Source organism: Pseudomonas sp. RA_5y_Pfl1_P24, assembly GCF_963970945.1.
GTDB lineage: Bacteria > Pseudomonadota > Gammaproteobacteria > Pseudomonadales > Pseudomonadaceae > Aquipseudomonas > Aquipseudomonas tritici.
On sequence record NZ_CAXAOJ010000015.1, the window covers coordinates 1 to 56762 of the forward strand.

The window sequence follows — 56762 nt, forward strand, 5'->3', positions numbered from 1 at the left end:
GTAGAGGTAGACTTTTTCAACTTTGGCGTCGGGGCGCATCATAACTGCGGGCTCCTGATGGGAATCGGGAGCACAGCATCAGGCTTCAACGGGCAGTTTTGAATGTGTACATGGTGGATCGCTTACGGCCGAAGTTGCAGCATTGGCTGAGTACGATCCAGCGCCTGGATCTGGGTTTTCTCGTCAACTGAGAGCACCATGGCGTTGTCCGGAGGGCTCAGATAGAGCCCGACCACATCAATGACCTTTTCGGCGAAGTGCGGGTCATTGCTGATCTTGAATGTCTTCAGTCGGTGCGGTTTGAGATCGGACGCCGCCCAGATTTGTCGAACTTGCCAGGTGGTAACGCGCGCGTATTTGGCCATCAACCGAACGCTCCAATGCGTTGCCTCCTTGGGAACCCGCTGAGATGTCAGGGTCAGGATTTCTTTGACTTTCTCAGCGCCCAGTTTCAGGGGCTGACCGCTACGCGGCAGGTCGCTCAGCCCCTCGACTCCCGACTCAAGGTAGCGTTTTCGCCACTTGAACACCGTCGGTGAAGTGATCTGTAGCTGCCCACAGATGGCCATGGGCGTCACCCCTTCAGCGAGCAAAAGGAGTATCCGCGCCCGCTGGCCGAGGCTTTGCTCCAGCGTACTCATGCGCAACCAACCTTGAAGCGTAATGACGTCGGCGGGTTGCAGTGCAAAAGGAGCAATTGGTCGAGGCATGCGTGGAACCATCTCGAGGCGAGGGGCACACAGTATATCTTTACACGTTAGAAAATGAACTAACCGCTCACGACACTAATGATACCGTGTACCGCAAGTGGGTACTCGTCAGGCATTAAAAAGCCGGCTTGTGGCCGGCTTCTCTGTGACTGCCTCAGCTTGTTTTTGACAAACCTCAGCAGCCTTCAAATCGCTCAGCCCACATTGCGTCAGGCTGAATAGTAGGGGCATCCGCGGGAACTCCTCCGCATCGCCGAGCAGGGTGGATAGCGCAAAGCCACCCCCTGCCAAATGTGCGGCGCATGATACCCACATTCATTTCAAATGCCCACCTCCGGCTCCGATTTAGAGCCTTCCCAGCCCAACAGGTGTTCATCCAGCGGCACTGGGGGCCGGCGGTTGTTCAGGGTGGACCACCAGAACACCCACCCCAGAATCTGGAAGTTCTGTTCAAAGCGTTGCTCGTGCGTGAGGTATTCGTCCGGGTGTTCACTGGCATTGTGGCTACGCATGCGCAAACCACCGCCAGGTCGGTTGTAGAGGTATTTGATGCGCAGCATGCCGTCGTGTTCAACGGCGTAGATTTCGCCGTCGATGAGTTGCGTGCGGCCTCGGTCGATGGCGAGGGTGGCGCCTTGTTGGATGATGTCGATCATGCTGTTGTCGACCATGTAGGCACCCAGGGCGCGGTCGGGGTTTACGGTGAGGGTTTGGAGGGTGTGCAGGGAGACGCGGATGCGTTCGGTGGAGGTGAATGAGGGGTGGAGGTCGATCTCCACGTCGATTTTTTCTGGAGGGCAGGCGGGGCCTGTGAGGTATTTGCCGCTTCCTTCGCGGGTCGAGGGCAGTCCTTTTCGGGTGTCCGGGCCTTCCAGCAGGAAGTTGGCCGGTGGGTGTTTGGGGCCCTCGCCGGTGCGCAACCAACGGCTGGAGATGCACAGTAGTTCTGCGATCTCGTTGAGCCGGCCCATGGGTACACCGCGCTTGAACCAGTTGTTCACGTGTTGAGGCGTGACACCACGGTTCTTGGCGAAGTCGGAGGCGGAAAGATGAACTTCCCGCAGTAGCGCTTTTAAACGATCACCTGATGTATTCATAAACGCAGAGTTTACTGGCGGGATTTACAGATCAAATAAACCATGCGTTGAGTTGCGCCTGTAGGTTTTTGCTTAGTTGTAGCTCAATACTTCGGATTCGCTCGCTAGTTAAACATTACTTATAAAGAGTTGAACTTGTCGTTTAATTTTTCCCACAAAAAAAGCCCCGAATGATCGGGGCTTTTTCAATTGCCGAGGCAATGAGGAGCAGGTATCAGCCTTTGTAGGCCGCGACCGACTTCATGATTTCGGCACGAGCGGCTTCTGCGTCGCCCCAACCGTCGATCTTCACCCATTTGCCTTTTTCGAGGTCTTTGTAGTTCTCGAAGAAGTGTTTGATCTGCTCCAGCAACAGGGGCGGCAGGTCGGTGTATTCCTTCACGTCCACGTACAGCTGGGACAGCTTGTCGTGTGGCACTGCGATTACTTTGGCGTCGCCGCCGCCGTCGTCGGTCATGTTCAGGATGCCGACTGGGCGTGCGCGGATAACCGAGCCTGGGGTAACCGGGTAAGGGGTTACAACCAGCACGTCGAGGGGGTCACCGTCGTCAGCCAGGGTGTTCGGGATGAAACCGTAGTTGGCCGGGTAGAACATCGGGGTGGCCATGAAACGGTCAACGAACAGGCAGTCGCTGTCTTTGTCGATTTCGTATTTGATCGGCGCGTGGTTGGCCGGAATCTCGATGGCGACGTAGATGTCGTTCGGCAGGTCTTTGCCAGCCGGAATCTTGCTGTAGCTCATTGGGCGTTGCCCCCGTTAATTGGCCAAGAAACTTGGCCGGATTGGCCTAAAAGTGGCGGCGATTATAGGCACATTCTGACGCTGATGCCATGCACCAGACGTCGTACGGTCATTCGCCTTGTGGCTGATAACGTGGGTCGCTGGCCTGCAGTTCGGTGAGGCGGGCCAAGGGATCCTGGCGATAAAAGCGGCTGAGTTGCGCGTACACCTGTGGATAACTGTTCACCAGCAAATCCGGGGCGCTGAAAAAATATTCGCTGGTGACGGCAAAGAATTCCGCCGGGTTTTCGGCGGCGTAGGGGTCGATCTCGGTGTCGGCGTCCGGGTTGGCGTCTAGCTGGCGATTGAGGTCGTCGTAGGCGCTTTGCATCACGCTGGCCCAATCCTGCACGCGCATGTCGTGGTGCAGCGGTGGCAGGCCGTTTGCGTCGCCGTTGAGCATGTCGAGCTTGTGCGCCAGTTCGTGGATCACCAGGTTGTAGCCTTCCCAGTGGCCGCTGGCGAGTACGCCGGGCCAGGCGAGGATGATCGGGCCTTGTTGCCAGGCTTCGCCGCTGTGTTCGCCGTCCCATTCGTGTTCGATGCCGCTGCTGTCGCGATGGCGCTGGGGGCTGATGAAGTCGTCGGGGTACAGCACGATTTCGTGGAAGCCTTGGTACCAATCGAGGTCGCCGAGGTTCATCAGCGGCAGTTGCGCCTGAGCGGCGAGCAGCAGGCGTTGTTCCTGGTGCAGTTCGACGCCGGGCAGGGCGGTGAGGTGTTTTTCGGCGAGGAACACCACGCAGGCTTCGCGCAGCCACTGGTCCTGCTCCGCAGCGATGCCGTCGAGGAAGGTCAGGTGCTGGCGCACCCGCTGCCAGGTCTCCTCGGCAATCGGGTGCCTGGCCAGCAAGCGCTGGCGACGCCAGGCGCTGAGGGACCACATCGTCGCTTACTGCGACTTGGCTTCGGAGGAGGAGCGGCCAAAACGGCTGCGCAATACACCAATGATCATCGGCACCAGCGACAGCAGGATGATAAACACCACCAGCAGCGACAGGTTTTTCTTGATGAACGGCACGTTGCCAAAGAAGTAGCCCAAGGTGACCAAGCCGCCCACCCAGAGGATGGTGCCCAGCAGGCTGAAACCAAAGAACCGTGCGTAGGGCATTTTCGCGATGCCGGCGACGAACGGCGCGAAGGTGCGCAGGATTGGCAGGAAGCGCGCCAGGGTCACGGTTTTGCCGCCGTGCTTGTCATAGAAATCATGGGTTTTTTGCAGGTAATCGCGACGGAAGATTTTCGAGTTGGGGTTGTTGAACAAGCGTTCGCCCACCGTTCGCCCGATGACGTAATTGGTACTGTCGCCAAGAATCGCCGCCAGCATCAACAGGCCGCCCAGCAAGACCGGGTCCATGCCACCACCAGCGGCCACGGCACCGGCGATAAACAGCAACGAATCACCGGGCAGGAACGGCATGACCACCAGGCCGGTTTCGCAAAAAATGACCAGAAACAGAATGGCGTAGATCCACGGACCGTAATTGGTTACCAGCAGGTCGAGGTAAACATCGAGATGCAAGATAAGGTCGAGCGGGTTGAAATCCATGGATGGCACCTGTGTGAATGGCCCGGCTCTGCAGGCCTGTGCGGAAGCTCGGGTAATAAGGCTACAAGTGTATGCCGCATTTCTTACAACCCTGAAAGGTGCGCATTATACGGATAGAGTGGTGAAAAGCGTGTTGGTTTTGTAGCGGGGGATGTCGCGCAAATGCTGGGCTACGGTCTGAATGTTATCGAATGTCCAATTGTGGGAGCAGAGCTTGTGTGGGAGCTGGCTTGCCTGCGATAGCGGAGTGTCAGCCAATGCATGGCCAACTGGCCCGCCGCTATCGCAGGCAAGCCAGCTCCCACATTAGGTCTGTGGTGTTTGGTTAATCTTCACTGATCGGCAGCGTGTAGTTCTTGAATTCAGTGTCCTCACGGAACCCGATCGACTCATAGGTCTTCTGAGCCACTTCATTGTCACTGCTGGTCGACACCCGCATCCGCACCGCATATGTCTCCTTGGCCATCTTCTTCGCCGTGCGCATCAGGTTATCCGCCACCAACTGGCGACGCGCGTCTTCCGCCACGTAGATGTCATTAAGAATCCACACCCGCTTCAGCGACAGCGACGAATAGCTGGGGTACAGCTGGCAAAATCCAAGCAGCTTTTTATCGTCATCGTCCGCCAGGGCCAGGTAAATCACCGACTCCTTGCGGCGCAGGCGTTTTTCCAGAAAGGCCCGTGAGGAGTCCGGGAAGGGCAAGGCGCCATAAAACTCGCGGTACTTGACGAACAACGGGGTCAACAGGTCCAGGTGTTCCAGGGTCGCTTGAGTAATCCGCATGCCAGGCCTCAACTTCCAGATTGGGTATGACCACGCAAGCGGCCGTGACTCGATGCTGCCTAATGGCGTGAAAAAGCGCAATCGCCCATCAATCAGTCATCCGGTGAACTGAGCAGGAAATTGCCTTTCATCAGGTCCGGATCGTCGGATTCGATTGTCTGAACCTGCGCTTCGTCCTTGAGATTGACCCCCGACAACTGCCGACGACACGCCTCTCGCATCAGATACAGCAGGCGATGGGCCGCCATGCCGTAACTCAGTCCTTCCAGGCGTACGTTGGAGATGCAATTGCGATAGGCGTCAGTAAGGCCCACTTTGGGGTTGTAGGTGAAATACAGCCCCAGGCTGTCCGGCGAGCTGAGCCCTGGCCGTTCGCCAATCAGGATCACCACCATCCTGGCACCGAGCAATTGCCCGATTTCATCCGCCACCGCCACGCGGCCTTGCTCCACCAAAATGACGGGCGACAAAGACCAGCCTTCAGCGTGGGTTTGTTCCTCCATGCGTGCAAGAAACGCCAGGGTGTGTTTATGCACCGCCAGCGCCGATAAACCATCGGCTACCACCACCGCCAGGTCCACACCGCCGGGATTGGCCGAGGCATGGTCGCGCAGTGCCTGGGCCGACTCATCACTGAGGCGCCGCCCTAAATCCGGGCGTTGCAGGTAGCTGTGCCGGTCGGCAGCAGCGCTGTGCAGTAACAAACTATCGCGTCCGCGTTCTGCCAGTTGACTGCTCAGGCCCGCGTGGTCGAAGGGCAGGTGCACCGCGTCCCGCGCCTGGGCGTGAGCATATTGGAAGTCCAATTGCGCGCTGGTGGGGATGCTGGTGCCGGTTCGGCCCAGGGCAATACGCGCCGGCGTCAGGCGGCGCAGTTCCAGCCATGGGTTGTCAGGCAGGTCTAGTTGCACGGGCGGCTCCTTCATCCCAGTTGCGCCAAGGCTTGGCGAAACGCCGGTGGCAAGCTGTTGCCGAAGCGCACCTTGCCGTCGGCTTGCGTGAAGATGCCCATCTTCGCCAGCCACTGTTCAAACTCCGGCGCCGGTTTTAACCCCAGGGTCTGGCGGGCGTACAAGGCGTCGTGGAACGAGGTGGTCTGGTAGTTGAGCATGATGTCGTCGGAACCGGGGATGCCCATGATGAAGTTGATCCCGGCCACGCCCAGCAGGGTCAGCAGGGTGTCCATGTCATCCTGGTCGGCTTCGGCGTGGTTGGTGTAGCAGATATCACAACCCATCGGCACGCCCAGCAGCTTGCCGCAGAAGTGGTCTTCCAGGCCCGCGCGAATGATTTGCTTGCCGTTGTACAGGTACTCGGGGCCGATAAAACCGACCACGGTGTTCACCAGGAACGGCTTGAAGTGCCGCGCCACTGCATAGGCGCGGGTTTCGCAGGTTTGCTGGTCGACGCCAAAGTGCGCGTTGGCCGACAAGGCACTGCCCTGGCCAGTTTCGAAATACATCAGGTTCTGGCCCAGCGTGCCGCGATTGAGGCTCAAACCCGCGTCGTAACCTTCCTGCAGCACACTCAAGCTGATGCCGAAACTGGCGTTGGCGGCCTCGGTGCCGGCAATCGACTGAAACACCAGGTCGAGCGGCACGCCACGGTTGATCGCTTCGATGGAGGTGGTGACGTGGGTCAGCACGCAGGCCTGGGTCGGGATCTCATAGCGCTGGATAATCGCGTCGAGCATTTCCAGCATGGCGCAGATCGAGGCGATACTGTCGGTGGCCGGGTTGATCCCGATCATGGCGTCGCCGTTGCCGTAGAGCAGGCCATCAAGGATGCTCGCCGCGATACCTGCTGGTTCGTCCGTCGGATGGTTGGGTTGCAGCCGTGTGGATAGCCGCCCGCGCAGGCCCATGGTGCCGCGAAACTGCGTGACCACGCGGATCTTCTGCGCCACCAGCACCAGGTCCTGCACGCGCATGATCTTGGACACGGCGGCCGCCATTTCCGGTGTCAGCCCTGGCGCCAATGCGCGTAGGGATTGTTCATCGGCGGCGTCGCTGAGCAGCCAGTCGCGCAGGCCGCCGACGGTCAGGTGGCTGACCGCCGTAAACGCCTGTTTATCGTGGGTGTCAATAATCAGTCGGGTGACTTCGTCGCTTTCATACGGAATCAGCACTTCTTCCAGGAAGTGTTTCAGCGGGATATTCGCCAACGCCATCTGCGCGGCCACCCGTTCGCCGTCGTTCTGTGCAGCGACGCCGGCGAGAAAGTCCCCGGAACGTGCGGGACTGGCCTTGGCCATCACGTCCTTGAGGCTGTCGAAGCGGTAGGTTTGTGCACCTACCGCGTGGGAAAAGCTTGCCATACAGTGTCTCCTTGACGACGCGGGCTGCTGCCCGCGTCGAGGTTTACGGCATTTAGTGCAAGGCGGCCTCTGCGGCCTGGATCGCCGCGAATTCCTCTTCGGGCGTGCCTGCTACCAAGTGATGCCGGCTGTAGAAAGCAAAGTAAGCAATTAATACTCCATAGATGATCGCGGCGCCAATCACCACCCGTGGATCCACCAGAAAGCCCGCCACCACGGCCACGCAGGCCAGTACCAGTGCAACGCCTGACGTGAAGATGCCACCCGGCGTGCGGTACGGACGGTCCATTTTGGGGCGACGGATGCGCAGGGTGATGTGCGCGGCCATCATCAGCACGTAGGAAATCGTCGCGCCAAACACCGCCACCAGGATGAGCAAATCCCCCTGGCCGGTCAGCGACAAGCCAAAACCGATGATGCCAGGGATCACCAGTGCCAGCACCGGCGCCTTGCTTTTGTTGGTCTGGGACAGTTTGCGTGGCAGGTAACCAGCGCGGGACAAGGCGAAGATCTGCCGCGAATAGGCATAGATGATCGAGAAAAAGCTCGCGATCAGACCAGCCAGGCCAACCAGGTTGACGAAGCCGCCCATCCACGTGGAGCCGCCGTAGGCCAAGGCCAGCGCTTCAACCAGCGGGTTGCCGGACTTGATCAGCGCGTAAGTGCCGGCGCCGCCCGGTGCGATCACCAGGATCAGCAGGGCAAAACTGGTCAGCACCACAATGGCGCCGATCAGGCCGCGCGGCAGGTCGCGTTTCGGGTTTTTGGTTTCTTCGGCGGCCAGCGGCACGCCCTCGACCGCGAGGAAAAACCAGATGGCATAGGGAATTGCCGCCCACACACCCACATAGCCGAATGGCAGGAAGGTGCTGGCGCCTTTGGCTTCGGTTACCGGGACATCCAGCAGGTTGGCGACGTTGAAGTGCGGCACCATGGCCACCAGAAACACGCCCAGGGCAATCGCGGCGACGGCAGTAATCACAAACATCAGCTTCAGGGCTTCACCGACACCAAAGATGTGGATGCCGATAAAGATGATGTAGAACGCCAGGTAAATCATCCAGCCGCCGATGCCGAATAGCGACTCGCAATACGCGCCGATAAATACCGCAATGGCGGCGGGGGCGATGGCGTATTCGATCAGGATCGCGGTGCCCGTGAGGAACCCGCCCCAAGGGCCAAAGGCGCTGCGGGCAAAGCCGTAGCCACCGCCGGCGGTAGGGATCATCGAAGACAGTTCGGCCAGGGAAAAGCACATGCACAGGTACATGGTGGCCATCAGCAAGGTGGCCAGGAACATCCCGCCCCAGCCACCCTGGGCCAGGCCGAAGTTCCAGCCGGCGTAGTCGCCGGAGATGACATAGGCAACGCCGAGGCCGACCAGCAGCACCCAGCCGGCGGCGCCTTTTTTAAGTTCGCGTTGTTGGAAGTAGTCGGTGCCGACTTTTTCGAAGTCGACGGAGGATCCAGTGGGTTCGCTAGGCATAAGAAGTACCTTTCGTTGTTATTGTTTTTAACCCGGCCTCTTTGTGCCGAATGAGGTAGCCGCTACTTGCGAAGTTCAAGTTGAGAGCTGGCAAGCCAGCTCCCACACTTGATCGCATTTCAAGTTGAGAGCGGGTTGCCTGCTAGAAGGCTAAGTTAGAAGAAGCCAAGTGGATTAATGTCGTAACTCACCAGCAGGTTTTTAGTCTGCTGATAATGATCCAACATCATCTTGTGCGTCTCACGCCCCACGCCGGACTTCTTGTAACCGCCGAACGCCGCATGCGCCGGGTACAAGTGGTAGCAGTTGGTCCACACGCGGCCCGCCTTGATCGCGCGGCCCATGCGGTAGGCGCGGTTGATGTCGCGGGTCCACACGCCGGCACCCAGGCCGAACTCGGTGTCGTTGGCAATCGCCAGGGCTTCGGCTTCGTCCTTGAAGGTGGTGATGCTCACCACCGGCCCGAAGATTTCTTCCTGGAACACACGCATTTCGTTGGTGCCCTTGAGCAGGGTCGGCTGGATGTAATAACCGCCAGCCATATCACCTTCGAGCTTCTCGACTTTGCCGCCCGTCAGCAGTTGCGCGCCTTCGCCCTTGGCGATTTCCAGGTAGGACAGGATCTTGTCGAACTGCTGCTCGGACGCCTGGGCGCCGACCATGGTGTCAGTGTCGAGCGGGTCGCCGCGTTTGATCTGCTCGACTTTCTTCATGACCACTTTCATGAAGTCGTCGTAGATCGACTCTTCCACCAGCGCGCGGGCTGGGCAGGTGCACACTTCGCCCTGGTTGAAGAACGCCAGCACCAGGCCTTCAGCGGCCTTTTCAATAAAGGAAGGCTCGGCTTTCATGATGTCGGCAAAGAAGATGTTCGGCGACTTGCCGCCCAGCTCAACAGTCGACGGAATGATATTCTCCGCAGCGCATTTCATGATGTGCGAGCCCACAGGCGTAGAGCCAGTGAAGGCAATCTTGGCAATGCGTTTGCTGGTGGCCAGGGCTTCACCGGCTTCTTTACCGAAACCGTGCACCACGTTCAGCACGCCCGGTGGCAGCAGGTCGCCGATCAATTCCATCAGCACGCTGATGCCCAGCGGGGTTTGCTCGGCAGGCTTGAGCACCACGCAGTTGCCGGCGGCCAGGGCCGGGGCGAGTTTCCACGCGGCCATCAGCAGCGGGAAGTTCCACGGGATGATCTGGCCGACCACGCCCAGCGGCTCATGGAAGTGGTAGGACGCCGTGTGTTCGTTGATCTCGGCGCTGGAGCCTTCCTGGGCGCGGATGCAGCCGGCGAAGTAACGGAAGTGGTCGGCGGCCAGCGGGATGTCGGCGTTCAGGGTTTCACGCACGGCCTTGCCGTTGTCCCAGGTTTCGGTGATGGCCAGCAGTTCGAGGTTCTGTTCGATGCGGTCGGCGATTTTCAGCAGGACCAGCGAGCGGTCTTGGGCCGAGGTCTTGCCCCAGGCGTCGGCGGCAGCGTGGGCGGCGTCCAGTGCTTTATCGATGTCTTTGGCAGTGGAGCGCGGGAATTCGGCGATAGGCTTGCCGTTGACCGGCGAGATGTTGGTGAAATAGTTGCCGTCGACCGGCGCAACAAATTCGCCACCGATGTAGTTGCCGTACTTGGCCTTGAACGAAACGACGGCGCCTTCAGTACCGGGGTGTGCATAACGCATGGTGGGTATCTCCTGGCTTTTATGTTTATTCGGAGTGCAGCGCAGCAAGCGCGTAATAAAGCGTAGAGCAAAGGTTGGGCCACCGCTTTGTACGCCAGGTAAATCAAGGGGTTGTGCATTATTGCAAGGCGTTGCTGTGGCAGGGCTGATACAGGTCATGTGACAGTTTGTGCCACAAGCGGTACAGACTGTGACCGGTGGGTCGGCCCGGGATTGCAATGCCTGGGTGGCTGGGGGATGCTGGGCGTTCTCACGCAGGGAGAATAATAAGAAATGCAAAACGATCAATTCAGTCGCCATGCCCAACAGGTTCTGACCGTGGCGCATGGCCGCGACCCGTCCAGCGATCCTTCCATCGCTCGCTCCTGGCTGCGTTGCCTGGAGGACTACCACCTTGACCCTGCGCAAACCATTGCACCTACTGTGCTTGAACATGGTCGCTTGCTGGAAAGTCGCGAGCGCCTGCAGCAGGTGCTGCACATCGCCGGCAGCGAGATGAACAGCCTGCATCAGCAACTCTCCGGTGCCGGGCATGCGGTGTTATTGACTGACGCGCGCGGGGTGATCCTCAACTGCGTCACTGCGCCGTCCGAGCGCAAGATCTTCGAGCGCGCCGGGCTCTGGCTGGGCGCTGATTGGAGCGAAGCCTGCGAAGGCACCAACGGCATCGGCACCTGCCTGGTTGAGCGCCAGTCCCTGACCATTCATCGCGATGAGCATTTTCGTGGCCGTCACACGGGCCTGACCTGTTCGGCGAGCCCGGTGTTCGACCCCCACGGCGACCTGCTGGCCGTGCTGGATGTGTCGTCGGCGCGGGAAGCAGTGTCGCGCCAGAGCCAGTTCCACACCATGGCACTGGTGAACCTGTCGGCGAAGATGATCGAGAGTTGCTACTTCCTGCGTCACTTTGAACACCACTGGCTGCTGCGCTTCCACTTGCAGGCGGAGTCGGTAGGGTTGTTCAGCGAAGGCCTGCTGGCGTTCGATGGCGAGGGGCGGATTTGTGCGGTCAACCAGAGTGCACTGAACCTGTTGGGGCAACTGCGTGGCCATTTGCTTGGGCAGCCGGTGGAGGCGTTTTTCGAGTGCTCCCTGGATCAGTTGCTCGGTCGCGCCAGCGCGAATGCCACCGCCAGTTGGCCGTTGCGTACCCGTGATGGTCGGCATTTGTTCGCGGCGTTGCGTGGCCAGGCGCGCAGCGCGCCGGCGCCCGTTGCCAAACCTGTTGTGCTGGCGCGCCCGCACCTGCCCGGTATCTGCCTGGGCGACCCGGTGCTGCAACTGGGTTTCAGCAAGGCGCTGCGTGTGTTCGAGCGCGATGTGCCGTTACTGATCAATGGCGAAACCGGCTCCGGCAAAGAGGCCTTCGCCAAGGCTGTGCACCTGGCCAGCCAGCGTGCCGACAAGGCGTTTGTTGCGCTCAACTGCGCGGCGATTCCGGAGAGCCTGATTGAAAGCGAGCTGTTCGGCTATCGCGGCGGCAGCTTTACCGGCGCGCGCAAAGAGGGCATGCAAGGCAAGCTGCAGCAAGCCGACGGGGGCACGTTGTTCCTGGATGAAATCGGCGATATGCCTCTGGCGCTGCAAACCCGTCTATTAAGGGTGCTGGAGGATCGGCTGGTGGTGCCGCTCGGCGGTGAGCCCCAGGCGGTGAACGTCAGAATTATCAGCGCAACCCACCGCAATCTCCTGGAACGTGTGCAAGAAGGCAGTTTTCGCGAGGACTTGTACTACCGGCTCAATGGCCTGGAAGTTGGGTTGCCGCCTTTGCGCGAGCGCAGTGACAAATCCCAGTTGCTCGAATTTCTGCTGGCACAGGAAGCCAACGGTGAGTCCGTATCGCTCGACCCGGCGGCGCGTGGGGCGCTGCTGGCATTCGCCTGGCCGGGAAACGTGCGCCAACTGCGCACGGTATTGCGCACGCTGGTGGCGTTGTGCGACGAGGGGCGTGTCGGCCTTGAGGACTTGCCCGCGCAGATTCGCCAGGCCCGTCCCGTGGCAGCTGCGCAGGCCAAGCTTGTGGAATCGCCACTGGAAGACGCCGAACGCCTCGCACTGCTCACGGCGTTGCAGCAACAGCGCTGGCACATGACGCACACGGCAGAGCAGTTGGGCGTGAGCCGCAACACGCTGTATAGAAAGCTGCGCCGGCACGGCATCGCGCGTCACACCCTCAGCTAAAAGGTGCGATTTTCGCCCCCCTGCGCTAACCTGCCTCGATGTTTTACGAGGTCGACTATGCACATTCATATTCTCGGTATTTGCGGCACGTTCATGGGCTCGATGGCAGTACTGGCCAAAGAGCTGGGCCATCACGTGACAGGCTCCGATGCCAACGTTTACCCACCCATGAGCACGCAACTCGAGGCCCAGGGCATCGAGCTGACTCAAGGCTACGACCCGTCGCAATTCGACCCGGTCCCGGACCTGGTGGTGATCGGCAACGCGATGTCCCGTGGCAACCCGGCGGTCGAATACGTACTCAATAAAGGTTTGCCCTATGTGTCTGGTCCGCAATGGCTGGCGGACCATGTGCTGCAAGGCCGTTGGGTGCTCGCGGTTGCCGGCACCCACGGCAAAACCACCACCAGTAGCATGCTGGCCTGGGTGCTGGAGCATGCGGGCATGAGCCCGGGGTTCCTGATCGGCGGCGTGCCGCAGAACTTCTCGGTGTCGGCGCGCCTGGGCGATACGCCGTTCTTCGTGATCGAGGCCGATGAATACGACAGTGCGTTCTTCGACAAACGCTCCAAGTTCGTTCACTACCGCCCGCGCACGGCGATCCTGAATAACCTGGAGTTCGATCACGCTGACATCTTTCCTGATCTGCCGGCCATCGAGCGTCAGTTCCACCATTTGGTGCGCACCATTCCGAGCGAAGGCCTAGTGATCCACCCAACCACCGAGCCGGCGCTGCAGCGTGTGATCGAGATGGGCTGCTGGACCCCGGTGCAAACCACCGGCGCGGGCGGGCAGTGGCAGGTCAAGCTGCTCAGCGAAGACGGTTCCCGATTTGAAGTGCTGTTCGAAGGCGAACCCCAGGGCATTGTCGATTGGGACATGACCGGCCAGCACAACGTCGCCAACGCCTTGGTTACCCTCGCTGCCGCGCGGCATGTGGGCGTGGTGCCTTCCATGGGCATTGCCGCGTTGGGTGCTTTCAAAAGCGTGAAGCGCCGTATGGAAAAAGTCGCCGACGTGAATGGGATTACCATCTACGACGACTTTGCCCACCACCCAACGGCCATTGCTACTACCTTGGACGGTCTGCGCAAGCGTGTCGGTGATGCGCCGATCATTGCGATTATCGAGCCGCGTTCCAACTCCATGAAGCTTGGCGCGCACCGCGATGGCCTGCCGGAAAGCGTCAACGACGCCGACGAGGCCGTCTGGTACGCGCCGGCCAACCTTGGCTGGGACCTGCCGGCGATTGCCGCGCTGTGCACGGTGCCCTCAACCGTGTGTGACTCCATCGAAGGCATCATTGAGCACGTCAAGCAACAGGCCAAGCCGGGCACGCATGTGGTGGTCATGAGCAACGGCGGCTTCGGTGGCCTGCACGGCAAGCTGGCCGAGGCGCTGAAATGAGCGGCCCAGAGCGCGTCACCCTGGCGATGACCGGTGCGTCCGGCGCGCCCTATGGTTTGCGCCTGCTGGACTGTCTGGTGCGCGAAGACCGTGAGGTGCACTTCCTGATCTCCAAGGCCGCACAGTTGGTGCTGGCCACCGAGACCGACGTGGCGCTGCCGCCCAAGGTGCAGATGATGCAGGCCTTCCTCACTGAATACACCGGTGCGGCGGCGGGGCAGATCAAGGTTTACGGTAAAGAGGACTGGATGTCGCCCGTGGCCTCCGGCTCCGGTGCGCCGGCGGCCATGGTGGTGGTGCCGTGTTCCACGGGCACCTTGTCGGCAATTGCCACGGGTGCCTGCAACAACTTGATCGAACGCGCAGCAGACGTGACGTTGAAGGAGCGCCGGCAGTTGATCCTGGTGCCCCGTGAAGCGCCGTATTCGAGCATTCACCTGGAGCACATGCTCAAGTTGTCGAACATGGGCGTGACGATTTTGCCGGCCTCGCCCGGTTTTTATCACCAGCCGCAGACCATCGATGACTTGGTGGATTTTGTGGTGGCGCGGATTCTCAACCTGCTGAATATCCCTCAGGACATGCTGCCGCGTTGGGGCGAGCATCATTTGAGCAGTGATGAATAAGGCGCTGCTGATCGTACTGGCGTTGCATCTGACGGGCTGCGCCACTGCGCGCACGCTGGATGCGGCAAAGCCAGGCGCGCCGGTGGTGTATGCCGGTACGCGCCTGGATCTGTATGCGATGAATGGGGGGTGTTGCGCCAAGGACAGGTTTGGTGCCGAGGCGCCGAGCTATCCCGGTGTGGATCTGCCGGCGAGTGCGTTGCTCGATACGCTGTTGTTGCCGCTGTCGGTGTTGACGGTACTTGGGGTTGGCTTCAACGCTACCGGTGGTCTCTAACCCTATCTGGAGGGCAGCACAAAACTAATGTGGGAGCATCGAACCGCCGCTCCCACATTTGAATCTCTGCCAGATAGTTAAATCGGATTACTTGCCCAGCTTGCGCAACTCATCCGACTCCACCACCCGTACCCCATCCTGCTCTTCCAGGGCCAGGCGCCACATGGCGCGGGCCAGTTCGCACACTTCAATGCCGCGGTATTTCCCAGGAATCAATCGCGACAACGGCCCTGCCAACTGTTCGGCCAAGCGCGGCTCCAGCCTTTCCCCGAGTAACAGCGACGGTCGCACGATGGTCAGTTGTGGCCAATCCTGAGCCTTCAACGCTTCCTCCATTTCGCCTTTGACGCGGTTGTAGAAGATCGAGGACTTCGGGTCGGCGCCAATCGCGCTGACCACGATCAGGTGTCGCGCGCCCAGTTCCCGCGCACGTTTGGCGAAGGCCACGACCATGTCCAGGTCGACCGCGCGGAAGGCGTCTTCGGAGCCCGCCTGTTTGATGGTAGTGCCCAGGCAGCAAAAGGCGATATCCACCTGGCCGCTCAGTTGCGGCAGGAACACCGCCGGGTCGCCCACCGGGTTTTCCAGGTGCGGGTGTTCGGCCAGTGGCTTGCGGCTGGGTGCCAGCACGCGGGTCACGGTGGGTTCGTTGAGCAGGCGGTCGAGCAGGTGTTCGCCTGCGAGGCCGGAGGCGCCAGCGAGCAAGATATGCTGCGGAGTCAGGTACATGGTGTTTCCCCCTCGTTACACGTTACAGCTTAGTTGCCTTTGGCTTCCTTACTATTCATTGAGACGCTTTCGAGCGCCTTTCGTGCCTGCTGTTTGCGTAATAATTGCCAATGGGCGATGACGCCCTTGGGGGCCCAGATCTGCGGTTCGGAGGCTTCGAAGCTGTCCGCCTGCTCGCGCTCGGCCACATGCAGTTGCGCCAGCTTGAAGGCTTGCTGCAGGTCGTCGGTCTGGTTGAAGGCTTGGGCGAAGAGGGCGTCGCCGAAGTAGGTGAAGTCGGCTTCCTCGGAACAACCGAAGGACACACGGTCGGCCCGCGAGGCGGTCATGATCAGCGTGTGCTCATCTTTCAGTGCCGGGATGAAACCGCCGGAATAGCAGGCGGAAATCACCACGATCTTGTCGCGGTTCTTCAACGGCGCCATCACGGCGGCCAGTTCATCGGCAGGCAGGTCCGCCAGTTCCATGCGCGGTTGGTCCAGCACCAGTTCGTGTTCGTGGGTGCCGTGGCTGGTCATGTAAATAAACACCAAGTCTTCCGGCCCGGTGCGTTCGGCCAGGGTTTGCACGGCGCGACGCAGGCTTTCGCGGGTGGCCAGGGGGCGGTCGGCGATGTGGTCGCGGTGATTGACCAGGCGAATCTGCCCGCGCGCGCCGAAACGCGTTGCGAGCAGGTTGCTGACGTAATCGGCCTCGCGCAGGAACACGCTCTGTTTGCCGTCACCGGCCACGGCGAGGGTGTACAGCTCCACGGCGGGGGTGGAGGCGGGCACTTCGGCGAGGGCGGTATCCAGCAGGCGGCCCTGGGCCAGCACGCCGATTTCCAGTGGGTCGGGCAATAATTTGCCGTCGGCATCACGCACACGCAGGCCATTGACCCACGTGCCGGCCTGTACGGTGCCATCGGTGAGGACGAGGGTGCCTTTGCCTTGGTAGCTGTCGCTGTCGAAGCCGCCAATATAGAAGCTGCCGTCGGTGAGGTTCAGGCGGCCTTCACCGGTAAAGCGCCAATCGCTGAACTGACCCACGTAGTGGCTACCATCGACGCCAATCAACTCGCCTTTGCCGCTGAGCGCGCCTTCCTTGAACTGGCCGATCCACACGTCGCCGTCGGCGTTCTCATAGCGGCCTTTGCCGTTGAGCTGGTTCTGTTTGAACTGGCCGACATAGATGTCGCCGTCGGCGCTGTTGAACGTGCCGTTGCCTTCCAGTTGGCCATCGACGAAATGGCCGCTGAACTGGTTGCCACTGTCATCGTTGCGCTGGCCTTCGCCATTCGGCTTGCCGTGGGCGAACTGGCCCTGGTACTGGCTGCCGTCGGCCAGTTCCAGGCGGCCGAGGCCGGAATACTGGTCGTTCTTGAATTCACCGCGATAGGTCATCTGCCCCTCTTTGAGGGTGCCTTCGCCGTTGCGTCGCCCGTTCTTGAAACCGCCCACATAGTGACTGCCCGCCGTGGTCAGGCTGCCCTGGCCGTCGAACAGGCCCTGTTTGAACTGACCTTTATAGACTTCGCCATTGCTGCCATGCCATTCGCCCTGGCCGTGCCATTGACCTTTGTCGAACTGGCCGGCGTACCAGCTGCCATTGGGGTAGTCCACACGGCCCTGGCCTTGCAGCAAGCCATTGACCACATCGCCCCGGTAACGGCCGCCGTCGGGCAGGCGCGCATCGGGCGGCAACAGCGATTCGCCGTCTCCGCAAGCGGTGAGCAACAGGGCAAGGGCAAGGGGAGCGAGTGGGCGCATAGCGGGATCCGGGTAATTGAGCGCCGAGTATGCCGCAGCCGCGAGTTTCATACATAAATTTACATACACAGTGGTGAGGTTTTACCCCTCACCACAGGCAAGGCTTACACGAAGCAGAGTGACAGCGACTCGGCAATGTAGGCGGGTTTTTCCTGACCTTCGATTTCCAGGGTGGCGGTGGCCTTGAACAGCCATTGGCCAGGTTTTTTCTCGGTGACGTCGGTCAGGGTCACGTTCAGCCGCACCTTGGAATCAACCTTTACCGGCTGGATAAAGCGCACGCTGTCCAGGCCATAGTTGACGGCCATCTTCAGGCCTTCAGGCATGATCAGGATGTCTTCCATCAGCTTGGGCATCAGCGACAACGACAGGAAACCGTGTGCGATGGTGCTGCCGAACGGTGTTTGCGCGGCCTTGACCGGGTCGACGTGGATGAACTGATGATCGCCTGTGGCCTCTGCGAACAGGTTGATGCGCGCCTGGTCGATGGTGAGCCATTCGGAACGTCCCAGTTCCTTGCCGACATAATCGTTGAGCTGCGCTACGGGTATATAAGGCATTGCGTCTCTCCTTGGTTCATCGGTTTTTATCAGTAGACGAACTTCAATGTAGATCATCATGGGCAACAGGTCGGGTCAACCCACCATGCTTTTGGCGAATGCCTGAGCATACGGCGGGCATGCTTATAATGCCGACACGTTTTGAGGGGGAGAAAACGGATGCTGTTACGCGGTCTGACATGGCTGGTGCTGTTTCAATTGATCGGCACGGCACTCAATCATTTGCTGCTGCCGGTGCTGCCGGGGCCGATCATCGGCCTGTTGCTGATGCTGGGTTACCTGGTGTGGCGCGGCGAAGTCGGCGAACCCCTGAGCCTGGCGGCCAGCAGCCTGTTGCGTTACCTGCCGTTACTGTTGGTGCCGCCGGCGGTGGGGGTAATGGTGTACGCCAAGGACATTGCCGCTGATTTCTGGGCGATTGTCGGCGCGCTGGTGCTGTCGCTGGTGATCGCCATGGCGTTTGTCGGTGTGCTGATGCAACACATGGTCAAGCGCAAGGAGAAGGATCAATGAGCTTCGACTGGCAGGGCGCGTGGACGGCGGTGATTCATCACCCCTTGTTCGGCATTGGTATCACCCTCGGTGCCTATCAACTGGTGTTGGCAGGGTTCGAGAAGACCCGTTGGGTGTTCCTGCAACCGGTGCTGGTCTCCATGCTGTTGGTGATCGGCGTGTTGCTCTCCTGTGGCCTGAGCTACGCCGAATACCGCAAGAGCACCGAGATCATGGGCATCCTGCTCGGCCCGGCGACGGTGGCGCTGGCCGTGCCGCTGTATTTGAACCTGCGACGGATTCGCCAATTGTTCTGGCCGATTTTTACTACGCTGGTGGTAGGCGGGGTGTTGGCCACCGGCCTGTGTGTGCTGCTGGGCTGGTGGTTTGGCGCCGAGCACATGATGTTGATGACCATGGCGCCCAAGTCGGTGACCTCGCCGATTGCCATGCTGGTGGCCGAGCAGATCGGCGGCGTGGCAGCGTTGGCGGCGGTGTTTGTGCTGATCACCGGGGTGGTGGGGGCGATGGTCGGCCCGTCACTGCTTTCACGCTTGGGCGTGTACAGCCCCGAAGCGCGAGGCATGGCCCTGGGCATGACCGCCCACGCTGTCGGCACCTCGGTGGCCCTGCAGGAAAGCGAAGAGTGCGGTGCCTTTGCGGCGCTGGCCATGAGTCTGATGGGCGTAGCCACGGCGGTGCTCCTGCCGCTGGCTGTGTCAGTGATCGTTTAAATCGGGGTTAAGGAAACCTTTTATGAGTCTGGCGCTGTTCCCGCTAAATACCGTGCTGTTCCCTGGCTGCACCCTCGACCTGCAACTGTTCGAGGCGCGCTACCTGGACATGATCAGCCGCTGCATGAAAAAGGGCGAAAGCTTCGGCGTGGTGTGCATCCTCGACGGCAGGGAAGTGGGCATGGCCCCGGACGGCTACGCGCTGATCGGCTGTGAAGCGCTGATTCGCGACTTCAAACAACAGGACAACGGCCTGCTGGGGATTCGAGTCGAAGGCGGTCGCAGGTTCCGCGTGCGGGATGCGGGCGTGCAGAGTGACCAATTGCTGGTGGCCGACGTGCAATGGCTCGAAGAACTGCCTGACCAACCGCTGGAAGAAGAGGACGCCGACCTGCTGGCGCTGCTGCAGGCGTTGGCCGAGCACCCCTTGGTTGCTTCGCTGGACATGGATGCGCACGCCGACGGGCAGCAAGCCTTGGGCAATCAGTTGGCGTATCTGCTGCCCTTCACCGAGGCCGACAAGGTCGACCTGCTGCAACTCGACGACCCGCAGCAGCGCCTGGATGCGATCCAGATGCTGCTCGATGAATTGCAGGGGGAGCTGTTCACTTAATAGGCGTAGCGCAGCAGAGCATGCGGCGTGCCGGTGAATGCGATGAAGCTCAGCACCGTAATCAGCGCCGGCAACAACAGCCACCAGGTTTTTTGTGACATGGCGGGCAGCGGGCTTCGGTACTGGCTGATGCCCAGGCTGAACGCACACACCGTCATCGCCAGCAGTGTGCCGGCCAGGATGTCCGTGGGCCAATGGGCGCCGAGGTAGACCCGCGACATCGCGATAAATGCAGCCGGAATGCAGCCCAGCAGCATCCACGTCAGGCGCAGCCGTGTGGGTTGCCCGCGACCGGCCAGGATCGCCAGGGCCAGGAAAAACGCGAAAGCGCCGGACGCGTGGCCGCTGGGCATGCTGAAGCTGGTCAAAGGGTCTGTAAGGATTTCCGGCCGTCCGCGAGCGAAAAACAGCTTGGTCCCGGTGTTGATCACCGCAGCGCCCGCCAGCGTTATGCCGACAAACACCGCATGGCGCCATTGGCGTGCCAATAGCAGCAGGCCGGTGAAGACGGCGCTGGCGAAAAACATCTTCTTGAATTCACCCAGTTGGGTGATGCGCACCATCACTTCATCCAACCAAGGGCTGCGATGTTCCTGCACCAGGGCGGTCAGGCCATGGTCGAAGTTGTCCAGAGCGTGGTAGCCGATAAACAGCGCGATCAACAGCACCAGGCTCGCGCAACCCATCCACAAGGTAGCGCGACGATGGCCGCGCAAGCTGCTGTTCACGCTCAGCCCGATCAGTACGGCCAGGCATCCTGCGACCACTGCGGCCTCGGGCCAGAACCCCTCGGGCAGAGGCAAGCGGAAGGCGGCGCCGGTCGCCCAGCCCGGCAGCAGATAGGCCACCGACCAGCCCGCTGCCGCCACGACGCTCACCACCGCAAAGCGCGGAAATGGCATGTCGCACATGCCCGCCACCATCGGCAGCATAGGGCGCAGCGGGCCGATGAAGCGTCCGACCAGGAGGCTGGCAATGCCGTACTTGTGGAAGTAGGTTTCAGCGCCGTTCATCCATTCAGGATGGTGACGCAAGCCGGGCAAGCGCCGGATGTTCTGGTGGAAATGTCGACCCAGAAAGTAGGAAGCCCCGTCACCGAGCAGACCGCCCAGAAAGCCCAGCAGCAAGGTTTCACTCAGGGGCAGTGCGCCGCTGCCGGCGAGTGCGGCAATAGCAAACAACAATACCGTGCCAGGCACGATCAACCCGGCGATGGCCAAGCACTCCACGCAGGCGACGATAAACACCGCCACCGCCAGCCATTCGGGGTTGAGGGTCAACCAGCCGGTAATGCTATCGAGCCATTGGCCCATACAATCCACTCCATTTATTCGGCCACTGCCTTGCAAATTCATATCCGGACTCGCCGCCCACATTGAATCTGCCGCGCTGCAGATATCAATTTTCAGCAGGAACAGCGGCCTCTACTAATCAAATCAAAAAATAATCGCGACCTTCGACCTGGCCCCGGCGCAGCGGGTTCCGTGTGCAATAAGGCGCATAGCCAGCATCCACAAAGCGGTACATCAAGTGTTCATCACGGCCGCTGGGAATGCCCAGGCGGGTGGTTTGGATGATCTGAGTCGGCGCCTGGCCCACATCCTCAACGTAGAGCAATTCCTGATCGAAGCGCTTGGCATCCCACATCGGCACCTTCAACCTCAAGGCTTTGCACAGCAACGTCTGGCCTGCGCACAGCTTTTGAGCGGCGCGAGGGCTGCCATCGGCATTTGGATTGTTCAACAGCATCTGCGCCAGGCTTTCGGGGCCGGACAACGCGTCGACCCACGGATACGCCGATTTGATCAACACGGCATTACCCGGCCCCTGAGCGCTGAAGTTCAGGGAATCGCCACCACGGGCGTAGTACATGTAGATATGACCGCCATCCAGAAACAAAGCCTTACGCTTTTCTGTGTAGCCCAATGAAGCGTGACTGCCTTTTTCGGCCACGTAATAGGCTTCGGTTTCAATAATTCGTGCAGAAAGCCAGGTTTCGCCGACGCGATGGCGGATGACTTTTCCGAGTAATGCTTGCGCAAGAGTTTGCGCATCGCGCTCGAAGAAGCTGTCGGGCAGGGCGCTGGCGGGGGGTAGGGGCGATGAGCTGGGCATGGCAGTCAGGGTAAATACGGCTAAATGTGACGGAATCATAACAACTCCCACCTTAATTACCGCTGAACCCCAGATTTTTACAGTTCATTTCGACCATCCGCCCCTCACCGCTGTCAGTCGGGCGGCGTCACAGCTATAATCTGCCGCTTTCCTCCATGCCAAGACTCCCTGACCATGACTGAGTCCGTTCTTGACTACATGACCCGCCTGGGTCGCGCTGCCCGTCAGGCCTCGCGGTTGATCGCCCGTGCGAGCACTGCGCAGAAGAACCGTGCCCTGTTGGCTGCCGCCGACGCTCTGGATGCTTCGCGCTCCGAGCTCGCCACTGCCAACGAACTGGACCTGGCCAACGGCCGCGCCAATGGCCTGGAGCCGGCCCTGCTGGACCGCCTGGCGCTGACCCCGGCACGTATCGACGACATGATCGAAGGTTTGCGTCAGGTGGCCAAGCTGCCTGACCCCATCGGCGAAATCCGCGACATGCGTTACCTGCCGTCCGGCATCCAGGTCGGCAAGATGCGCGTGCCGCTGGGCGTGATCGGCATCATTTATGAGTCGCGTCCGAACGTTACCATTGACGCCGCGAGCCTGTGCCTCAAGTCCGGCAACGCCACCATCCTGCGTGGCGGTTCCGAGGCGATCAATTCGAACCGCGCCATTGCAGCGTGTATTCAGCAGGGCCTGGCCGTGGCCGAGTTGCCCGCCGAAGTGGTGCAGGTGGTGGAAACCACCGACCGCGCCGCCGTAGGTGCGCTGATCACCATGCCGGAATTTGTCGACGTGATCGTGCCACGTGGCGGCAAGAGCCTGATCGAGCGCGTCAGCCGCGATGCCAAGGTGCCAGTCATCAAGCACTTGGACGGCGTGTGTCACGTATACATCGACATCGCTGCCGACATCGACAAGGCGATCCGCATCGCCGACAACGCCAAGACTCACCGCTACGCCCCCTGCAACACCATGGAAACCCTGCTGGTGCACGTCGGCATTGCCGATCGCGTGCTGCCGCCGCTGGCTGCCATCTACCGTGACAAGGGCGTGGAACTGCGCGGTTGTGAGCGTACCCGTGCGCTGCTTGGCGCGGACGTGATCGAGGCCACCGAACAAGACTGGTACACCGAGTACACGGCGCCGATCCTGTCGATCCGCATCGTCGACGACCTGGATGAGGCCATCGAGCACATCAACACCTATGGCTCCAAGCACACCGACGCCATTGTTTCCGAGCATTTCAGCGATGCCCGGCGTTTCCTCAACGAAGTGGATTCCGCTTCGGTGATCGTCAACGCCTCGACGCGTTTTGCCGATGGTTTCGAGTATGGCCTGGGGGCGGAGATCGGCATTTCCACCGACAAGCTCCACGCACGCGGCCCGGTTGGCCTGGAAGGCCTGACCAGCGAGAAGTACGTGGTGTTCGGCGACGGTCATGTGCGCACTTGATGGCTAAACGCATCGGGCTGCTCGGCGGTACCTTCGACCCCGTGCACATCGGCCACTTGCGCAGTGCCCTGGAAGTCGCGGATGCCCTTGCGCTGGACGAGCTGCGGGTGATGCCCAACGCTCGGCCTCCGCATCGCGATACGCCGCAGGTGTCGCCGCAGCAGCGCCTTGAAATGGTGCGCCTGGCCGTGGAAGGTATCTCGCCGCTGGTGGTGGACGACCATGAGCTCAAGCGCGATAAACCGTCCTACACTGTTGACACCCTGGAGCTGATGCGCGCCGAACTGGCCGCAGATGACCAGTTGTTTCTGCTTTTGGGCTGGGACGCATTTTGCGGCCTGCCCTCTTGGCATCGCTGGGAGGAACTCCTTCAGCATTGCCACATCCTGGTTTTGCAACGCCCGGATGCCGACAGCGAACCGCCGGATGCCTTGCGCAACCTGCTGGCCGCGCGGTCGGTAAGTGACCCCTTGGCCCTGACCGGGCCGAACGGGAATATTGCATTCGTCTGGCAGACCCCGCTTGCGGTGTCCGCCACCCAGATCCGTCAACTGCTGGCCAGCGGGAAGTCGGTACGTTTCCTGGTGCCTGACGCGGTCCTGGCCTACATCGATGCGCACGGGCTTTACCGTGCGTCGAACTGAAAAGGCGCGCTTGAGCGTACGCACAGTCGTACAGCGAGCGCCCGTACATACGAGCAAAACGAGTTTTATATGACGAACAAAGACGTAAGCAAAGTTAAGCGCAAAGGCACCTTCAAAAGCGCCCCGCTGCCGGTAGAAGCCCACGTTGGCCCTGAGCTGGCTGGCGAAGAGCTGGTAAAAGTCGCCGTAGCGGCCCTGGAAGACGTTAAGGCCCAGGACATCCAAGTGCTGGACGTGCGCGACAAGCAGAGCATCACCGACTACATGATCATCGCCACCGGTACCTCCAACCGCCAGATCGGCGCGATGCTGGACAAGGTTCGCGAAGCCGTCAAAGCCCAAGGCGTCAAGCCGCTGGGTGAAGAAGGCAAGGGCGACAGCGACTGGGTGCTGTTGGACATGGACGACGTGATCGTGCACATGATGACCTCCAACGCTCGCCAGTTCTACGACCTGGAGCGTCTGTGGAAAGGCGCCGAGCAGAGCCGTGCCGCCGATGGCAAGCACCACAGCCCGGAAGTGGGCCACGCGCACTTCGACAAGCTGAACAAAGACCAGGAATAAGGAACGGCTGTGCGCCTGCGTCTGATCGCTGTCGGTTCACGCATGCCCAAGTGGGTGGAAGAAGGCTGGCACGAGTATGCCAAGCGTCTGCCCGCTGAGCTGTCGCTTGAACTGGTGGAAATACCGCTGAATACCCGGGGCAAGAATGCCGATGTGGCGCGCTTTATCCGTCAGGAAGGCGAAGCCATGTTGGCCAAGGTCGGCCCCAACGAGCGCATCGTCACTCTCGAAGTGCACGGCAAACCCTGGAGCACCGAGCAATTGGCGGTGGAACTGGACCGCTGGCGCCTGGATTCGCGTACGGTCAACTTCATGGTGGGCGGCCCCGAAGGGCTGGCGCCGGAAGTCTGTGCGCGGGCGGACCAGCGTTGGTCTTTGTCAGCGCTGACGCTGCCGCACCCGTTGGTACGGATTCTGATCGGTGAGCAGCTGTATCGCGCCTGGACAGTTCTGTCCGGGCACCCTTATCACAAATAATCTGCGCCTTTTTCGATGACCCAGCCGATCCGCATCAAGGACCACGAGAAAGACGCACGTCTCGTACGCGCTCGGGTCGTGTTCGGCGCTTTTATGGTGGTGGGGCTAATCGGGGTGCTGATTGCGCGCCTGTATTTCCTGCAGGTGATCCAGTACGACTATCACTCCACGCTGTCGGAAAACAACCGGGTGCATGTGCAGCCGATTCCGCCGACCCGTGGACTGATTTTCGACCGTAATGGCGTGGTGGTCGCGGATAACCGGCCCAGCTTCAGCCTGAGCATGACCCGCGAACGTTCCGGTGATTGGCAGCAGATCCTTGATGTGATCGTCGAGGTGCTGCAGTTGACCCCAGAAGACCGCGTGATCTTCGAAAAGCGCATGAAGCAGGGGCGCAGGCCATTCGAGCCGGTGCCGATCCTGTTTGAGCTGACCGAAGAGCAGATTGCCCGGATCGCGGTGAACCAGTTCCGTCTGCCGGGTGTGGAAGTGGTGGCGCAGTTGGTGCGGCACTACCCGCAGGGGCCGCACTTTGCGCACTCTGTCGGCTACATGGGGCGAATCAACGAGAAAGAGCTGAAAAGCCTCGACCCGGTCAATTACAGCGGCACCCACCATATCGGCAAGACTGGCATCGAGCGTTTCTACGAGCCAGAACTGCACGGCCAGGTGGGTTACGAAGAAGTCGAGACCAACGCTCGCGGCCGTGTGCTTCGGGTGCTCAAGCGCACCGATCCGGTGCCGGGCAAGGACATCGTGCTGAGCCTGGATATCAAGTTGCAGGAAGCCGCCGAGATGGCCCTGGGCGGTCGGCGTGGCGCGGTGGTCGCGCTGGACCCGAAGACCGGTGAAGTGCTGGCGATGGTCAGCCAACCAAGCTTCGACCCCAACCTGTTTGTGACCGGCATCAGCTTCAAGGCTTACGCCGAGTTGCGCGATTCCATTGACCGGCCGCTGTTCAACCGCGTATTGCGCGGCCTGTACCCGCCGGGTTCGACGATCAAGCCGGCGGTGGCGATTGCGGGTCTGGACGCGGGCGTGATCACGGCCTCCAGCCGAGTCTATGACCCTGGCTACTACATGCTGCCCAACTACGATCACAAATACCGTAACTGGAACCGCACCGGTGACGGCTATGTCGACTTGGACACCGCGATCATGCGCTCCAACGACACCTATTTTTACGACCTGGCTCACAAGCTGGGGATTGATCGCCTATCCACCTATATGCGCAAGTTCGGCCTCGGTCAAAAAGTCTCCCTGGACATGTTCGAAGAGTCCCCAGGCTTGATGCCGTCGCGCGAATGGAAGCGCGCGACCCGCCGCCAGGCGTGGTTCCCGGGCGAGACGCTGATCCTCGGCATCGGCCAGGGCTACATGCAGGCCACGCCGCTGCAGCTGGCCCAGGCCACGGCGCTGGTGGCCAACAAAGGCATCTGGAACCGTCCGCACCTGGCCCGGACCATCGAAGGCGAAAAGCCGGTGGATGACAACCCGATCCCCGACATTGTGCTGCGTGACCCGTCGGACTGGACCAAGGTCAACCATGGCATGCAGCAAGTGATGCACGGTGCCCGCGGTACGGCGCGCAAAGCGGCCATTGGCGCGCAATACCGTATTGCCGGTAAGAGCGGTACCGCGCAAGTAGTGGCGATCAAGCAAGGCGAGAAATATGACCGCTCCAAGATTCAGGAGCGCCACCGTGACCACGCCTTGTTTGTCGGCTTCGCGCCGGCCGACGATCCGAAAATTGTGGTGGCGGTGATGGTCGAAAACGGCGAATCCGGCTCCGGCGTCGCGGCCCCGGTGGTGCGCCAGATCATGGACGCCTGGCTGTTGGCCGACGACGGCAGGCTCAAGCCCGAATATGGCGGCCCCCCGTCAAGCACCGAGGTTACGGCCCATGAAGAGTAATTTTGACCGCATCCTCTCCAGCGAGGACGTGATGCGTCGCCGTGCGACGTTGCTGCAACGCATTCACATTGATGGCCCGTTGCTGATCCTGTTGCTGACATTGGCAGCCGGCAGCCTGTTCGTCCTGTACTCGGCCAGCGGCAAGAACTGGGACCTGCTGATCAAGCAAGCGTCGTCGTTCGGCCTGGGCCTGTTGTCGATGGTCGTGATCGCCCAGCTTGAGCCACGGTTCATGGCGCGTTGGGTGCCGCTGGGCTACGTCGTCGGGGTGCTGCTGCTGGTGGTCGTGGACGTGATGGGCCACAACGCCATGGGCGCGACGCGCTGGATCAACATTCCGGGGGTGATTCGCTTCCAGCCGTCGGAATTCATGAAGATTCTGATGCCGGCAACCATCGCCTGGTACTTGTCCAAGCGCACCTTGCCGCCGCAGCTCAAACACGTGGGCATCAGCCTGATCCTGATTGGCGTGCCGTTTGTGCTGATCGTGCGCCAGCCCGACCTCGGCACCTCGCTGCTGATCCTGGCGGGCGGTGCCTTCGTGCTGTTCATGGGCGGTTTGCGCTGGCGCTGGATCCTCAGCGTGCTGGCTGCCGCCGTGCCCGTGGCTGTGGCCATGTGGTTCTTCTTTATGCATGACTACCAGAAGCAGCGAATCCTGACCTTCCTCGACCCTGAAAGCGACCCGCTCGGCACCGGCTGGAACATCATCCAGTCGAAGGCCGCCATCGGTTCCGGCGGCGTATTTGGTAAGGGATGGTTGCTGGGCACCCAATCGCACTTGGACTTTTTGCCCGAGAGTCACACCGACTTCATTATTGCGGTACTGGGCGAAGAGTTTGGCCTGGTGGGCATTTGCGCGCTGCTGCTGATCTATTTGCTGTTGATCGGTCGCGGCCTGGTGATCACCGCGCAGGCGCAGACGTTGTTCGGAAAATTGCTGGCCGGCGCCCTGACCATGACTTTTTTTGTTTACGTTTTCGTCAACATCGGTATGGTCAGTGGCCTGTTGCCGGTTGTTGGGGTGCCGTTGCCGTTCATTAGCTACGGCGGAACTTCGCTGGTGACATTGATGTCAGCGTTTGGGGTTTTGATGTCGATTCATACGCATCGCAAATGGATCGCACAGGTTTGAATAAGGTGAAGATGTCAATGCAAGTAATGCGCGGCTGGGCGACTCGGCATGCGTCCTGGATGGGCCTGATTGGGCTGCTGGGCGCAACGCAAGAGGCGCAGGCCGGTGACTACGATGGTTCACCCCAGGTCGCCGAGTTTGTCGGTGAAATGACCCGCGACTATGGTTTCGCCGGTGAGCAACTGATGGGCGTGTTCCGCGAAGCCCAGAAAAAACAGGCGATCCTCGACGCCATTTCTCGCCCTGCCGAACGCGTGAAGCAGTGGAAGGAGTATCGCCCGATGTTCCTCACCGACGCCCGCGTGGCGCGGGGTGTGGACTTCTGGCGCCAGCATGAGGCAGTACTGGCCCGCGCCGAGCAGGAATACGGTGTGCCAGCCCAGGTCATTGTCGCGATCATTGGCATCGAAACCTTTTACGGGCGCAATACCGGCAGTTACCGGGTGATCGACGCCTTGTCGACCCTGGGCTTCGATTACCCGCCGCGCGCCGACTTCTTCCGCAAGGAGCTGCGCGAATTCCTGCTGCTGGCTCGCGAAGAGCAGGCCGACCCGCTGAGCCTCAAGGGTTCCTACGCGGGTGCGATGGGCTTGCCGCAGTTCATGCCGAGCAGCTTCCGCGCCTATGCCGTTGACTTTGACGGTGATGGGCATATCAATATCTGGAGCAATCCGGACGATGCCATCGGCAGTGTGGCCAGCTACTTCAAGCGTCATGGCTGGGTCGGCGGCGAACCGGTGGTGATCCGCGCCGATGTCACGGGGGATCGCGCCGACGAAGGCCTGACCCAAGGCATTGAGCCGGCCAAGACGGTCGGGGAGTTGCGGGCGCTGGGCTGGTCGAGTCAGAATGCGCTGCCTGATGATCTGCCGGTGACGGCGTTCCGTCTTGAAGGCGAACATGGCCCGGAATACTGGATGGGCCTGAAGAATTTCTACGCAATCACGCGTTATAACCGCAGTGTGATGTACGCCATGGCCGTGCATCAGCTGTCAGACATGCTGGTCCAAGCACGGGGCAACAAGTAATGCGGGCATCGCCGTTCAATAAACCGCTCAAGCTGGTGGCGTTCGCCGCGTTGTCCCTGCTGGTCGTCAGTTGTTCCACCAGTCGTGGTCCAGCGCAGAAGGCCGGGGGCACTGTTGTCCGTGCCCAGCCGGGCCTGGACATCAACCGCGCGCACAAAGATGGCGCGCCGTGGTGGGACGTCGACGTGTCGAAGATCCCTGACGCCACGCCGACCCTGCACACCGGCCCGTACAAGGCGAACCCTTATACCGTGCTGGGCAAAAGCTACTTTCCCCTGCAGGAATCCAAGACGTACGTCCAATCGGGTACAGCGTCCTGGTATGGCACCAAATTCCATGGCCAGAACACCGCCAACGGCGAAGTGTATGACCTGTACGGCATGAGCGCGGCCCACAAGACCCTGCCGCTGCCCAGCTACGTACGCGTGACCAACCTGGACAACAACCGCACGGTGATCCTGCGGGTCAACGACCGCGGGCCGTTCTATTCGGACCGCATCATCGACTTGTCGTACGCTGCCGCGAAGAAACTCGGTTATGCCGAAATCGGTACTGCGCGCGTGAAGGTTGAAGGTATCGACCCGGCGCAATATTGGGCCCAGCGCGGCAAGCCAGCGCCGTTGATGCTCAATGAGCCGCAAACCCAGCAGCCGCAAGTGACCGCCTCAACGGGCAAGGTCGAGCAGTGGACGCCTCCGCCGCAGCAGCATGCTCCGGACACCGTCGTCGTACCCAGGGCTGCACCAGGCGCTGCCGTAGCGGGCGGGCAATACCTGCAGGTCGGCGCTTTCGCCAACCCGGATGCGGCAGAACTGTTAAGGTCCAAGCTGAGCGGCATGGTCAACGCGCCGGTTTTTATCAGCTCCATCGTGCGTAACCAGCAGACCCTGCATCGCGTGCGGATGGGGCCGATAGGCTCGCCGAGCGAAGTCGCGCAAGTGCAGAACAGCGTGCGCATGGCCAACCTGGGGCAGCCCAGCGTGGTTACCGCCGAATAACAGAGAATTGATGGTTCTGGCTCGTGCGCGGGTCAGGGCTGTGGTTGTTGGCTCGTTTGACAATAAAAACCCAGGGGCAAGGGGTGAGCGGGCAACCGAATACGCGACAGTCTGGCAACGGGCTGTCTGAATGAGTTTTGCCCGCGAGGGCAAGTTTCCATAAGCAATTTCGAGAGACGGATGAACATCACCACCTTAGCCAAACGCACGTGCCTGCTTCTTTCGCTGATCATCACCCCGGCCGCCTGGGCCGTTGAAATGGTGCCGGCTTCCCCGCAACTGGCCGCCAAGTCCTGGGTTCTCATGGATGCCGCCAGTGGCAACGTGCTGGTCGAGAGCAACGGTGACCAGCGCCTGCCACCGGCCAGCCTGACCAAACTGATGACCGCCTACATCGCGACCCTGGAAATCCGTCGCGGCCAGATCGGCGAGAACGATCCGGTGACCGTCAGCGAAAACGCCTGGCGTACCGGCGGCTCGCGGATGTTCATCAAGGTCGGTTCGCAGGTGACTGTAAGCGACCTGTTGCACGGCATCATCATCCAGTCCGGTAACGACGCCAGCGTCGCCCTGGCCGAGCACATCGCCGGCAGCGAAGACGCGTTCGCCGACATGATGAACAAGACGGTGACTGACCTGGGCATGACCAACAGCCACTTCATGAACCCGACCGGTCTGCCGAACCCAGATCACTACTCGTCGGCTCACGACATGGCAATCCTGGCGCGCGCGATCATTCGTATCGACCCGGTGCACTACGCGATCTACTCCCAGAAAGAGTTCTACTGGAACAACATCAAGCAACCTAACCGCAACCTGCTGCTGTGGCGCGACAAGACCGTTGACGGTCTGAAAACCGGCCACACCGAAGAAGCCGGCTACTGCATGGTGTCGTCCGCTGTACGTGACGGCCAACGCCTGATCGCCGTGGTCTTCGGCACCAACAGCGAGCAGGCCCGTGCGGCCGAGACGCAAAAACTGCTGACCTACGGTTTCCGCTTCTTTGAAACCCAGACCTTCTACCAGAAGGGTGCTGAGCTGGCGACCGCGCCGGTTTGGAAGGGCGCTACCTCCCAAGTCAAGGCCGGCCTGGCTGAAGACCTGACCCTGACCATGCCTAAAGGCCAGCTGAAAAAGCTCGCTGCCAGCATGACCATGAACCCGCAATTGGTTGCGCCAATCGCCAAGGGCGATGTGATCGGTAAAGTCGAAGTGAAGCTGGACGACAAGGTGGTGCACAGCGCCGACCTGATCGCCCTGGACGCCGTCGACGAGGGTGGTATCTTCCGCCGCGTGTGGGATAGCATCCGTCTATTCTTCTACGGCTTGTTCAACTGATAGTGTGCATCTGCAAAGCCCCGCGTTGATCCGACGCGGGGCTTTGTTGTCGCCAAGGCTTACGCTTACGAGGCCGTTACGCCATGACCGATACCGAAGTAAAGGCGCCAAAGATCGAATTCCCGGTGGTGGACTATCCCATCAAGATCATCAGCGACACCGGCGTAGGCCGCAAAGACTTGATCCTTGAGATCGTGCGCAAGCACGCCACGATCAATGATGAGCGTGTGGACGAGCGATCCAGCTCCACAGGCAAATACACCACGATCCAGTTGCACATCGTTGCGACGGGTCAAGACCAGCTCTACGACATCAACAGTGAACTGCGGGCCACTGGCTTCGTGCACATGGTGTTGTGATGTCACAGGTCCTGGGCTTTCGCGAGCTCGGCCGGATGGCCTACGCGCCCGTCTGGCACGCCATGCAGCGGTTCACTAACGAACGCGGCACGTCGGCCCCCGATGAAATCTGGCTGGTGGAACATCCGCCGGTATTTACCCAGGGCCAGGCCGGCAAGGCCGAGCACTTGCTGCTGCCCGGGGATATTCCGGTGGTGCAGGTCGACCGAGGTGGCCAAGTGACTTACCATGGGCCCGGTCAGCTTGTCGCTTATCTGTTGCTGGATGTGCGCAAGCTAGGGTTCGGCGTGCGCGACCTAGTCAGCCGCATGGAGGCTTGCCTGATCGAGCTGTTGGCCAGTTACGGCGTGACCGCCGCGGCCAAGCCGGATGCGCCGGGTGTGTATGTGGACGGCGCGAAAATCGCCTCCCTGGGGCTGCGTATTCGCCACGGCTGTTCTTTCCATGGCTTGGCCTTGAACGTGGACATGGACCTGGCACCGTTCCGGCGGATCAACCCATGTGGCTATGCCGGGTTGGCGATGACGCAACTGAGTGATCACGCCACACCGATTAAATTTGCCGAGGTAAGTGCCCGGCTGCGTGAGCAGCTCGTCAAACACCTCGACTATGCTGAGCAGACGACCCTTACGGGCGGAATCGACTGATTATGACTACTGATGCAGTGCAAACCATGATCCCGACGTTGGACGTTACCGACCGTGCGGCCCCGGCCCCGCGTGCCAAGGTGGAAGCCGGCGTCAAGCTGCGCGGCGCCGAGAAGGTTGCACGCATTCCGGTGAAGATCATTCCGACCACCGAACTGCCGAAGAAACCTGACTGGATCCGCGTGCGCATCCCGGTTTCGCCGGAAGTCGACCGTATCAAGGCCCTGCTGCGCAAACACAAGCTGCACAGCGTGTGCGAAGAAGCGTCCTGCCCAAACCTGGGCGAGTGCTTCTCCGGCGGCACCGCCACCTTCATGATTATGGGTGACATCTGCACCCGTCGTTGCCCGTTCTGCGACGTGGGCCACGGCCGTCCGAAGCCACTGGACGTCAACGAGCCGGAAAGCCTGGCCATCGCCATTGCCGACCTTAAGCTCAAGTACGTGGTGATCACCTCGGTTGACCGCGACGACCTGCGTGACGGCGGTGCCCAGCACTTTGCCGACTGCATCCGCGAAATCCGTAAGTTGTCGCCAAACGTCATGCTCGAAACCCTGGTGCCGGACTACCGTGGCCGTATGGACGTGGCGCTGGAAATCACCGCTGCCGAGCCGCCGGATGTGTTCAATCACAACCTGGAAACCGTGCCACGCCTTTACAAGGCCGCGCGCCCGGGTTCGGACTACCAGTGGTCGCTGACCCTGCTGCAGAAATTCAAGCAAATGATGCCGCACATTCCGACCAAATCCGGCCTGATGCTGGGCCTGGGCGAGACCGACGAAGAAGTGATCGAAGTCATGCAGCGCATGCGCGAACACGACATCGACATGCTGACCCTGGGCCAGTACCTGCAACCGTCCCGCAGCCACTTGCCGGTGCAGCGTTTCGTGCACCCGGACACCTTCGCCTGGTTCGCCGAGGAAGGTTACAAGATGGGCTTCAAGAACGTTGCGTCGGGGCCGTTGGTGCGTTCGTCATACCATGCGGACGAACAGGCCAAGCTGGTCAAGGCTAGCCTGGTGTCGTAACACAGATTTGGCCAACACCGCTGATCCAATGTGGGAGCGGGCGTGCTCGCGAAGGCGGTGTTTTCAGTCACCTGATTTATTGACTGAAACTGCGCCTTCGCGAGCAAGCCCGCTCCCACATTTCGTTCCGCGTCTGCCAAGGAGAGTTGTGGATGAGCATTGCCGTACCTGCCTTGCGACCCGAAGGCACCATCGCCCTGATCGCTCCCGCCGGCCCCGCCACGCTGGACGTCGAAAAGGCCGACCAATGGATGCGCGCCCACGGCTACGACCTGCGAATCTTCCCTGGCGTCTATGAGCGCGACGGCTACCTGGCCGGCAGCGATAAAGTCCGCCTAAACGACCTCCATAAAGCCTTTGCCGACCCTGAAATCGACGCCATCTTCTGCCTGCGCGGCGGCTACGGCACGCCGCGTCTGCTTGATAGCCTGGATTTCGACCTGCTACGCGCCCATCCCAAGCCGTTCGTAGGTTATAGCGACATCACCGCTCTGCACCTGGCGATCAGCCGATATGCCGGCTTCGTGACCTTCCACGGGCCGATGCTCAATGCCGATCTGCTGGGCGATAAGCAACAACCCACCGAAGCCTCGCTGTTCAGTCTGCTGCGTGGCCAACTGAGTGCTGGTAGCCAGTTGATACACCCGGTGGCTTACCCGCTGACTACGATTGAACCGGGCATCGCCTGCGGGCGTTTGCTGGGCGGCAATCTGTCGATGATCGCGGCTGTCATGGGCACGCCCTACGAGATGGATACTGAGGGTATCATCCTGTTTATCGAAGACGTCAACGAGCCCCTCTACCGCATCGACCGCCTACTCACGCACCTGCGCCTGGCAGGCAAGCTGGCCCAGGTTGCGGGTGTGCTGGTGGGGGATGTGGCGGGTGTGGACAAGGATGCGTTGCAGCGGCTGCTCAAGCAGACCTTTGAACCGCTGTGCATTCCGGTATTGTCCGGCTGGCGCAGTGGGCATTGTGATCCGAACCTGACATTGCCGATGGGCGCGTTGGTCAGGTTGGATGCGGGGGCGCAGCGGGTGGTGTTGGAGCAGGATGTGGTCTTCAAGGACTGAGTTTGATATCGCCTGCCAGGCAGTCGTCGCAGGCAGGCCAGCTCCCTCAGGGAAATGCATTCCAACTGTTGGGGCTGGCTTGCCTGCGATGGCGGTAACCGCCTTACAAGGGTCTACCTGTTCTGCAACGATTCCAGCAGCTTCACCGTCGGATACCCATCCGCCGGCCAGCCCAGCGCTTGCTGCGCCGCACGAATCGCCTTGCGCGTATTGGCGCCGATGATCCCGTCCGGGTTCCCCGCGTCATAGCCGTTGGCACTCAGCGCTGTCTGCAAGTCGATACGCTGGGAGCGACTCAGCGGCAGCTCATCCTTCGGCCAGTCACCACGAATTACACCACCGCCACCGAACCTTTCCGACAACAGGCCAACCGCCAGCGCGTAGGACGACGAGTTGTTGTACCTGAGGATTGCGCGGAAGTTATCCAGCACCAGGAACGCCGGGCCACGGTAGCCCGCCGGCAACAGCAGGGCGGCTGACAGCTGGTCGGCGTTGGGCGGCATGCTGGCGCCCGGTGGCAGTTGGATACCAAGTTTCAGCCATTCGGCGACTGTCTTGCGAATGCCGCCATCGGCCAGGGCGTAATCGAAGTTCGCCGGCAGTTGTTTCACCTCGAAGCCCCATGGCTGGCCTTTCTGCCAGCCGGAGCTTTGCAGGTAGTGCGCGGTGGAGGCGAGCGCGTCCGCTGGGCTGTTCCAGATGTCGCGGCGACCGTCGCCATCGAAGTCGACGGCATGGGTGTTGTAGGTGGTCGGGATAAATTGGGTCTGGCCCATGGCGCCGGCCCAGGACCCTTTCATCTGGTCTGCCTGGATGTCGCCGTGCTGGATGATCTGCAGCGCTGCCAACAGTTGCGCCTGGGCGAATGCTGGGCGACGGCCTTCATAGGCCAGGGTCGCCAGCGAACGAATCACCGAGTTATTGCCCTGGAACTGGCCGAAGTTGCTTTCCATGCCCCACACCGACACCAGCGCCTGGCGGTCGACGCCATAACGTTGCTCGATGCTTTGCAGGATATCGGCGTATTTGTTCAACAATGCCTGGCCATTACGCACGCGCACCGGCGAGAGGGCGCCGTCGAGGTATTCCCACACGGGGCGGGAAAATTCCGGCTGGCTGCGGTCGGCGCGGATTACCGCCATATCAGGGGTGACATTAGCGAAAGCGTTGTCGAACACGGCTTCGGTGATGCCGGCCTGCAGGGCTTGCACGCGAAAGCCAGCCTGCCATTCGGCAAAGGTCTGGGTCGGTTGGATATCAAGATTGTCCAACGCCAGCGGGGCCACGACAGCGGGCGCTACCACGGGGGCGGTCTGTAACTTTGGCAGTGGTTGAGCGTCGGCGGCGGTCGGTTTCTCCGCGCAGGCGACTAGCAGAATGAGGCTGGAGGCAGCGATCAATTGGCGAAGGTGCCAACGACGGGGAAGACTAGAGGGCATGCACAGGTCCAGAGATTACAAATCAGGTGCAGACCTTATCATGTCAGAGGGGCGCTTGCCTTCAGGCAGCCAGAAAGTAAGAAGCCTCCCAGCTATTAGACTGGAAGGCTTCGCGGCGGTAGCTGCCTTTGCCCTTGCCGGCGCGTTCCTGACGGCTGCGGAACAGTGGCTGGGCGATGATGGATTTGGCCTTGTTGGGGCCATGCTTGGATGGCTTTTTGCTCATGATGGTTACTCTCGTGGGGTGGGTGGAACGGCGCAAATGATCGGCCGAAGTTCACCCGCTGTAAAGCCCAGCGATGTGTAGGCGCTTTCGCAAGCTGAAGTAAGTACGGTTAATGTGGGAGCTGGCTTGCCTGCGATAGCATCACCTCCATGCATCTGAAAAGCCGAGGTGCCTGCATCGCGGGCAAGCCCGGCGCCCACAGGGGAATGTGGTGTTTTAAGAAAGTGTTATTCAGCAGGCAGTGTCAGGCGCTGGCCGGCCATCAACAGCGACAAACGGCTCAAGCTCATCCACGGCGATCCCGCTGCCTGGCCCTTGATCTGCGCATCGATGCGCTGCGCTTCCAGCAAAAGCTGCGCCCAGCGTTGTGCCGAGTGCCGTTGCAGGGCCTTGCTCATCAAGGGTTTGCGTTTGTCCCAGACCGGTGGCCGGGCTTGGCTGAACGCTTTGTCCAGCGGCGTGCCCTGGCTGAATTGCAGGGCAATGTTGGCCAGCACCCGCAGTTCTCGGGCAAGGGCCCAGAGAATCACCGGCGGCTCCACGCCTTCGCCGCGCAAGCCTTCAAGCATGCGCAGGGCATGGGCGGGTTCGCCATTGAGGATGGCATCCACCAGCCCGAACACATCAAAGCGCGCACTGTCGGCCACCGCGCCCTGGACGGTCTCAACGGTGATTTGCCCGTCTTCGGCCATCAGCTTGAGCTTTTCGATCTCTTGGGCTGCGGCAAGCAAGTTGCCTTCGACCCGGGCGGCGATCAGCTCCACCGCATCCTGGGTCGCCGACAGCCCCGATTGGGACAGGCGTTGGCGAATCCATTGCGGCAACTGGTTGCTGTCCACTGGCCAGATCTGGATGAACTGGGTCTGAGCCCCTTCAACCAGAGCCTTGCCCCACTTGGTTTTCTGCGCGCTGCCGTCAAGCTTGGGCAGGCTGATCAGCAAGACCGTGTCTTCGGCGGGTCGTGAACAGTATTCAATGAAGGCGGCGGCACCCTTGTCACCTGGCTTGCCCGAAGGCAGGCGCAGTTCCAACAGGCGCTTTTCGGCAAACAGCGACATGCTCGCGCCGGCTTGCAGCAACGTGCCCCAGTCGAAACTGGCGTCGGCGCTGAAGACCTGGCGTTCATCGAAACCTTGCTGGCGTGCGGCGGTGCGGATGGCGTCTGCGGCTTCCTGGCACAGCAACGGGTCATCACCGCTGACGATGTAGACAGGCGCAAGGCCACCTTGCAGGTGTTTGGCGAGTTGGGCGGGGGCGAGTTTCATAGGCAGTGTAAACGGGGCGCCAGGGGCGCCCCGTTTGGCTTACTCGACAGGTACTTCAACAGGCGATTGTTTCGGCGTGTTGTCTTCGTATTCTTTGGCGGCTTTCAGTGCGTCGGCATCAGCCTTGGCCTTGTCGTCAGCGCGTTGCTGCAGGGTTTCCAGTTGTTCCGGGGTGATCATCGACAGGCGCAGCACCATGCGCTGTACCAGTTCGCGACGCATCTCCTTACGCACCTGAATGATTTCGGAGTCCGAACCCACCAGGTTGTTGCCGTCGTGGCTAACGATTTTCTGAATCTGGATGTCGTCACCCATCAATGGCAGGTGGTCGCGGCCCTGGATTTCAAAGCTGAGCACGGTGCTCAGTTCGATATCGGACGCACGCCCGGCGCTGGCATAGCTGAGGTTACGCTGGGTTTGTTTTTCATTGGCCAGGAACAGCTTGTAGGTCGCGCCGGTGTAGACGTGAACGCCACTGTTCTCCAGGACCTGACGCAGCTGTGTCACAGTTTCGCTGTAGGCGTCGCGGGCACTGACGTCCAGTTCCTTGATCGCCATTTCGTGGGTGCCGGTACCGCGCAGCTGGAAGCCGCAAGCGCTCAGCAACACGGCAAGGCCCATAACCAGCAAATTGCGTTTGATCATTTTGTTGCTCCCCTTGAAACCATGTGGGCCTTATCGAGGCCCTGAAGGCTTTGTTCGGCGCAGGGCTCAAGCCCTGCGCCCGATCCGATTAGCTAGCGACGATATTGACCAGTTTGCCAGGCACTACGATCACTTTGCGGATCGTCAGGCCTTCGGTAAAACGCAGCACGTTTTCGTTGATGCGGGCAGCCGCTTCGACGTCTTCGCGGCTGGCGCTGGCTGGCATGTCGATCTGGCCACGCAGTTTACCGTTGACCTGGATCACCAGTTGCAGCGTGTCCTGTACCAGGGCGCTGTCATCCTGCACCGGCCAGCGCGCGTCGATGACGGCGCCGCTCTGGCCCAGACGGTTCCACACGTCGTGGCTGATGTGCGGCGTGATCGGGGCCAGCAGCAGTGTGACCGTTTCCAGGCCTTCCTGTACCAGCGCGCGATCCTGTTCAGTGGCTTGCGGCGCTTTTTCCAGCACGTTCATCAGCGTCATCACCTGGGCGATGGCGGTGTTGAATTTGTGGTGCTGGCCCACGTCCTGGCTGGCTTGCTTGATGGCCAGGTGGGTGCTGCGTCGAATGAGTTTCTGCTCGTCGCTCAACGCCGCTACGTCCAGTTTGCCCGGCAAGCCCTGGCTGATGTGGGCATGCGCCAGGCGCCAGACGCGCTTGAGGAAGCGGTGCGAGCCTTCGACGCCAGAGTCAGACCATTCGGCGCTCATGTCAGGCGGCGAGGCGAACATCATGAACAGACGGCAGGTGTCGGCGCCGAACTGGTCGATCATCGACTGTGGGTCAACGCCGTTGTTTTTCGACTTGGCCATCTTCTCGGTGCCGCCGATTTCCACGGGCAGGCCGTCGGCGATCAGCTTGGCGCTGATGACCTTGGCTTTGCTGTCGCGCTCAAGCTCGACGTCGGCCGGGTTGAACCAAGTGTAGGCGCCGTTGGCTTCACGGCGGTAGTAAGTCTCGGCGACCACCATGCCCTGGGTCAGCAGGTTCTTGAACGGCTCATCCGAACTCACCAGGCCTTCGTCGCGCATCAGCTTGTGGAAGAAGCGCGCGTACAGCAGGTGAAGGATGGCGTGTTCGATACCGCCGATGTACTGGTCCACCGGCAACCAATGGTCGGCTGCGGACTTTTCGACCAGGCCGCCTTCATAGTGTGGCGAGGCGTAGCGGGCGTAGTACCACGAGGACTCGACGAAGGTGTCCATGGTGTCGGTTTCACGCTTGGCAGGCGCGCCGCATTTCGGGCAGCTGCACGCGTAGAACTCGGGCATGCGCGCCAGTGGCGAACCGGCGCCATCCGGCACCACGTCTTCCGGCAGGACCACCGGCAGTTGGTCTTCCGGTACCGGCACATCGCCACAGCTTTCGCAGTGGATGATCGGGATCGGGCAGCCCCAGTAGCGCTGGCGGCTGATGCCCCAGTCGCGCAGGCGGAACTGGGTGCGCGAGGCACCGAGGTTCTTCTTGATCAGCGCGACTTCGATCGCGTCGAACGCGCCCTGGAAGTCCAGGCCGTCAAATTCGCCGGAGTTGATCAGTTCACCATGCTCGCCGTAGGCGTCTTGCCACGGGGCCGGGTTGGTGTCGCCCGCGCGGGTGCGCACCACGGATTTGATTGGCAGGTTGTACTTGGTGGCGAATTCGAAATCGCGCTCGTCGTGAGCCGGCACAGCCATTACGGCGCCATCACCGTAGTGCATCAGCACATAGTTGGCGACCCATACCGGCAGCTTTTCGCCGGTCAATGGATGTTCAACAAACAGCCCGGTCGGCAGGCCTTTTTTCTCTTGGGTGGCGACGTCGGCTTCAGCCACGCTGCCGCCTTTGCATTCGGCGATGAACGCCTGCAGCTCAGGGTTGTTCTGGGCTGCCTGGGTGGCCAGCGGGTGTTCGGCGGCCACGGCGACGTAAGTCGCGCCCATCAGGGTGTCCGGACGGGTAGTAAACACTTTGAGCGCGCCCGCTGCGCCGATCGAATCGACGTTATACGGGAACTGCACTTCCATGCCCTTGGACTTGCCGATCCAGTTGCGTTGCATGGTCTTGACCTGTTCAGGCCAGCCCGGCAGGTCGTCGAGGCTCGACAAGAGTTCATCCGCGTAGGCGGTGATCTTGAAGTAGTACATCGGGATTTCGCGCTTTTCGATCAGCGCGCCGGAGCGCCAGCCGCGACCGTCGATCACCTGTTCGTTGGCCAACACGGTCTGGTCGATCGGGTCCCAGTTCACGGTGCCGCTCTTTTTGTAGATCACGCCTTTTTCGAACAGCCGCGTGAACAACCATTGTTCCCAGCGGTAGTAGTCCGGCTTGCAGGTGGTCACTTCGCGGGACCAATCCACCGCCAAGCCCAGGCTGCGCAGCTGGTTCTTCATGTAGGCGATGTTTTCGTAGGTCCACTTGGCAGGCGCCACGTTGTTTTTCATCGCGGCGTTTTCCGCCGGCATGCCGAAGGCGTCCCAACCCATGGGTTGCAGGACGTTCTTGCCTTGCATGCGCTGGTAGCGGGAAATCACGTCACCGATGGTGTAGTTGCGCACGTGCCCCATGTGTAGCTTGCCGCTGGGATAAGGGAACATCGATAGGCAATAGAAAGTCTCCTTGCCTGGCTGTTCACTGACTTCAAAGGACTTTTGCTCGTCCCAGAAGGCTTGGGCGGCATTTTCTATTTCACGGGGCTGATATTGTTCGTGCATGGCTACTTTTGAACTGAATAGGGGTGGCCTAATCCTCTTCGGTGCAACGTTCAGGTTGATCGACACCAAAAAGCGGCGCGTCCGTGCCCAAACCCTGCGGGAAGTGGAGTTACAGGAAGCGCCGTAGCATACATGACCCCACTCTATCGAGGGAAACCCTGATTGCGCAGGCAGGGCCGTCTGTCGCGGCGGCAGGCAGGGGCAGCCATGGGGGCTACGCTGTTTATTGGGGAGTAAGTCTTATCTTCAATGAGGTGAGGGGATGGTTGAATCGCAGCGAATCGTATCGAAACCGGATATCTACGAAGGACTGATTGACCGATTGGGTCGTGCATTGGATGCAGCGAGAACAGCGGGCCGATTGCGTGATGAGCGGCCTGTTGAGTTGGAACTGCGTGGTTTGAGCCGCGCAGAGCTGGAACTGATTGAGGCCTATTTGGAACGCAATGGGCGCAGTGCGCCTCCCTGGGTGGCAAACCCGCCAGCAGGGGAGCCTACGCACTCAGCCAAGGTGGTGTGGCTCAAGGACTTGTCGGCCGGTCGTGGCCCGCAAAAGCTTCGGTCCGCCCGCTACAAGTAGTTCATTCCCTCCTGAACGCGTCATCGCGCTGCACTGTAAAGATTGTCGCTAAACCCCGTTACACCTTAGGCTTCGGGCATCTATGGAGATGCCCGATGCCTATTCGTTATTTCATCAAACAATTGCTCCTGCCGCCCGGCATTCTCTTGTTGCTGCTGGCGCTTGCCTGGTGGTTTCGTCGCAGCCGGCCACGCTTGGCGGGTTGCTGCTTTGCCCTGGGTTTTGGCGGCATGTGGCTGATCAGCCTGCCGGTGATGGTGGAGTGGGGCGCACGGGCCCTGGAAACCGAGCCACCGCTGGCGCGGGAGGACTGGTCGACACTGGCTCAGCGCGCCGACGCCATTGTGGTGTTGGGTTCGGGGCGCGAGCGCGGCGACCCGGCCTGGGGCGCCGACCAGCCCACCGGTATCGGTCTGGAGCGCCAGCGGTATGCCGCACGATTGGCCAAGGCCTCCGGGCTGCCGGTGCTGACCACTGGCGGCCTGCATTACGGCACGCCGCCGAGCGAGGCAGAGTTGATGTCAGTCTCGATGCGCGATGACTTCGGTGTGACGGTGCGCTGGAAGGAAGAGCGCAGCCGCACCACGTGGGAAAATGCGCAGATGAGTGCTGAGATTCTGCTACCCGAGGGCGTCAAACGCGCAGTGGTGGTGACTCAGGCCTGGCACATGCCGCGTGCGGTGTGGAGTTTTGAAAAGGCTGGCTTCACCGTGGTGCCTGCGCCAGTGGGGTTCCTGGGCGTAGACAATGCCAGACCGCTGGGTGGTTGGATGCCGGAGTTCAAGTCGGTGTGGCAGAGCGGGCAGTTGATCAATGAAGCGGTGGGGCAGATAGGCTACCGGTTGTTTTATCGGTAACTCGCAACACCGCAGGCCAATTGTGGGAGCAGGCAAGCCAGCTCCCACATTGTTATGTGTTTGTCTGTCAGACCGTTTTCGACATACGACCGGCCAGCAGCGCCCAGCCAAACAGCCCCAGGCACACAATGATCAACGGCCACGAGCGCCATTGCAGGTACGGCGTGAGGTTGTGCATCGGCACCACTTCACCATAGAGAATGCCGCGCTCAAACTGGGGGATCTGCACGGTGATCTGCCCATATGGGTTGATCAGGCCGGTCACGCCATTGTTGGTAGCACGGATCATCCAGCGGCCGGCTTCCAGTGCACGCATCTGCGCCATTTGCAGGTGTTGCAAAGGGCCGATGGAGCGGCCGAACCAGGTGTCGTTGCTGATGGTCAGTAACAGATCACTCTGGGCCGAGAGACCTGCGGCGAACTCCGGGTACACCACTTCGTAGCAAATGAACGGCGCAATCTGATAGCCCTTGGCCTGTAGCATGGCCTGGTCGGCAGGGCCACGGGCGAAGTCCGACATCGGCAGGTCAAAGAAGGCAATTAGCCCCCGCAGCATGTCCTGCAGCGGCACGTATTCGCCAAAGGGCACGAGCTTCTGCTTGAGGTAGGTGCCGTCGCCTTCGCCCACCACGGTGATGCCGTTGAAGTAGCGCATCTGGTGGTGCACTTCCTGGCGGATCGGTACACCGGTAATCAGCGCCGTGTGCCGGTCGGCGGCGAACTTGCCCATCATGCCCAGGTAGCCTTCGACAGACTCCTTGAGCACCGGCACCGCCGTCTCCGGCCATACCAGCAGGTCGACACGCTTTGAGCTCAAACTCATGTCGCGGTACAGCGCAAGCTGTGCATTGAGCTGCTCCGGGTCCCACTTCATGCTTTGTTCGACATTGCCCTGAATGGCTGCGACGCTCAGTGGCGCCCCAGACGGGCTGGTCCAGGCGTGATGCTTGAGTGCCAGGCCGATGGCCCAAGGCGCCACCAGCAATACCAGGCCTGCGCCGATAAACGCGTTGCGCTTAGTGGCCAACAGGCGCGGCAGGTTGCACAGCAGGGCTGCCGTCAGCGCCAGTGCAAAGGAAATCAGCCACATGCCGCCCACTGGCGCCAAGCCTGTGAGCGGACCGTCGAGCTGGCTGTAACCGGAGTACAGCCACGGGAAACCGGTGAGGAACCAGCCGCGAAACGCTTCCTGACCGACCCACAACGCCGCAAACGTCAGTGCATCCGCCAACGGCGCTTCATTGCGGCGCAACCAGCGCGCCCACAACCAGGCGGGCAGGGCGAAGAACCAGGCGATGGCGGCGGTAAACAGCAGCATCAAGAAGCCAGCCAGCAGCACCGAGGCACCGCCGAAATGGTGGATGCTGTAATAGATCCAACTGGTGCCCGCGCCAAACAGGCCAAAACCGAAGCACCAGCCACGGCCCAAGGCCTGGCGGGGGCTCAGGTCTCGCAGTCCCACATAGAACAAGGCGACCGCTACCAGTGCAAATGGCCACAGATCGAACGGTGCCAGCGCCAGGGTGGTGATGGCGCCGGCCACCACGGCCAGCAAATTACCGGGCCAGCCGGGTGCGATCAAACGGCGCATGTAGGGGTGGGTCATCAGCTATTTCCTGTGTCGCGCCGGCCTGCTGCGGCACAGGGCAAGGCGCGAGGAGTGTAGTTTGGTTGTTTCAAATGAACGACGAGTAACGCAGCCCTGTGTCGCAGCAGGCCCGGCCCTACGGGTTGCCCCTGAGAGCGGGCCATGCTGCGTGGCAGGCCTTGAAAAGGGAATGCCATTCCCTGCGGCCTGCGCCTTGCCTGGCCCGCTCTCAGGAGCAGCGCGACACAGGAAATAGCTGATGACCCACCCCTTCCTTAGCGGGCAATAGGTGTTAGACGGATCAGGTGGATACGGCGGCTGTCCGCATTCAGGATACGGAAGCGATACGCGCCGATCTCGGTGGTTTCGTTACGTTTTGGTAGATGCCCGAACGCACTCATCACCAGGCCACCCACGGTGTCGAACTCATCGTCGGAGAATTCGCTGTCGAAGAACTCGTTGAAGTTCTCGATCGGCGTCAACGCTTTGATCAGGAAGTCACCGCTGGGCAGCGGCTTGATGTAGCTGTCTTCTTCGACGTCGTGTTCGTCTTCGATGTCGCCAACGATCTGTTCCAGCACGTCTTCAATGGTGACCAGGCCGGCGACGCCGCCGTATTCGTCGATCACAATGGCCATGTGATTGTGGTTGGCGCGGAATTCCCGCAGCAGCACGTTCAGGCGCTTGGATTCAGGCACGAAGGTGGCCGGACGCAGCAGGTCCTTGATGTTGAAGTTGTCACCGTTCTCCTTGAGGATCAACGGCAGCAAATCCTTGGCCAGCAGGACACCCATGACGTCGTCATGGCTTTCACCGATCACCGGGTAGCGCGAGTGCGCCGAGTCGATCACGGCCGGGAGGAATTCCCGTGGGGTCTGGGTCGCCTTGATGCTGATCACCTGCGAGCGCGGGACCATGATGTCGCGTACTTGCAGGTCAGCCACCTGAATGGCGCCCTCGACGATAGCCAGCGCTTCGCTGTCCAGCAACTTGTTCTGATGGGCCTCGCGCAGTAGCTCAAGCAGCTCCTGGCGGTTTTTCGGCTCGTGGGCAAAAGCCTGGGTGATTTTACCCAGCCATGACTTCTGCCCGTTGCTCGATCGGTCTTCGCTCATAGCGATTACTCTGAATCCTTTAGTGTGACAGTTGAGTGTTTTTAAACTTCGTCGTCGGCATACGGGTCTGGATGACCCAGTTCTGCAAGCAACGTTTGTTCCAGTGTTTCCATCTCGCAGGCTTCGTCATCGTCTATATGGTCGTAACCCAAGAGATGCAAGCAGCCGTGGATGACTAGATGGGCCCAATGGGCTTCAAGTTCCTTGCCTTGTTCCTTGGCCTCGCGCTCCACCACCGCGACACAGATGACCAGGTCGCCCAGTAGCGGGATATCCAGCAGTTCATCGGGTACGTCGGCGGGGAAGGACAGTACGTTGGTCGCGTAATCCTTCTGGCGCCAGGTGTGGTTCAATTCGCGGCCTTCGGGCTCGTCGACCAGGCGAATGGTCAGTTCCGAATCAGCGGTGCGCTGGCGCAGGGCCAGCGCACACCATTGGCGGAACTGCTCTTCGCTGGGCGCGGGCGCTTCGGTTGCCAGCTGCAGGTCTAGCTCAAGCATCGCGGCGAGTGTCCTTGGACAAACCGTCGTCACGGTGTTCGAAGCGCTCGTAGGCTTCGACAATGCGCTGCACCAGCGGGTGGCGCACCACGTCCTTTGGCGAGAAATGCGTGAAACTGATACCCGGCACGTCTTTGAGCACTTCAATCACATGGCTCAGACCCGACTTCGTGCCCTTGGGCAGGTCAACCTGGGTAATGTCGCCGGTGATAATGGCCGTGGAGCCGAACCCGATGCGGGTCAGGAACATCTTCATCTGCTCGACCGTGGTGTTCTGGCTTTCGTCGAGGATGATGAAGCTGTTGCTCAAGGTGCGGCCGCGCATGTAGGCCAGCGGGGCGATCTCGATCACTTGGCGCTCGATCAGCTTGGCCACGTATTCAAAGCCGAGCATCTCGTAAAGCGCGTCGTAGAGCGGGCGCAGGTACGGGTCGATCTTCTGCGCCAGGTCGCCGGGCAGGAATCCGAGTTTTTCGCCGGCCTCGACCGCCGGGCGAACCAGCAGGATGCGGCGCACTTGCTCGCGCTCCAGTGCGTCGACCGCGCAGGCCACGGCCAGGTAGGTCTTGCCGGTACCCGCAGGGCCGATGCCGAAGTTGATGTCGTTACCGAGGATTGCCTTGACGTACTTCTGCTGATTCAAGCCCTTTGGGCGAATCATGCCTTTTTTGGTACGCAGGGCCACGCTGGCTTCGGCCACGGGGTTGTTGGCCAAATCTTCCACAGCCGATTCCTGCAAATACAGGTGCACGGTTTCCGGCGACAGCTCGCTACCCTTGGTTTCGCGGTAGAGCCGACGCAGCAGGTTTTCTGCAGATTTGGTGTATTGGGCCTCACCAATGAGCTCGAACTGATTGCCGCGGTTGCGGATTTCGATGCCCAGGCGTTGTTCGATCAGGCGCAGGTGCTCGTCGAACTGTCCGCACAGATTGGCGAAACGGCGAGCCTCAAAGGGCTCGAGGAGAAAACGATGGGGTTCTGCTATGGGTGCGTTCAAGGTCGCTTTTAGCCGCCCTTTGGCTGTTGAGGTGAAATAGAGAATAACGCCAGCCGCCTGTGTGCGAAAGCACTTAAATGGACTGGCCTCACTCTCAAGAACTACAAATAACGACTGTGGGAGCTGGCTTGCCTGCGATGGGGCCTGCACATTCAAAAGAGATGTCGCCTGTTACATCGCTATCGCAGGCAAGCCAGCTCCCACATTTGGTCCACATTTATCCTGGGATTGTCAGTTGATCAAAGAACCACGCAACGAATGGGGCTGCGCGGCATCAATGTGCACATCGGCAAACTGGCCGATCAAGGTCGGATTATCGCAACGGAAGTTTACGATGCGGTTGTTTTCAGTACGCCCTTGCAGTTCGCCCGGATCTTTTTTCGAGTAATCGGTGACCAGGATCCGCTGGGTGGAACCGACCATTTGTCGGCTGATCTCGAAACCCTGCTGGTTCAAGCGGTGTTGCAGCGCGTTCAAGCGCTCTTTTTTCAGTGCTTCCGGGGTTTCGTCCAGCAAGTCGGCCGCCGGGGTGCCGGGGCGCTGGCTGTAGACGAACGAGTAGGAGAAGTCGAAACCGACGTCTTCGATCAGCTTCATGGTCTGCTCAAAGTCTTTCTCGGTTTCACCGGGGAAGCCAACGATAAAGTCCGAGCTGATGCAGATACCCGGCACCGCCGCGCGCAATTTGCGCAGTTTGGATTTGTATTCCAGCGCCGTATGGTTGCGCTTCATCGCCGACAGGATGCGGTCCGAGCCCGATTGCACCGGCAGGTGCAGGTGTTTGACCAGCTCCGGCACCTCGGCGTGAGCCTGGATCAGACTGTCGGAGAACTCCAGCGGGTGCGAGGTGGTGTAGCGAATGCGCTCGATACCGTCCACGGCGGCGACCACGCGGATCAGCTCCGCCAGGTCGGCCAGGCGGCCATCGTGGGTCAGGCCGCGATAGCCGTTGACGTTCTGGCCCAGCAGCGTCACTTCGCGCACGCCGTTTTCGGCCAAGTGGATGATTTCCGACATGACATCGTCAAACGGCCGGCTGACTTCTTCACCGCGAGTGTAGGGCACTACGCAGAACGTACAGTACTTGCTGCAGCCTTCCATCACCGACACGTAGGCGCTTGGCCCATCGATACGGGGCTCGGGCAAGTGGTCGAACTTTTCGATCTCCGGGAAGGACACGTCGACCTGCGGCAGCTTGGTGATGCGCGCCGCGTCGATCATTTCAGGCAGGCGGTGCAGGGTCTGTGGGCCGAAGACCACGTCGACATAGGGTGCGCGGTCGCGGATCGCGGCACCTTCCTGGCTGGCCACGCACCCGCCGACGGCGATCACCATCTCCGGGTTGGCCAGTTTCAATTCACGCCAGCGGCCCAGTTGTGAATACACACGGTCCTGAGCGCGTTCGCGGATCGAGCAGGTATTGAGCAGGATCACGTCGGCATCTTCGGCGCGGGCGGTGACTTCCAGGGCCTGGTGTTCGCCCAGCAGGTCGACCATGCGCGAGCTGTCGTACTCGTTCATCTGGCAACCGTGGGTTTCGATATAAAGCTTCTTGGCCATGGGAATCGTCAACTGGTGGTAAAGAACCGCGCATTATAGGGGGCATGCCCATTGGTTCCTAGCGTTGTGCATCGGGTGCCATGCTATAGTTCGCGCCCTCTTTTATATCCCCGATGTGTTGCTCGCCCACCATGACCAAACGTGAAGCTCCAATCTATAAGGTGATTTTCCTCAACCAGGGCCAGGTGTTCGAAATGTACGCCAAGCAGATCTATCAGAGCGATCTGTGGGGTTTCCTGGAGGTGGAAGAGTTCGTCTTTGGCGAGCGCACCCAGTTGGTCGTCGACCCGGGCGAAGAGAAGCTCAAGGCTCAGTTCGAAGGCGTGGTGCGCAGTTTTGTGCCGATGCATTCGATTGTGCGCATCGATGAAGTCGAGCGCCTGGGCACGCCGAAAATCAGCGAAGCGCGGGGCGTGAGCAATGTCATGCCGTTTCCGATGCCGATGCCTGAAAAGTAGGGCTTCAGACCGTGTCGCGCCCTTCGCAGGCAAGCCCCACATTTTAATGCATCCCACAGTTGGAACTCGGTCAACTGTGGGCGCTGGCTTGCCTGCGATGGCGGTAGACGGGTTTAGCTGAGTCAGGGCAGGGGTGAGAAAGGCGAGCGCCCATCGGCACTCTGCAGCTCTTGCAGGTAGTTGCGGAAAATCTGCCCCAGCACCTGGGTCGCCACTTCCAATTCATCACGCTGCATGTGCTCGGCCACTTCGTCGGCCGTATCCAGCGCATCTTCCGCACCGTTGACCGCCGCCATTTTCAGCACGATATACGCCTGGACGTTATTGGCCGGCACACCTTCGCCCTTGAAGAACATGGTACCCAGCTGGAACTGCGCCTGGGCGTGCCCCTGCAACGAGGCTTTCTCGAAGTAGCTCAAGGCCTTGTTGAGGTCGCGGGCGGGGTTTTTGCTGTCGTGGAAGTACTCACCCAACTCGTATTGCGCCTGCGCATTCCCGTCCTCGGCCTGTTTCCGGCACGCGCTCAGCGCTTCGGCCTGGCTGTCTGGCTGGGTATTGAGGGTGCAACGACCCATCGCTGGGATTAACAACGAGTTGCCGCCTGCTTGTGCATGTGCCAGCAGCGGCTGAAGGAGCAACAGGCAGCCCAGAACCAGGGTGCGGCCGGTGCGTTTCATGGGAATCGACTTACCTCTGACGGGGCACGCGGACCCTCGTGGGATCCAATAAGCGCGCATTATGAAATAAGCAGGCCTCTGCTTACAAAGTCTTTACTCGTTTTTCTGCTGGTTGGGCAAGTTATCTGCCGGATTGCAGGTGATTTCTCGAAAAAACTCGGAAATCTCTTTAAGCAAAGTAGCAAATCAGACACCGTTTGCGCGGTGCCTGATTTTTACGGCCAATTACTTCAGTGCGGCGAAGGCGCGTTCAGCGGCGTCGAGGGTCAGCTTCAGCTCGGCTTCGCCATGGGCGATCGAGGTGAAGCCGGCTTCGAAAGCGCTCGGCGCCAGGTACACGCCGCCTTCCAGCATGAGGTGGAAGAAGCGCTTGAACAGATCCGCGTCGCTGCCCATCACGTCATCAAACGTGACGATATCGTCGGCGCCGCTGAAGTACAGGCCGAACATGCCGCCCGCTTGCGTTGTAACAAACGGGATACCGGCGGCGTCGGCGCGTTGTTGCAGGCCGTCGAGCAGGCGGGTGGTGTAGTCGGTCAGCTCGGCGTGGAAGCCCGGGCGGCTGATCAGGCGCAGGGTGGTCAGGCCGGCGGCCATGGCCAGTGGGTTGCCTGACAAGGTGCCTGCCTGGTACACCGGGCCCAGCGGCGCGATGTGTTGCATGATTTCGCGCTTGCCGCCAAAGCAGCCCACTGGCATGCCGCCACCGATGATCTTGCCAAAGGTGCTCAGGTCTGGCGTTACGCCGTAGTGCGCCTGCGCGCCACCAAGGGCTACACGGAAACCGGTCATCACTTCGTCGAAAATCAGCACCACGCCGTGCTTGTCGCACTGCTCGCGCAGGCCTTCAAGGAAGCCTGGCGCGGGGGGTACGCAGTTCATGTTGCCGGCCACCGGTTCGACGATGATGCAGGCCACCTCCTGGCCCACTTCATTGAGCATCTGCTCGACGGCGGCGATGTCGTTGAACGGTAGGGTCAGGGTGTGTTTGGCAAAGGCTGCCGGTACACCGGCCGAGCTTGGCACGCCTTGGGTCAGCAGGCCGGAACCGGCTTTTACCAGCAGGCTGTCGGAGTGGCCGTGGTAGCAGCCTTCGAACTTGATGATGCTGTCGCGGCCAGTGAAACCACGGGCCAGGCGGATCGCGCTCATGGTGGCTTCGGTGCCGGAGCTGACCATACGCACCATTTCCATCGACGGCACGATGGCGCACACCAGGTCAGCCATTTCGGTTTCCATGGCGGTCGGTGCGCCGTAGGACAGGCCGTGTTCCAGTTGCTTGCGCACCGCGTCCAGTACGTCCGGGTGGCTGTGGCCGAGGATCATCGGGCCCCAGGAGCCGACGTAGTCAACGTAGCGCTTGTCATCTTCGTCGGTGACGTAGGCGCCTTCGGCATGTTTGAAGAACAACGGCGTGCCGCCCACGCTTTTGAACGCACGCACGGGGGAGTTCACACCGCCGGGGATGTGTTTCTGGGCATTGGCAAACAGCGTTTCGGAACGGGACATGGTTGGGCTCTCTGAAATCAAATCTTAAGAAGGGCGTTGAACGCGCGGGCGCGACGCGTGACTTCCTGGGGGGTGTCGGCGCCAAACAGGCCGTGCACCACCGCCAGCAGGTCGGCACCGTGGGCCACCAGCGGTTCGGCGTTCTCCAGGGTGATGCCGCCGATCACGCAGATTGGCACGTGCAAGCGTGCGCGGGCCTGGGCCAGCATCTCGATGGTGGCCGCCGGCGCGCCAGGCTTGGTGTTGGAGTTGAAGAAGCGGCCGAAGGCGACATAACTGGCGCCTTCCTTGGCGGCCTGCTCGGCCAGTTCGATCTGGCTGTGGCAGGTCGAGCCGATGATAGCCTTGGAGCCGAGCAGCGCACGGGCTGGGGTCAGCGGGCCGTCGGTCTGGCCCAGGTGCACGCCGACGCCGAGGCGCGCGGCCAATTCAGCGTCATCGTTGATGATCAGTTGGGTCTTGTAGCGGGAGCACAGCTCCCGCAGCTTTTCCGCTTCACGCAGGCGCCGGGCTTCGTCGCTGCTTTTGTCGCGGTACTGCAGCAGGGTCACGCCACCGTCCAGCGCCGCTTCGACGTAGGCGAGGAATTTGCCGGCCAACAGTTGGCTGTCGGTAATGGCGTAAAGGCCACGTAGTTTCATCGGGCATGCCCCTTGGTTTTAAGAGCAGAAATCCAGCGGCAACCGGCGCGGTACAAACTGGCCCTGGCCGAGTTGTTCGGCGTCACGCAGGGTGCGCCAGGTGTAGTTGAGGGCTGATTGCACGGCGCTGACCAAGCCTTCGCCCTGGGCGATCCGACCGGCCAATGCACTGGCCAGCGTGCAGCCCGAACCATGGTAACTGCCGGGCAGGCGCTGGCAGGTAAAGGTATGGCGCGTGCCGTCACGGCTGTAGAGGCGGTTGTGCACTTCGTGCTCATCGCCATGGCCACCGGTGATCAGCAGGTGCTTGATATACGGCAGCAGCTTCTCGGCGCATTCGTCCGCCGTGCCTTCAGGCAATTGCGCGAGGATGCGCGCTTCGGGCAGGTTTGGCGTGGCGATCAGCGACAACGGCATCAGCCGTTCGCGCATCGCATAACCGACTTCGTCCTTGCCCAGGCTGCCACCGCCACCGGCGCGCAGCACCGGATCACACACTACCGGCAGGTGCGGGTGCGCCTGCAGCAGTTCGACCACGGTGTCGACCATCGCAGTGGAACCGAGCATGCCCAGCTTGACCGCTGCCACTTCGGAATCGCCGAGCACGGCATTGGCCTGGGCCAGCACCCACTCGCGGTCGAGCACGCGGAAATCGCTGACATTGACGGTGTTCTGCACGGTCAGGGCGGTGACGGCCGGGGCCGCATGGCAGCCCTGGGCGAGCAGGGCTTCGATATCTGCCTGCAAGCCGGCGCCACCACTGGGATCATGGCCGGAGAGACAGAGGACAACGGGGCGAGAGCTGTAGATATTCATGGTGCGCGAGCTTACCACCAAACGCTTTTGGCGGGGCCGTCTGGCGATGGCTGAATTTTGTACGCAAACATCAGCGTTTATAGCTGTTTGCTAGTGTCCGTTACTTACGGTGAAACACGCTAAAACCCTTGTTCTAGAGCCTTTAAAAATTTTATTTCAATGGTGTCCAATGGCCTTTAGCGGCTATGCTAGAGTGGATCCAAACAACTAACTGTATTGCCGGTGTACGTCTTCTCAAAAGGATAGGGGGCTTTTTGACATAACCGGACAGGCTACGCTGGGGCACTATGCGCTATTTGCTGATTTTACTGTTGTGCGGGCTGCCGTTGCTCGCCAACGCCGTCGAGTTCAACCAAGACACGCGAAGCCTGCCGCTGGGCCGGGCCATGCAAGTGCTCGAAGACCCGACCGATGCCCTGACCATTGCGGATGTCAGCGCGCCTTCCGCCGCTACGCAATTCAAGCCCCACGATAAAGACACACTGAACGCCGGCTACTCACGCTCGGTATTCTGGCTCAAGGTCAATCTGCATTACCTGCCCACCCATCCCGAAGTGCAACGCACCTGGTTGCTGGAGTTGGCGTACCCGCCGCTCGACCATCTTGACCTGTACCTGCCCGACAACACCGGCACCTATCGCCTGGCCGGGCGCACGGGGGATGCGCTGCCATTTTCTTCCCGTGAAATTCGCCAGAACAATTACCTGTTCAACGTCGACTTCACCCCTGGGCAGGCGAAAACCGTCTACCTGCGCCTGCAAAGCGAGGGCTCGATCCAGGCGCCATTGACGCTCTGGTCCAGCACCGCCTACCTGGAACAACAGCCGCTGCGCTTGTATGTATTAGGCCTGATCTACGGCGTGTTGTTGGGGATGCTGGTCTACAACCTGTTCATCTACCTCAGCGTGCGCGACACCAGCTATCTCTATTACATCTTCTATATAGCTTCGTTCGGCATGTACCAACTGTCGGTCAACGGCGCGGCGGTGGAGTATTTCTGGCCAAACAACCCTTGGTGGGCGAATGCGGCGACGCCGTTCCTGATTGGCTCGGCGGCGCTCTTCGGCAGCCTGTTTGCGCGCAGCTTCTTGCACACCGCCCAGCACAGTCGCTGGATCAACCGCCTGCTGCTGGCGTTGGTGGCCTGCGGCGCAGTGGTGATGCTGCTGTCGTTGATGACCAGCTACGCCCTGGCGCTGCGCCTGGCCACCGGTCTGGCGCTGGTATTTACCGTGACCATCTTTGTCGCCGCCATCAAGGCCTGGTATTGCGGCCAGCGAGTGGCGCGCTATTTCATCATCGCCTGGTCGGCGTTCCTGCTGGGCGGGGTGGTGAATACGCTGATGGTGCTGGGCTACCTGCCCAATGTGTTCCTGACCATGTACGCCAGTCAGATCGGCTCGGCGATTGAAGTGGCGTTGTTGTCCCTGGCCCTGGCCGACCGCATCAATTCCATGCGTGAACAACAGGCGCAGATCCTGTTCGATGCCAGCCAGAAGCTCGAAGTGCTCAACCAGCAATTGGCCCGCAGCAACCGACTCAAGGATGAGTTCCTCGCTACCCTCACTCATGAACTGCGCACGCCCATGAACGGCGTGATCGGCTCCCTTGAGCTGATGCAAACCGTGCCGTTGGACGCTGACCTGGCGCAGTACCAGCAAACGGCCGCCGGTTCGGCGCGGGACATGATGCGCATGGTCAACGGCATCCTCACCCTGACCGAATTGCAGGCCGGGCGCCTGAGTGCCCAGCCGCAGGTGTTCAGCCTGCGCGGGACGCTGGACACCTTGCGCCAGCAGTTCAACGCCAGCGCCCAGAGCAAAGGCCTGGCGTTTTCCATCGACGTGGCGGGCGAGCTGCCGGACCGCGTGGTGGGCGACGCCGACAAACTGCTGCAATGCCTGGATTGCCTGCTGGACAACGCCTTCAAATTCACCCACGAAGGGTCGGTCCGCCTGCGTGTGGTTGGCGTGCCGCACAGTGAGGGCGCTTTGCGCCTGAGCTTTATCGTCACCGACACCGGCATCGGCTTTGCCTTCCTGGATGAGGCCACGCTGTACCAGCGGTTCTTCCAGCTCGATGGCTCCACCACCCGTGAATACGGCGGCATGGGTATCGGCTTGGCGATCTGTCGGCAACTGATCGAGCTGCTGGGCGGGCGCCTCACACATCATTCCGAACCGAGCAAAGGCAGCCGCTTCCAGCTGGAGCTGGAGGTCAGCCCAGTGCCGCCTGAGTTCAAACCAATGCCAGGCCGGCAACGCGCGCCTCAGGAGTGCGCGGTGCTGCTGGTGGATGACAACAGCGTCGGCCAATTAGTGGTGCGCGGCATGCTGCTTAAGCTCGGCTACCGGGTGAAAAGCGTGGACAGCGGCCCTAACGCGTTGGCGGCTTTGCAGGGCGAGGATTTCGACGCGGTACTGTTGGACCTTCCCGAAGGTGGTTTCTCGTTGTGCTGTCAGATTCGTGCACTGCCTGGCTGCGGTGAATTGCCGGTGATCGCCGTGAGTACGTCGCTGAATGTGTCTGAACGCGAGCATTGCCATGGCGTCGGTATCTCTGATCGGCTGGTCAAACCGGTGCGTTTCGAGGCATTGCAAGCGGTGTTGCAGCGTCGGTTGTTGTGTCCGGTTGAGGGCGAACGCGCCGGGCTTTCGGCGGGTATGCCCCTTTTTTAAGGCGGATGACGGTGCTTAACTGAAATTCAGGCCCCAACTGGACGTGGCCTTTTTCAGGAGGCCCGTCATGAACCTGCATCAGTTTGCCGAGACCCACGACGTCACCAACCAACCGCCGTCCCTGGAAGGCACTAACCTGTATCGCATCGACTTGCCCTTGCAAGAATGGTCACGCCGCTGTGGCGCTGGCTGGGCGCAGGCGCGCATTGATGCCTACGGCGCGCTGGCCGGCGGGCCGCTGATGGAAGCCGGGTTCCTGGCCAATCAGAACAAGCCTGTATTCAACAGCCATGACCGTTATGGTCATCGCATCGACCTGGTGGAATTTCACCCGGCTTACCACGAACTGATGCGCACCGCCGTCGAGCATGGTCTGCCGTCGCTGCCCTGGGCGCACCCGCAGTCCGGTGCCCATGTGGCCCGCGCTGCCATGACCTACCTGCACAGCCAGGCCGAAGCCGGTACCGGCTGCCCGCTGACCATGACCTTCGCCTGTGTGCCGGCGCTGCGTATGCAGCCAGAATTGGCTGACCTTTGGCTGCCGAAAATTCTCAGCACTCACTACGACCCGCGCAATGTCGGCATCCGCCACAAGGCTGGCGCCACCATCGGCATGGCCATGACCGAGAAACAGGGCGGTACTGACGTGCGCGCCAATACCACCCGGGCTTATCCGGTAGGCGCAGGCGGCCCGGGGCAAGCCTATGAACTGGTGGGCCACAAATGGTTCTGCTCGGCGCCGATGTGTGATGCCTTTCTAACGCTGGCGCAAACCGACAAGGGCCTCTCCTGTTTCCTATTGCCCCGACATCGCCCGGATGACATGCGCAACGAGTTCTACATCCAGCGCCTGAAAAACAAACTCGGCAACTGCTCTAACGCCTCCAGCGAAGTGGAGTTCCGTGGCGCCCTGGCCTGGATGATCGGCGAGGAGGGACGCGGCGTGCCCACCATCATCGAGATGGTCGCCATGACCCGCTTCGATTGCATGGTCGGTTCCAGCGCCCTGATGCGTCAGGCGCTGACCCAGGCCAGCCATCATTGTGCCCATCGCTCGGTGGGTGGGCGTGTACTCGGCGAGCAACCGCTGATGCAAAACGTGCTGGCTGACCTGGCACTGGAAAGCGAATCCGCGCTGGCCCTGAGCATGCGCATGGGCAAGGCCCTGGATAACCTGGGTGATGAGCAGGAAGCCAAGTTCGTCCGGCTGGTGACGGCGGTGGGCAAGTATTGGATCTGCAAGCGCGCCCCGGCCATGATCAACGAAGCCGCCGAGTGCATGGGCGGCGCCGGGTATGTGGAGGACAGCATCCTGCCGCGCCTTTATCGTGAGGCCCCGGTGAATTCGACGTGGGAAGGTTCCGGCAATGTGCAGTGCCTGGACGTGCTGCGCGCGTTATCGAAAGAACCGGGTGTGCTGGAGGCGTTGTTTGTCGAACTCGGGGACGGGCACGGGGATAAGCCACTGGCGCGACACATTGAACAGCTGAAGTCGGCGTTTATGGACACTCAGGATATCCAGTACCGTGCGCGGCAGTTGACCGAGGATATCGCCGTGGCGTTGCAGGCCAAATTGTTGCTGGAGGCAGGGAATGCGGCGGTGAGTGATGGATTTATTGCCAGCCGGTTGGGTGAGTCATCCGGTCGGGCCTACGGGACTTTGCCGCGTGGTGTGGAGGTGGAAGCGATTGTTGCCCGCTCGACACCTAACTGAATAAACGCTGGCAAGCCAGCTCCCACCTTTCAAAGCATTCTAATTCTGGTGTTTATGTGAGCCTGGGATACAGGCAAGATAAAGGCCTGCAAGTCAGAACACAGGATGCTTACCGTGACCGAAGCTTTTGTTGTCGTTCAAACCGCTGAAGAAGCCGTGGATCGTCTGGCGGCCCTGCATGAGCGCGCTACCGGCGCGCTCAATCAAGCCCTCAAGCAGTACCTCAAAGACCGCGTCGAACCCGATGCCGAACAACGTGCGCTGTTTCGTTACCC

54 protein-coding genes and 1 pseudogene (1 of these 55 running past the window's edge) are annotated in these 56762 nt (G+C 60.8%); 26 read left to right on the forward strand and 29 right to left on the reverse strand.

What is annotated here, in order from left to right; translation table 11 throughout:
• Positions 1-125: 125 nt before the first annotated feature.
• The 10 genes and pseudogenes from AACY30_RS22500 to exaC all read right to left on the reverse strand — a co-directional run.
• Positions 126-710, reverse strand: a pseudogene (locus AACY30_RS22500) (IS630 family transposase); the annotation flags it as partial.
• A 320-nt stretch (positions 711-1030) separates the two neighbouring features.
• Positions 1031-1807 carry a LexA family transcriptional regulator gene (locus tag AACY30_RS22505; RefSeq protein WP_339416946.1) on the reverse strand — a complete coding sequence of 259 codons (777 nt, stop codon included), beginning with the start codon at positions 1805-1807 and terminating at the stop codon, positions 1031-1033.
• Positions 1808-2021: 214 nt separating this feature from the next.
• On the reverse strand, positions 2022-2549 hold the full coding sequence (gene ppa / locus AACY30_RS22510; RefSeq protein ID WP_049711351.1) for an inorganic diphosphatase: 528 nt from the start codon (positions 2547-2549) through the stop codon (positions 2022-2024).
• A gap of 109 nt (positions 2550-2658) precedes the next feature.
• Positions 2659-3474: a M90 family metallopeptidase gene (locus tag AACY30_RS22515; protein WP_339471362.1), complete on the reverse strand. Its 816-nt coding sequence runs from the start codon at positions 3472-3474 to the stop codon at positions 2659-2661.
• A 6-nt stretch (positions 3475-3480) separates the two neighbouring features.
• Complete coding sequence (locus AACY30_RS22520) at positions 3481-4137, reverse strand: DedA family protein (RefSeq protein WP_339471364.1); 657 nt, start codon at positions 4135-4137, stop codon at positions 3481-3483.
• Positions 4138-4462: 325 nt separating this feature from the next.
• Positions 4463-4921: a GNAT family N-acetyltransferase gene (locus AACY30_RS22525; protein ID WP_339416942.1), complete on the reverse strand. Its 459-nt coding sequence runs from the start codon at positions 4919-4921 to the stop codon at positions 4463-4465.
• Positions 4922-5013: 92 nt separating this feature from the next.
• A complete protein-coding gene (gene eutC / locus AACY30_RS22530) occupies positions 5014-5847 on the reverse strand; it encodes an ethanolamine ammonia-lyase subunit EutC (RefSeq protein WP_339471365.1) in 834 nt (277 codons plus the stop codon).
• Positions 5844-7238: an ethanolamine ammonia-lyase subunit EutB gene (locus AACY30_RS22535; protein ID WP_049711356.1), complete on the reverse strand. Its 1395-nt coding sequence runs from the start codon at positions 7236-7238 to the stop codon at positions 5844-5846. Before AACY30_RS22535 ends, eutC begins: the two co-directional genes overlap by 4 nt.
• A gap of 52 nt (positions 7239-7290) precedes the next feature.
• Positions 7291-8724: an ethanolamine permease gene (eat, locus tag AACY30_RS22540; RefSeq protein WP_339471367.1), complete on the reverse strand. Its 1434-nt coding sequence runs from the start codon at positions 8722-8724 to the stop codon at positions 7291-7293.
• Positions 8725-8879: 155 nt separating this feature from the next.
• Positions 8880-10400, reverse strand: a complete 1521-nt coding sequence (gene exaC / locus AACY30_RS22545) for an acetaldehyde dehydrogenase ExaC (RefSeq protein WP_339541136.1) — start codon at positions 10398-10400, stop codon at positions 8880-8882.
• Between the two features lie 273 nt (positions 10401-10673).
• Between exaC and AACY30_RS22550 the strand changes: the two genes are divergently transcribed.
• From AACY30_RS22550 to AACY30_RS22565, 4 genes are read left to right on the forward strand one after another with little or no spacing between them, the layout of a single operon-like run.
• Positions 10674-12581 carry a sigma-54-dependent Fis family transcriptional regulator gene (locus tag AACY30_RS22550; protein WP_339541137.1) on the forward strand — a complete coding sequence of 636 codons (1908 nt, stop codon included), beginning with the start codon at positions 10674-10676 and terminating at the stop codon, positions 12579-12581.
• A 57-nt stretch (positions 12582-12638) separates the two neighbouring features.
• A complete protein-coding gene (gene mpl / locus AACY30_RS22555) occupies positions 12639-13988 on the forward strand; it encodes a UDP-N-acetylmuramate:L-alanyl-gamma-D-glutamyl-meso-diaminopimelate ligase (protein WP_339541138.1) in 1350 nt (449 codons plus the stop codon).
• Positions 13985-14614 carry a flavin prenyltransferase UbiX gene (gene ubiX / locus AACY30_RS22560; protein ID WP_003219402.1) on the forward strand — a complete coding sequence of 210 codons (630 nt, stop codon included), beginning with the start codon at positions 13985-13987 and terminating at the stop codon, positions 14612-14614. Before mpl ends, ubiX begins: the two co-directional genes overlap by 4 nt.
• Positions 14607-14891: a YceK/YidQ family lipoprotein gene (locus tag AACY30_RS22565; RefSeq protein ID WP_065873690.1), complete on the forward strand. Its 285-nt coding sequence runs from the start codon at positions 14607-14609 to the stop codon at positions 14889-14891. The genes ubiX and AACY30_RS22565 overlap by 8 nt, the downstream gene beginning before the upstream one ends.
• An 87-nt stretch (positions 14892-14978) precedes the next feature.
• Here the strand turns inward: AACY30_RS22565 and AACY30_RS22570 are convergent, their stop codons facing one another.
• The 3 genes from AACY30_RS22570 to AACY30_RS22580 form a co-directional block, all read right to left on the reverse strand.
• Positions 14979-15620, reverse strand: a complete 642-nt coding sequence (locus AACY30_RS22570; protein ID WP_339494375.1) for an oxidoreductase — start codon at positions 15618-15620, stop codon at positions 14979-14981.
• Positions 15621-15649: 29 nt separating this feature from the next.
• Positions 15650-17368, reverse strand: a complete 1719-nt coding sequence (locus tag AACY30_RS22575) for a C13 family peptidase (RefSeq protein WP_339541139.1) — start codon at positions 17366-17368, stop codon at positions 15650-15652.
• Positions 17369-17472: 104 nt separating this feature from the next.
• Positions 17473-17928, reverse strand: coding sequence for a MaoC family dehydratase (locus AACY30_RS22580; RefSeq protein WP_339416931.1), 456 nt, complete (start codon positions 17926-17928; stop codon positions 17473-17475).
• Positions 17929-18087: 159 nt separating this feature from the next.
• Between AACY30_RS22580 and AACY30_RS22585 the strand changes: the two genes are divergently transcribed.
• Genes AACY30_RS22585 through AACY30_RS22595 form a run of 3 tightly spaced genes read left to right on the forward strand, consistent with a single transcriptional unit; the run spans position 18088 to position 19767 of the window.
• A complete protein-coding gene (locus AACY30_RS22585) occupies positions 18088-18441 on the forward strand; it encodes a CidA/LrgA family protein (RefSeq protein ID WP_049711365.1) in 354 nt (117 codons plus the stop codon).
• A complete protein-coding gene (locus tag AACY30_RS22590) occupies positions 18438-19154 on the forward strand; it encodes an LrgB family protein (protein ID WP_339471373.1) in 717 nt (238 codons plus the stop codon). Before AACY30_RS22585 ends, AACY30_RS22590 begins: the two co-directional genes overlap by 4 nt.
• A gap of 22 nt (positions 19155-19176) precedes the next feature.
• The gene (locus AACY30_RS22595; RefSeq protein ID WP_339471374.1) at positions 19177-19767 is read left to right on the forward strand and encodes an LON peptidase substrate-binding domain-containing protein; all 591 of its coding nucleotides are present in this window, start codon (positions 19177-19179) and stop codon (positions 19765-19767) included.
• Here AACY30_RS22595 and AACY30_RS22600 read toward each other — a convergent pair.
• A complete protein-coding gene (locus AACY30_RS22600; protein WP_339541140.1) occupies positions 19764-21080 on the reverse strand; it encodes a bifunctional DedA family/phosphatase PAP2 family protein in 1317 nt (438 codons plus the stop codon). The genes AACY30_RS22595 and AACY30_RS22600 overlap by 4 nt on opposite strands.
• A 118-nt stretch (positions 21081-21198) precedes the next feature.
• Positions 21199-21882 carry a DNA-3-methyladenine glycosylase gene (locus AACY30_RS22605; protein ID WP_339541179.1) on the reverse strand — a complete coding sequence of 228 codons (684 nt, stop codon included), beginning with the start codon at positions 21880-21882 and terminating at the stop codon, positions 21199-21201.
• A 174-nt stretch (positions 21883-22056) separates the two neighbouring features.
• Here AACY30_RS22605 and AACY30_RS22610 point away from each other — a divergent pair, with 174 nt between their 5' ends.
• The 13 genes from AACY30_RS22610 to AACY30_RS22670 all read left to right on the forward strand — a co-directional run bounded on the left by AACY30_RS22610 (position 22057) and on the right by AACY30_RS22670 (position 34527).
• On the forward strand, positions 22057-23322 hold the full coding sequence (locus tag AACY30_RS22610) for a glutamate-5-semialdehyde dehydrogenase (RefSeq protein WP_339471376.1): 1266 nt from the start codon (positions 22057-22059) through the stop codon (positions 23320-23322).
• Entirely contained in the window at positions 23322-23966 is a 645-nt protein-coding gene (gene nadD / locus AACY30_RS22615) for a nicotinate-nucleotide adenylyltransferase (RefSeq protein ID WP_049711370.1), read from the forward strand. The genes AACY30_RS22610 and nadD overlap by 1 nt, the downstream gene beginning before the upstream one ends.
• Before the next feature lie 69 nt (positions 23967-24035).
• The gene (rsfS, locus tag AACY30_RS22620; protein ID WP_003237041.1) at positions 24036-24530 is read left to right on the forward strand and encodes a ribosome silencing factor; all 495 of its coding nucleotides are present in this window, start codon (positions 24036-24038) and stop codon (positions 24528-24530) included.
• 9 nt (positions 24531-24539) lie between these two features.
• Positions 24540-25007 (forward strand): 23S rRNA (pseudouridine(1915)-N(3))-methyltransferase RlmH, encoded by a 468-nt coding sequence (gene rlmH / locus AACY30_RS22625; protein WP_003176297.1) that lies wholly within the window; start codon positions 24540-24542, stop codon positions 25005-25007.
• A 15-nt stretch (positions 25008-25022) separates the two neighbouring features.
• Entirely contained in the window at positions 25023-26921 is a 1899-nt protein-coding gene (gene mrdA / locus AACY30_RS22630; protein WP_339471377.1) for a penicillin-binding protein 2, read from the forward strand.
• A 31-nt stretch (positions 26922-26952) separates the two neighbouring features.
• Positions 26953-28056 (forward strand): rod shape-determining protein RodA, encoded by a 1104-nt coding sequence (rodA, locus tag AACY30_RS22635; RefSeq protein WP_339471462.1) that lies wholly within the window; start codon positions 26953-26955, stop codon positions 28054-28056.
• A 17-nt stretch (positions 28057-28073) separates the two neighbouring features.
• Positions 28074-29084 (forward strand): lytic murein transglycosylase B, encoded by a 1011-nt coding sequence (gene mltB, locus AACY30_RS22640; RefSeq protein ID WP_339541141.1) that lies wholly within the window; start codon positions 28074-28076, stop codon positions 29082-29084.
• Positions 29084-30082, forward strand: coding sequence for a septal ring lytic transglycosylase RlpA family protein (locus AACY30_RS22645; RefSeq protein WP_339471379.1), 999 nt, complete (start codon positions 29084-29086; stop codon positions 30080-30082). Before mltB ends, AACY30_RS22645 begins: the two co-directional genes overlap by 1 nt.
• 180 nt (positions 30083-30262) lie before the next feature.
• Entirely contained in the window at positions 30263-31420 is a 1158-nt protein-coding gene (locus tag AACY30_RS22650; protein ID WP_339471380.1) for a D-alanyl-D-alanine carboxypeptidase family protein, read from the forward strand.
• 83 nt (positions 31421-31503) lie between these two features.
• Complete coding sequence (locus AACY30_RS22655; protein WP_065891172.1) at positions 31504-31779, forward strand: DUF493 domain-containing protein; 276 nt, start codon at positions 31504-31506, stop codon at positions 31777-31779.
• Positions 31779-32426: a lipoyl(octanoyl) transferase LipB gene (lipB, locus tag AACY30_RS22660; RefSeq protein ID WP_339471381.1), complete on the forward strand. Its 648-nt coding sequence runs from the start codon at positions 31779-31781 to the stop codon at positions 32424-32426. The genes AACY30_RS22655 and lipB overlap by 1 nt, the downstream gene beginning before the upstream one ends.
• A 26-nt stretch (positions 32427-32452) precedes the next feature.
• Positions 32453-33454 (forward strand): lipoyl synthase, encoded by a 1002-nt coding sequence (gene lipA / locus AACY30_RS22665; RefSeq protein WP_339471463.1) that lies wholly within the window; start codon positions 32453-32455, stop codon positions 33452-33454.
• A gap of 152 nt (positions 33455-33606) precedes the next feature.
• Positions 33607-34527, forward strand: coding sequence for a S66 peptidase family protein (locus tag AACY30_RS22670; RefSeq protein ID WP_339541142.1), 921 nt, complete (start codon positions 33607-33609; stop codon positions 34525-34527).
• 113 nt (positions 34528-34640) lie between these two features.
• Here AACY30_RS22670 and AACY30_RS22675 read toward each other — a convergent pair whose 3' ends face one another.
• From AACY30_RS22675 to leuS, 5 genes are all read right to left on the reverse strand, one after another.
• Entirely contained in the window at positions 34641-35966 is a 1326-nt protein-coding gene (locus AACY30_RS22675; protein WP_339541143.1) for a lytic murein transglycosylase, read from the reverse strand.
• 61 nt (positions 35967-36027) lie between these two features.
• On the reverse strand, positions 36028-36192 hold the full coding sequence (arfA, locus tag AACY30_RS22680) for an alternative ribosome rescue factor ArfA (RefSeq protein WP_003176285.1): 165 nt from the start codon (positions 36190-36192) through the stop codon (positions 36028-36030).
• 227 nt (positions 36193-36419) lie between these two features.
• On the reverse strand, positions 36420-37457 hold the full coding sequence (gene holA, locus AACY30_RS22685; protein WP_339471384.1) for a DNA polymerase III subunit delta: 1038 nt from the start codon (positions 37455-37457) through the stop codon (positions 36420-36422).
• Between the two features lie 39 nt (positions 37458-37496).
• A complete protein-coding gene (locus tag AACY30_RS22690; RefSeq protein WP_339471385.1) occupies positions 37497-38102 on the reverse strand; it encodes an LPS-assembly lipoprotein LptE in 606 nt (201 codons plus the stop codon).
• 88 nt (positions 38103-38190) lie between these two features.
• Entirely contained in the window at positions 38191-40797 is a 2607-nt protein-coding gene (gene leuS, locus AACY30_RS22695; protein ID WP_339541144.1) for a leucine--tRNA ligase, read from the reverse strand.
• A gap of 262 nt (positions 40798-41059) precedes the next feature.
• On the opposite strand from leuS, the gene AACY30_RS22700 reads away from it, so the two are divergent.
• Together AACY30_RS22700 and AACY30_RS22705 are read left to right on the forward strand one after the other, a co-directional pair.
• Positions 41060-41377, forward strand: a complete 318-nt coding sequence (locus tag AACY30_RS22700) for a hypothetical protein (protein ID WP_339471387.1) — start codon at positions 41060-41062, stop codon at positions 41375-41377.
• Positions 41378-41472: 95 nt separating this feature from the next.
• The gene (locus AACY30_RS22705) at positions 41473-42234 is read left to right on the forward strand and encodes a YdcF family protein (protein WP_339541145.1); all 762 of its coding nucleotides are present in this window, start codon (positions 41473-41475) and stop codon (positions 42232-42234) included.
• A gap of 67 nt (positions 42235-42301) precedes the next feature.
• On the opposite strand, the gene lnt is transcribed toward AACY30_RS22705, so the two are convergent.
• The 5 genes from lnt to miaB all read right to left on the reverse strand — a co-directional run bounded on the left by lnt (position 42302) and on the right by miaB (position 47994).
• Positions 42302-43825, reverse strand: a complete 1524-nt coding sequence (lnt, locus tag AACY30_RS22710) for an apolipoprotein N-acyltransferase (RefSeq protein WP_339471464.1) — start codon at positions 43823-43825, stop codon at positions 42302-42304.
• Positions 43826-44097: 272 nt separating this feature from the next.
• Complete coding sequence (locus AACY30_RS22715; RefSeq protein WP_339416906.1) at positions 44098-44937, reverse strand: HlyC/CorC family transporter; 840 nt, start codon at positions 44935-44937, stop codon at positions 44098-44100.
• Between the two features lie 41 nt (positions 44938-44978).
• On the reverse strand, positions 44979-45437 hold the full coding sequence (gene ybeY / locus AACY30_RS22720) for an rRNA maturation RNase YbeY (RefSeq protein ID WP_049711386.1): 459 nt from the start codon (positions 45435-45437) through the stop codon (positions 44979-44981).
• The gene (locus AACY30_RS22725; RefSeq protein ID WP_339416904.1) at positions 45430-46434 is read right to left on the reverse strand and encodes a PhoH family protein; all 1005 of its coding nucleotides are present in this window, start codon (positions 46432-46434) and stop codon (positions 45430-45432) included. Before AACY30_RS22725 ends, ybeY begins: the two co-directional genes overlap by 8 nt.
• 231 nt (positions 46435-46665) lie before the next feature.
• On the reverse strand, positions 46666-47994 hold the full coding sequence (miaB, locus tag AACY30_RS22730; RefSeq protein ID WP_339416903.1) for a tRNA (N6-isopentenyl adenosine(37)-C2)-methylthiotransferase MiaB: 1329 nt from the start codon (positions 47992-47994) through the stop codon (positions 46666-46668).
• A 131-nt stretch (positions 47995-48125) separates the two neighbouring features.
• Between miaB and AACY30_RS22735 the strand changes: the two genes are divergently transcribed.
• Entirely contained in the window at positions 48126-48452 is a 327-nt protein-coding gene (locus AACY30_RS22735) for a DUF1820 family protein (RefSeq protein ID WP_003236992.1), read from the forward strand.
• Positions 48453-48574: 122 nt separating this feature from the next.
• On the opposite strand, the gene AACY30_RS22740 is transcribed toward AACY30_RS22735, so the two are convergent.
• From AACY30_RS22740 to AACY30_RS22755, 4 genes are all read right to left on the reverse strand, one after another.
• Positions 48575-49129, reverse strand: a complete 555-nt coding sequence (locus AACY30_RS22740; protein ID WP_339471390.1) for a tetratricopeptide repeat protein — start codon at positions 49127-49129, stop codon at positions 48575-48577.
• A 225-nt stretch (positions 49130-49354) separates the two neighbouring features.
• Entirely contained in the window at positions 49355-50638 is a 1284-nt protein-coding gene (gene hemL / locus AACY30_RS22745) for a glutamate-1-semialdehyde 2,1-aminomutase (RefSeq protein ID WP_339541146.1), read from the reverse strand.
• A 17-nt stretch (positions 50639-50655) separates the two neighbouring features.
• Positions 50656-51279, reverse strand: a complete 624-nt coding sequence (gene thiE / locus AACY30_RS22750) for a thiamine phosphate synthase (protein ID WP_339541147.1) — start codon at positions 51277-51279, stop codon at positions 50656-50658.
• An 18-nt stretch (positions 51280-51297) separates the two neighbouring features.
• Positions 51298-52095, reverse strand: a complete 798-nt coding sequence (locus tag AACY30_RS22755; protein ID WP_339541148.1) for a hydroxymethylpyrimidine/phosphomethylpyrimidine kinase — start codon at positions 52093-52095, stop codon at positions 51298-51300.
• A 287-nt stretch (positions 52096-52382) separates the two neighbouring features.
• Here AACY30_RS22755 and AACY30_RS22760 point away from each other — a divergent pair, with 287 nt between their 5' ends.
• The 3 genes from AACY30_RS22760 to amn form a co-directional block, all read left to right on the forward strand.
• The gene (locus tag AACY30_RS22760) at positions 52383-54773 is read left to right on the forward strand and encodes a hybrid sensor histidine kinase/response regulator (RefSeq protein WP_339541149.1); all 2391 of its coding nucleotides are present in this window, start codon (positions 52383-52385) and stop codon (positions 54771-54773) included.
• 67 nt (positions 54774-54840) lie between these two features.
• The gene (locus tag AACY30_RS22765) at positions 54841-56487 is read left to right on the forward strand and encodes an acyl-CoA dehydrogenase family protein (RefSeq protein ID WP_339541150.1); all 1647 of its coding nucleotides are present in this window, start codon (positions 54841-54843) and stop codon (positions 56485-56487) included.
• A gap of 105 nt (positions 56488-56592) precedes the next feature.
• Positions 56593-56762, forward strand: partial view of an AMP nucleosidase gene (gene amn / locus AACY30_RS22770; RefSeq protein WP_339427978.1) — the beginning only. The gene runs 1303 nt beyond the window's last position; only the first 170 of its 1473 coding nucleotides appear in the window; its start codon is at positions 56593-56595; its stop codon lies beyond the right edge, outside the window.

Coding starts and splice junctions, on each gene's coding strand:
- AACY30_RS22715 (WP_339416906.1), bottom strand. CDS start 44,937: ATGAGCGAAGACCGATCGAGCAACGGGCAGAAGTCATGGCTGGGTAAA.
- mltB (WP_339541141.1), top strand. CDS start 28,074: ATGCAAGTAATGCGCGGCTGGGCGACTCGGCATGCGTCCTGGATGGGC.
- AACY30_RS22590 (WP_339471373.1), top strand. CDS start 18,438: ATGAGCTTCGACTGGCAGGGCGCGTGGACGGCGGTGATTCATCACCCC.
- lnt (WP_339471464.1), bottom strand. CDS start 43,825: ATGCGCCGTTTGATCGCACCCGGCTGGCCCGGTAATTTGCTGGCCGTG.
- AACY30_RS22565 (WP_065873690.1), top strand. CDS start 14,607: ATGAATAAGGCGCTGCTGATCGTACTGGCGTTGCATCTGACGGGCTGC.
- hemL (WP_339541146.1), bottom strand. CDS start 50,638: ATGTCCCGTTCCGAAACGCTGTTTGCCAATGCCCAGAAACACATCCCC.
- exaC (WP_339541136.1), bottom strand. CDS start 10,400: ATGCGTTATGCACACCCCGGTACTGAAGGCGCCGTCGTTTCGTTCAAG.
- AACY30_RS22570 (WP_339494375.1), bottom strand. CDS start 15,620: ATGTACCTGACTCCGCAGCATATCTTGCTCGCTGGCGCCTCCGGCCTC.
- AACY30_RS22675 (WP_339541143.1), bottom strand. CDS start 35,966: ATGCCCTCTAGTCTTCCCCGTCGTTGGCACCTTCGCCAATTGATCGCT.
- rsfS (WP_003237041.1), top strand. CDS start 24,036: ATGACGAACAAAGACGTAAGCAAAGTTAAGCGCAAAGGCACCTTCAAA.
- thiE (WP_339541147.1), bottom strand. CDS start 51,279: ATGAAACTACGTGGCCTTTACGCCATTACCGACAGCCAACTGTTGGCC.
- AACY30_RS22550 (WP_339541137.1), top strand. CDS start 10,674: ATGCAAAACGATCAATTCAGTCGCCATGCCCAACAGGTTCTGACCGTG.
- lipB (WP_339471381.1), top strand. CDS start 31,779: ATGTCACAGGTCCTGGGCTTTCGCGAGCTCGGCCGGATGGCCTACGCG.
- AACY30_RS22575 (WP_339541139.1), bottom strand. CDS start 17,368: ATGCGCCCACTCGCTCCCCTTGCCCTTGCCCTGTTGCTCACCGCTTGC.
- AACY30_RS22690 (WP_339471385.1), bottom strand. CDS start 38,102: ATGATCAAACGCAATTTGCTGGTTATGGGCCTTGCCGTGTTGCTGAGC.
- mrdA (WP_339471377.1), top strand. CDS start 25,023: ATGACCCAGCCGATCCGCATCAAGGACCACGAGAAAGACGCACGTCTC.
- AACY30_RS22525 (WP_339416942.1), bottom strand. CDS start 4,921: ATGCGGATTACTCAAGCGACCCTGGAACACCTGGACCTGTTGACCCCG.
- AACY30_RS22700 (WP_339471387.1), top strand. CDS start 41,060: ATGGTTGAATCGCAGCGAATCGTATCGAAACCGGATATCTACGAAGGA.
- eat (WP_339471367.1), bottom strand. CDS start 8,724: ATGCCTAGCGAACCCACTGGATCCTCCGTCGACTTCGAAAAAGTCGGC.
- AACY30_RS22610 (WP_339471376.1), top strand. CDS start 22,057: ATGACTGAGTCCGTTCTTGACTACATGACCCGCCTGGGTCGCGCTGCC.
- arfA (WP_003176285.1), bottom strand. CDS start 36,192: ATGAGCAAAAAGCCATCCAAGCATGGCCCCAACAAGGCCAAATCCATC.
- AACY30_RS22595 (WP_339471374.1), top strand. CDS start 19,177: ATGAGTCTGGCGCTGTTCCCGCTAAATACCGTGCTGTTCCCTGGCTGC.
- AACY30_RS22755 (WP_339541148.1), bottom strand. CDS start 52,095: ATGAATATCTACAGCTCTCGCCCCGTTGTCCTCTGTCTCTCCGGCCAT.
- AACY30_RS22705 (WP_339541145.1), top strand. CDS start 41,473: ATGCCTATTCGTTATTTCATCAAACAATTGCTCCTGCCGCCCGGCATT.
- AACY30_RS22585 (WP_049711365.1), top strand. CDS start 18,088: ATGCTGTTACGCGGTCTGACATGGCTGGTGCTGTTTCAATTGATCGGC.
- AACY30_RS22605 (WP_339541179.1), bottom strand. CDS start 21,882: ATGCCCAGCTCATCGCCCCTACCCCCCGCCAGCGCCCTGCCCGACAGC.
- AACY30_RS22535 (WP_049711356.1), bottom strand. CDS start 7,238: ATGGCAAGCTTTTCCCACGCGGTAGGTGCACAAACCTACCGCTTCGAC.
- AACY30_RS22520 (WP_339471364.1), bottom strand. CDS start 4,137: ATGGATTTCAACCCGCTCGACCTTATCTTGCATCTCGATGTTTACCTC.
- holA (WP_339471384.1), bottom strand. CDS start 37,457: ATGAAACTCGCCCCCGCCCAACTCGCCAAACACCTGCAAGGTGGCCTT.
- AACY30_RS22580 (WP_339416931.1), bottom strand. CDS start 17,928: ATGCCTTATATACCCGTAGCGCAGCTCAACGATTATGTCGGCAAGGAA.
- AACY30_RS22735 (WP_003236992.1), top strand. CDS start 48,126: ATGACCAAACGTGAAGCTCCAATCTATAAGGTGATTTTCCTCAACCAG.
- AACY30_RS22740 (WP_339471390.1), bottom strand. CDS start 49,129: ATGAAACGCACCGGCCGCACCCTGGTTCTGGGCTGCCTGTTGCTCCTT.
- lipA (WP_339471463.1), top strand. CDS start 32,453: ATGATCCCGACGTTGGACGTTACCGACCGTGCGGCCCCGGCCCCGCGT.
- eutC (WP_339471365.1), bottom strand. CDS start 5,847: ATGAAGGAGCCGCCCGTGCAACTAGACCTGCCTGACAACCCATGGCTG.
- AACY30_RS22645 (WP_339471379.1), top strand. CDS start 29,084: ATGCGGGCATCGCCGTTCAATAAACCGCTCAAGCTGGTGGCGTTCGCC.
- ppa (WP_049711351.1), bottom strand. CDS start 2,549: ATGAGCTACAGCAAGATTCCGGCTGGCAAAGACCTGCCGAACGACATC.
- AACY30_RS22760 (WP_339541149.1), top strand. CDS start 52,383: ATGCGCTATTTGCTGATTTTACTGTTGTGCGGGCTGCCGTTGCTCGCC.
- AACY30_RS22765 (WP_339541150.1), top strand. CDS start 54,841: ATGAACCTGCATCAGTTTGCCGAGACCCACGACGTCACCAACCAACCG.
- AACY30_RS22655 (WP_065891172.1), top strand. CDS start 31,504: ATGACCGATACCGAAGTAAAGGCGCCAAAGATCGAATTCCCGGTGGTG.
- ubiX (WP_003219402.1), top strand. CDS start 13,985: ATGAGCGGCCCAGAGCGCGTCACCCTGGCGATGACCGGTGCGTCCGGC.
- miaB (WP_339416903.1), bottom strand. CDS start 47,994: ATGGCCAAGAAGCTTTATATCGAAACCCACGGTTGCCAGATGAACGAG.
- ybeY (WP_049711386.1), bottom strand. CDS start 45,437: ATGCTTGAGCTAGACCTGCAGCTGGCAACCGAAGCGCCCGCGCCCAGC.
- AACY30_RS22505 (WP_339416946.1), bottom strand. CDS start 1,807: ATGAATACATCAGGTGATCGTTTAAAAGCGCTACTGCGGGAAGTTCAT.
- nadD (WP_049711370.1), top strand. CDS start 23,322: ATGGCTAAACGCATCGGGCTGCTCGGCGGTACCTTCGACCCCGTGCAC.
- leuS (WP_339541144.1), bottom strand. CDS start 40,797: ATGCACGAACAATATCAGCCCCGTGAAATAGAAAATGCCGCCCAAGCC.
- AACY30_RS22670 (WP_339541142.1), top strand. CDS start 33,607: ATGAGCATTGCCGTACCTGCCTTGCGACCCGAAGGCACCATCGCCCTG.
- AACY30_RS22650 (WP_339471380.1), top strand. CDS start 30,263: ATGAACATCACCACCTTAGCCAAACGCACGTGCCTGCTTCTTTCGCTG.
- mpl (WP_339541138.1), top strand. CDS start 12,639: ATGCACATTCATATTCTCGGTATTTGCGGCACGTTCATGGGCTCGATG.
- AACY30_RS22600 (WP_339541140.1), bottom strand. CDS start 21,080: ATGGGCCAATGGCTCGATAGCATTACCGGCTGGTTGACCCTCAACCCC.
- rodA (WP_339471462.1), top strand. CDS start 26,953: ATGCGTCGCCGTGCGACGTTGCTGCAACGCATTCACATTGATGGCCCG.
- AACY30_RS22515 (WP_339471362.1), bottom strand. CDS start 3,474: ATGTGGTCCCTCAGCGCCTGGCGTCGCCAGCGCTTGCTGGCCAGGCAC.